We start from the raw sequence: 56,915 nt of genomic DNA on the forward strand, positions 1-56,915 counted from the left end.
TCCAACCCTCTCCCCCAACCCCCCCCCCCTCCCACCGCCCCCCCCCCGGGCCGCGGGGCCGCGCCCCCTTGTTCGTAGCCCGGCCCCGCCCCGCGGCACGCCAGCCGGCCCGGGCCGGCTGGCGTCGCTCACCGCGTCAGCTTCGGGTCCACCGCTGGCTGTTCGTACCGGTGCAACTCGACAGGACCGCGGGGGTGCCGTTCGCGGTTCCGGCCGCGTTGGGCGTGAGGCACAGCCCGGACTGCACGCCGGTGACGGTCCCGTCGGTGTTGACGTTCCACTGCTGGTTGGTGCCTCCGTTGCAGTCCCAGATGATCACCCGGGTGCCCGGCGAGGTTCCGGCGCCCTCGGCGTCCAGGCACTTCGTCCCGTACACCTGGAGCTGTTTCGCGGTCGTCGCCGTCCACTGCTGGTTGGTGCCGCCGTTGCAGTCCCACAACGTCAGCTGGGTGCCGTTGGTCTGCGACCGCGACGGCACGTCCAGGCAGCGGTTGGCTGCGGTGTTGCGCAGCGGACCCGCAGCGCTGCCGGGTGGCGGGGTGGTGGGGCTCGTGCTGTCGAATCCGAGGAACCGGACGGCCTGGGCGGCGTCGAACGGGATCGAGTGGCCGTACCCCTGGAAGCTGATCGCTTCGACGGGCGCCGTGCCGCCGGTTCCCCCGTAGCGGGTACGGGTGGCGCTGGTCTGCGGGGAGTCGGTCAAGCTGGGGGTCTGCGACACGCCCTGCACGTTCGTCCACTGCTTGATCTGCTCGCCGAAGTTGACGTAGCTCAGGGTGGTGTCCGTGGTGCCGTGCCAGATCTGGAACCGGGGACGCTTGCCGGTGTAGCCCGGGTAGGCGTTGCGGACCAGGTCACCCCACTGCTGCGCGGTCCGGACGATGCGTCCGCCCGAGCACTCGCTGTTCCACTCGGCGCCGTTGGTGGTGGCGAAGCACCCGAACGGCACCCCGGAAGAGCTGAACCCGGCGTTGAAGAGGTCCGGGTACAGGCCCACCATGACGTTCGTCATCATGGCGCCGGAGGAGAACCCACCCACGCCGATCCGGTTGGCGTCGACCGGGTAGCGGCTGCGGACGTAGTCGACCATGGACTTCAGGCCGATCGGGTCGCTGCCGCCGTCACGGCGCAGGGCCTGCGGTGACGAGACGTCCCAGCACTTGCTGCTCCGGGTCACCGACGGGTAGATCACGATGAAGCCGTAGCGGTCGGCGAGGGTGCTGAGCCCGAAACCGCTGTGCACCGCCGGACCACTGCCGGTGCAGTAGTGCAGGGCCAGGAGCAGGGCCGGCTGGGCCGCGACCCGGTCCGGGACGTACAGGTGCATCTGCAGGTTGGTGGGGTTGGTGCCGAAGTTGGTCACCTGGGTGAGCGTCGCGGCCGACGCCGGGGCGGCGACCGTGACCACGGCCGTCGTCGTCGCCAGGGCCGTCGCCAGCGCGGCGGCCAGCAGTGCGATCCGTGATCTCATTGGCGGTTCCTCTTGTCCTGAGTCGGGGACCCGGCGGCGGCGCGGCGGCCCCGAGGCGCGCCGTGAACGCCCGGACGCTGATCGCCTCGCATCGACTGTGAGCGATAACATGCCGTTCGTCAAGGCACGGTGAGGATGACGCCCGTCGATGCCGTGTGTCACTTTGAGGGCGGCGCTCGAGCGGTCACCGCTGGCCGCCGCCGGCGTCCGTGGGCGACGTTCCGGACGCGGCGAGGACGACGCGTGACGCATCTTGAGATTGGCGAACCGCAGGTGCCATTGTGGTATGTCGATGAAGAGCCACGCGTGGGGCTGACGTCCGTCCACTGGGCAGCCGGGATCCAGATGCGATCTCCGGGGGACGGTGACGCAAGCGATGGACCGTCCACGAGATCGCCCGTCACCGGGTCGCACCCGGACCGGCCGGGCGGCTCATCAGCGTGAAGGAACCCCGCCCATGCGTAAACCGAAGACCCGAGCAGCGCTCCTGACGGGCCTGCTGCTCGCCGCGGGCGCCCTCGGTGGCGTCAACCCACCGACCGCCAGCGCGGCGGTCGACCCGGTCACGGTGACCGTCAACACCCGCGCGGGTCTGGCGACCGTGCCGGACACCGCGCTCGGCGTCAACCACGCCATCTGGGACTCGAACCTCGGCACCACTGAGACCTCGGACCTGCTCAGAGACGCAGGTGTGCAGATGATGCGCTACCCCGGCGGCTCGTACGCCGACATCTACCACTGGAGGGACCACACCGCGCCCGGCGGTTACGTCGCGCCGGGGACCGACTTCGACACCTTCATGGCGGCGGTTCGGCGCGTCGGCGCGCAGCCGATGATCATCGCGAACTACGGCACCGGCACCCCCGCCGAAGCCGCCGACTGGGTGCGGTACGCCAACGTGACAAAGGGCTACGACGCGCGTTACTGGACCGTCGGCAACGAGAACTACGGCAACGGCCACTACGGGTCCGCGTGGGAGGCGGACGACCACCCGGACAAGAGCGCGACACAGTACGCGAGGCTGGTCGTCGAGTACGCCGACGCGATGAAGGCGGTCGACCCGACCATCAAGGTCGGGGCGGTGCTGACCATGCCGGGCAACTGGCCGGACGGGATCACCGCCGGCAGCGACCCGGGCCCGTGGAACCGGACCGTGCTCTCCATCGCCGGTCCGAAGATCGACTTCGTGGACGTGCACTGGTATCCGGGCGGCACCGCCGCCGAGTCGCTGACCCGCGTCAACCACCTCCCCGACGCCACCTACCTGCTGCGGCAGCAGCTCGCCCGGTACGCCGGCGCGAACGCCGACCGCATCGGTATCAGCTTCACCGAGCTGAACGTCGACGCCGGTCGCAACACCCAACCGGCCGCGCTGTTCCTGGCCGACGTCTACAGCGGACTGCTGGAGAACGGCGTCTTCACCGCCCACTGGTGGAACGTGCACAACGGCATGGGCACCGTGACGCAGGTGGCCGGCCACACCGACTACGGCGACTTCGGCATGCTCTCCAGCGGCGCCTGCACCGAGGACGGCTCTGTCTGCCAACCGCCCCTGAACACGCCGTTCGCGCCGTACCACGGGCTCAGCATGATGAAGCTCTTCGCGAAGACCGGCGACCAGTTCGTCCGCGCCGGCACCGACGAGCCGCTGGTAACCGCCCACGCCGTTCGCCGCAGCAACGGTGACCTCGCCGTGCTGCTGGTGAACAAGGACCCGGACAACGACCACCCGGTCACCATCGACTACGCCGGGTTCACCCCGTCGGCCGTCGCGCCGACGGTCTCCACCCTCACCAACGGGGCTACCGGCATCGCCACCAGCCAGTCCGGCTCGGCGACAAGCCGGACGCTGCCGGCGTACTCGTTGACCACGCTCGTGCTGCGCCCCGCCGCTTCGACGTCCGGGCGGCCGCCGGCGGCACCTGGCCAGCCGACCGCGAGCGGCGTCACCGACCGCGCCGCGACGATCACCTGGCCGGCGGCCACCCCGGGTGGTAGCCCGATCGCCAAGTACGAGGTGCACCGGCAGAACGGTGCGGTCAGCGAGCAGCTCGGCGAGACGACGACCACGTCGTTCACCGTCGACAACCTCGTGCCTGGCCGTAGGTACACGGTCAACGTGTTGGCCCGCGACACCGCCGGGCGGGTCTCCTGGGCCTCACCGCCGCTCACCTTCGCCACCGGCAGCCCCACCGTCAGTACGTGCACCGTCCGTTTCACCACCGACAACGACTGGGGCAACGGCTACATCGGTGGTGTCGAGATCATCAACAACGGGACCAGCCCGATCAACGGCTGGACGCTCACCTGGACCTGGCCGACCGGCTGGCAGCAGGTGAGCAGCGGTTGGAGCGCGACCTGGGAGCAGGTCGGCACCGCAGTGCGGGTCACGCCCACCACCGACAACCGGCAGATCGCCGCCGGCGGCAGCGTGAGCGCGGGATTCGTCGGCGCGTACGGCGGGCCGAACGTGCTGCCCGCGACGTTCACCCTCAACGGCACCATCTGCGGTACCGGCTGACACCACCGTCGCGGTCCGGCTGGACCCCGTTCGTCGGGCCAGCCGGACCGCGACGTCTACCGGTCTGGCGGGCCCACTGGATGTCCGTTCACCGACCACCGGGCCGAAAATCGATCATCGCGGGCGTTATGCTGCGGGACCGGGCAGACGGGGGAGAGGCGGTCGGTCATGACGCAGTCACGGCCCGAGGTTACCCTTCAAACGGACAAGCCGAACGCGGCGAGAATGTTCGACTACTACCTCGGCGGCAAGGACAACTTCGCCGCCGACCGGGCCGCCGCCGAGATGGTGTTGCAGGTGGCGCCGTGGATGCCCGAGGCCGCCCGGCAGGGTCGTGACCTGATCGCCCGGACGGTCCGACACCTCGTGCGAGAGCGGGGCATCCGGCAGATCCTCGACCTCGGGTCCGGGCTCCCCACCCGCGACAACGTCCACGAGATCGCGCACCGCATCGACCCGGGCGTGCGGGTCGTCTACGTCGACAACGATCCGGTGGTCTGCGCGCACGGCCGCGCCCTGCTTGCCGGCTCGCCGTCGGTGTCGGTGGTCCAGGCCGATCTGCGCGACCCCGAGCAGGTGCTCGGCCACCCGGAGATCAGCGCCGCGATCGACGTCGGAAGCCCGGTCGCGGTGCTGATGATGTTCGTGCTGCACCTGGTGCCCGACGAGCAGGACCCGCAGCAGATCGTCGCCACCTACCGCGACGCGCTCGCCCCCGGCAGCTACCTGGCGCTGTCGCACGCCAGCACCGACGTGCACCCCGACCTGATGGCCCGGATCTCCGCGATCTACGCGCGGGCGAACAGCCCCTTCGTGCCGCGCGGCCACGCCGACATCTCCCGTTTCTTCGGCGACTTCGTCCTGGAGTCGCCGGGGCTTGTCAACATGTGGCCGTACGCCGAGCCGCCGGCCACCGACGACCAGCAGGTCGCCCGCACCGGCTACAGCGGCGTCGCCCGCAAGCCGTAGGCCGGCCTGGTCCGCACGGATTTCGCCGCCGAGCGCCGCCCCACCACCAGATCTTGGACAGTTTCCGTTACGCCCTAACGGAAACTGTCCAAGATCTGCACTGCTTCCCGCACGAACACCGCCGCCGTGTTTCGGGTCCGCTCACCAGCCGCGCCGGCGGTTACACTCCGCTGGGCAGGTAACTACTTTCAGGCAATGCTCGCCGGTTCGTGGCGAGCTGAAGAAGCGTTCCACGTCGAGTAACGGTGTGAGCAGTTGTGGGGGAAACACAGAATGGCCGACTTGCCACACCCGCTCGCCACGTTCATCGTCGCCGAGATCCGCCGCGCCCGAGGAGCTTCCGGGATGACCCAGGATTCCTTCGGCCGGGGCGCCGGCTTCAGCGCCTCACACGTCAGCGCCGTGGAGAGCGAGACGCGGGCGCTGACGTTGGACTTCATCAAGGGCGCAGATCGGGCACTCAAGAACGGTGGCCTGTTCGAGCGCATGGTGGGAAAGCTCGGCGCCCCGTCGTGGTTCCTGCCATGGCTGGACGCCGAACGCACGGCGACACAGCTCAGGTGCTTCCAGCCGAGCCTTGTTCCGGGCCTGCTTCAGACGGAGAGCTACGGCCGAGCCGTCATCCGGTGCAACGACACACTGAGCGACGACGAGGTGGAGAAGCGGCTCACCCACCGCATCGACCGGCAGGAGACCCTCACGAAGGCGAACGCCCCGCACTTCGTTGCCGTCATCGCCGAGGCGGTGCTCCGCCGCGCCGGCGCGGACTTCCGCGACATCATGGCGGGGCAGATCAAGCAGTTGACGGCCCTCGCGGAGCGACCGAACATCAGCGTTCACGTGTTGCCGGACGAGGTCAGCATGCACGTCGGTCTGACCGGGCCGTTCAGCCTGGCCCGGCTGCCCGACCACAAGTGGGTGGCTGAGATGGAGAACCAGCTCGGCGGCGTCGTCGTCGACCGCGACGACGATGTGGATACCCTCATGTCGAGGTGGGAGATGGTTCGCAGCGAGGCGTTACCCCGTCGGCAGTCGCTGGATCTGATGAAGGAAGTGGTGACGTCATGGACCTGATCGGCGCTACGTGGCGCAAGTCCACCCGCAGCGGTTCCGGCGGCGGCAACTGCGTCGAGGTCGCCGACAACCGGCCCGGCATCGTCGGCGTGCGGGACTCCAAGGACCCCGACGGGCCGGCGCTGGTCTTCGGGCCGGTGGCCTGGCGGGCGTTCGTCTCCGAGGTGGCCCGGCGGTCGTAGCTCTCAGCACGCGCGGAAGCGCCCGCCCCAGCGCGATGGGACGGGCGCTTCGCTGTGCGGGCCGGTCAGCCCACCACCGACCGCAGCGGCACTCGCGCGTCGCGCAGTGCGCGTACCAGCTCCCTTGAGAACGGGTGCTCGTCCGCCTGGAGTCCCTGCGGGTTCGGAATCACGACGTACACCGAACCGTCCTTCACCGACATCTGGGCGTCGGCGCTGAAGCGTTCGACGACGGCCTGCGTGCGGGGCAGGTCCGCCGCCGCCACCTGGATGGTGATCGGCCGCCACCCGCCACCCAGGTCCGGCGTCACCGGCGCGGCGGCGGCGCTGGCGCGCGCCGCGTCGACGCCGGCCGGGCGCCGGGCGTCCGACGCGGCGGCCGTCGGGTAGAGCAGCGTGTTGGCGACCAGGTGCAGACCATTCTCGTTGTACGCGCGGAAGAGCGGATTGAACGCGAACAGCACCGCCCGGCCGGCGCCGGTCGGCTCGTCGACGACGGCCGCCGTGCCCTTGAGCGTCTCCGCCCCGACGGTGTAACCGTTCGCCCAGAAGGTGTCACCCGTCGGGTAGGTGAGCACGTTCGTCCCGGTGGTGCTCGGGGTGAGGATCGGGTCGCTGTTGTTGAACTCGAAGTCCTCCGCCGGGCGACCCAGCGCCACCGGGCTGTCCCTGTCGACGTCGACGCGCAGGTGCGAGCCGATGACGAGGTAGTCCGCCGGCTTGGTCTTCTCCGTGGTGGAGGTCAGCCCGGCGGCCCGGGCCACCCGGGTGCCCTCGTTGCGCAGCCCGAGGTAGGTGTGGCCCCGGCCGACCCAGTCGCGCAGGTTGGCCTGCCCGGCGGCGGTCAGACCGCCGGTGGCGCTGCTACCGTCCGGCACCAGCAGCACCGTTCGCCCGGTGAACGCCTCGGTGTTGTCGTTGATGTCGGCGGTGGTGACAGGTTTCAGGTCGAGCCCCCACCGCTTGCCGAGCACGTAGCGGGCCTCGCCGTGCGAGCCGGACGTGGTGGAGATGCCGGTGCCCTGGAACAGCCCCACGTCGGGCAGGTCGAGTCGGGTGCCGGTAGGTCGACCGCCCGGGGTGAGGGTGACGCCGAGTCGCTTGGCCAGTTCGTCCACGGTCCGGCTCCACGTGGCGGCCGGGATGGCGACCCTGCTGGTCGTGAGGTCACGGACCAGGGGGGCACCCCGGCCGAGCAGGGTGAAGGTGAACTCCGCGGCGGCGGCGGAGTCCAGTGGGTACGTGTACGACCCCCAGGGCCACGCCGCGCCGGTGCGACCGCCGCTGACCGCGCGGACCAGCTCGGCCCTCGGCCGGACGGTGTCTCCGGTGTAGATGGTGTTGATGCCCATCAGCAGCGGGTTGCTCCAGGAGGACACGTCGTAGAAGTAGGGGAACGGGACGTACGGGTCCTCGCCCATGACGGCCTGGATCCAGTGCTTCTGCGGCTGGTCCATCGGGATCCAGTACGCGCCCCTGGGCACTGTCACGTTCGTGGCGCTGCGACCGCCGAAGACCCGCGCGGTGGGCACCCGGGTGGCCTTCTGCACCTCGTACACCTCGACGTCCATCCGGCGTAGCCGCTCGACGAGTTGGCGGACGTCGGCGAGTTGCCGGTCGGGCAGCAGGAAGTACGAGCGGATGGTGACGTCCGGCACCGGGAACTGGACCTCGTTGGTGGGCTGCACCACCTCGTTCGGTTCCAGGGTGCCCGCTCGGCCCTGGGCGAGCGCGTCGGTCCAGATGTCGAAGTAGCCGTCCAACACCTCGCGCTTGTTCGCGGCGGCCCAGCCGAGCGTCGACCACTGGGTGTGGAACTGCTGCTGGACCCGGTCGGCCACGGCCGACGCGCTGCCCTTCTCGTACGTCATGCCGGCCGCGCCGAAGCCGGTGGTCGGCACCGTGTCGCCGTAGCCCATGAAGAACATGTCGTACGTGTCGTAGTTGAAGTAGCACTCGGTGGTGACGGTGTCGTCGCAGGCTCCGTTGAAGCCGAAGCCGGCCTTGTTGGCCTCGCCGATCCGGTTGATCCAGTCCACCGCCTCACCGGCGATCTCGTGGTGGATCGGGTCGGCGTTGGGTGGGAAGAAGTACTGCCGGCCACCCATCTCGTGCGCGTCGACGAAGACCTGCGGCGGGTAGCGGCGTAGCAGTTCGAGCTTGCCGTCGGTCTCCTGCTGGGTGCGGGCGAACCAGTCCCGGTTCAGGTCGAAGCCGAACTCGTTCTGCCGCCGGGTCGCGTCGCGGCCGTCCGGGTTCTGGGTGGGGACGATGATGGTGATTAGGTTGTCGTTGCGCTTGGCGACCGCGCAGGACAGGCCCGCCGCCAACTCGTACAACGTCTTGAGCGCCGCGTCGGCGCCGCTCTTCTCGCCGCCGTGCACGTTCGCGGTGACCCAGACGATGGCCGGGCTGTCCTTGGCCGTCCGGGCGGCCGTCCGCGCGCTGGTCCGGCGCGGGTCGCGTAGGTCCCGGACGTCGTCGGCGATCTGGCGTAGCGCGGCGGGCCGCACGTGGCGTTCGTTGGACACCACCGCGTACGGCAACGGCTGGCCGAGCACACTCGTGGTCATCACTCCGGTGACGACCCGGTTGGAGGCGCGGTCGACGGCCCCGAGGTAGGCCCGGACCTCGTCGTTGGTGACGACCCGCTCCTGCCCCGTGCCGAGTGGGAAACCGAGCACGCTCTCCGGGGTGGGGACGCTGCTCAACCGGGCGGTCGGGTCGTCGCTGCACCAGGATGGGGGCGCGGCGGTCGCGGCCGGTGTGCCGCCGAGCAGGGGAGCCGTGCCGAGCAGGAGCGCGATCGTGGCGGCGCTCGCCAGCCGCCTGGCGGGGACCATCCGGATCTGACGCATCGATGGGGCCATCAGTCGTTTTTCCCTTCTCGGGAACAACCTCGCAGTGGCCGGAGCCTATGAACCGTCGATACGACGGTCAAGGGGTGATCGACATTCCTGACTACACGGCGTGCCGGTTCCGACGCTGACTGGCAGGATGGTCAGGTGGGCTCGTCGTCGTCTGGGAGGGGGAGACGTGCCGGAGATGATCACGCTCTCGGTCCATCCGGATCGTCCGTCCGCCGATGCTCAGCGTTCGCTGGCGTCCTGGCTGCGCGCTGAGGAGCGGCTGCGGGAGGGGGTGACCTCGACGCCCCCGGGCGGGCCGCCGGCGGACCACCCGGACGTCCTGCGGGTGGCCGCCGGCGACGCGGGCACCACCATGGTGCTGGTGCAGGCGATCGCCGGTTGGCTGACCCACCGCCGCGAGGATGTGACGGTGCGGCTCACCCGGCCCGACGGGTGGTCGGCCGAGGTGGACGTCCACCAGGCCCGGGACATGGGCCAGGTGACCGCGCTCATCGAGGCTGCGGTGCACGCGGTGACACCCCCGCCGAGGTAGGCGGCCCGCCGCCGGCCGAGAGGTCGGCCGGCGACGGGCCAGGTGCAGACGTACGGCTAGAAGGTCGTCAGGCCGAGGCCGATCGTCTTGGTCAGCGTGGCGTTGTCGTCGTCGCCGTCGAGCGACCAGACCATCGCCCCGCCCAGGCCGGCGCGTCGAATGTAGAGCGTCTTCTGCAGCACCACAGCCGGGTCGTCGTACGTCCACAACGTCGTACCGTCGAAGAGCCACGCGTGCCCGGCGCGCAGGTCGCGGTGCACGGTGTAGCCGTTGCCGGCCAGGGTCTTGAGCTTCTTGTAGTCCTCGTTGCCGGCCTCGAAGGTGGCCGGCGCGGGCCCGGTGGCCGGTTGGAACAGGCCGTTGCCGCCACCGGTGATGCCGGTCCAGCCGCGACCGTAGTAGGGGATGCCGAGCACGAGCTTGTCCCGTGGCGCGCCCCGGGCGATCCACCCGTCGATGGCCACCTCGACGGAGAAGTCCGGGTTGTCGGGGGCGCCCGCCGGCACGCGGAGCGCCGACTGCTGGTTGGCCCGGGCGTCCCAGCCGCCGTGGAAGTCGTACCCCTGCACGGTGGCGAAGTCCAGGTACTTGAAGATCTTGCGACCCTCGTAGCCGGCGTCCATGGTGGCCGGGCTGGCCGGCAGGAACGCGGTCAGCGGGTGGTGCGCGCGGGTCGTGCGCCCGTAGGCGTCGAGCTGCCGGCGGAACTCAGCGAGCAGCTTGGTGAAGTTCTCCCGGTCCTCCGGGCGGATCACGTTGCCGGGCTCACCCTCGGAGCCGGGCCACTCCCAGTCGAGGTCGATGCCGTCGAAGACGCCGGCTCCGGCGCCGGGGGTGCTGCCCGGGAGGTTGCCCTTGAGGTAGAGATCGATGCAGGACGTCACGAACGCCTTGCGGGAGGCGTCGGTGCGGGCCGCGTTGGAGAAGTACGTCGACCAGCTCCAGCCGCCAAGCGAGATCAGCACCTCCAGCTTGGGGTGCTTGGCCTTCAGCTTGGCGAGCTGGTTGAAGTTGCCGTTGAGCGCCTGGCCGGGGGCGTCGGCGACACCGTCGACGCTCTCCTCGGCAGGGACGGGGCGTTGGTAGTCGGCCCAGGCGTCGCCCTCGCCCGGCCCGCCGTCCAGGTAGCAGCGGCCGTCCTCGCTGACGTTGCCGAAGGCGTAGTTGAGGTGGGTGAGGCGGCTCGCCGCCCCGGAGGTGTCGAGCTTCTTGACCGGGAAGGCCCGGCCGTAGATGCCCCACTGGGTGAAGTAACCGACCCGGTGGTAGCCGGCCCGGTCCGGTTTGCCGCCCGCGGTCGCGGCGGCCGGCGGGGCGGCGGTGACCAGCAGGGTCGCCAGGACGACGACGGCGGTGAGACGGCGGTGGCGGAATGGTCGCATCGGCACACTCCCACGAGACATCAAGCAGAATTAGTAAAGAGACTTATCTGATTGATGAAGTTAAGCCGGTCACCGTCTGGGGTCAAGAGCCGCCAGCCACATGGGGGATTGTGACGTCGTTACCCGGTGGTAACGATGTTGTGCCATGGACTCCGCCGTGACTCTGATCGGACTACCCGTCGCCCTCGGCATCATCATGCTCGGTCTCGGTCTCGGACTGACCATGGCGGACTTTCGCCGGGTGGCAAACCATCCACGAGCCGCCGTCATCGCACTCGTGTGTCAGGTGCTGGTGCTGCCGGCGCTCTGCTTCTGCCTCGTCCTCGCGTTCGACCTCGCGCCGGAGCTGGCCGTCGGCATGATGCTGCTGGCCGCCTCGCCGGGCGGTACGACGGCCAACCTCTACAGCCACCTGTTCGGCGGGCACGTGGCCCTGAACATCACCCTGACCGCAATCAACTCGGTGCTCGCCGTCTTCACCCTGCCGATCCTGGTCAACCTCTCGGCGGCGTACTTCCTGCCGGAGGGGAGGAGCATCGGCCTGCAGTTCGACAAGGTGCTCCAGGTCTTCGCCATCGTGCTGGTCCCGGTCGCGATCGGCATGCTCATCCGGGCGCGGGTGCCGCACCTGGCCGAACGGCTGAACCGCCCGGTGCGGATCCTCTCGGTCGTCGTGCTCGTCGCCGTGATCGCCGGTGCGGTGCTCGGCGAGCGGGAGAACATCGCCGACTACTTCGTCTCGGTCGGCCTGGCCGTGCTCGCCTTCAACCTGCTCAGCCTCGCCATCGGGTACGGGGTGCCACGCCTCGCCGGCGTCGACCAAAGCGCCGCGACGGCCGCCGGGTTCGAGATCGGCATCCACAACAGCACCCTGGCCATCACGATCGCGCTCAGCCCGGCGTTGCTCGACAGCACCCAGATGGCGATCCCGGGGGCCGTCTACGGCATCGTCATGTTCTTCACCGCGGCGGCCTTCGGTTATCTGGTGACCCGCGTCCGTGCCCGTTCCGCCGCGACGTCGACCCCCTGACCGCAGGTGCCCTGTCGCCGCTGACGGCTACGGTCAGCGGCGACAGGGCGGGTGACGGACGTCAGCCGACCTGGTTGTTGTCCTTCTGCTCGCCCCAGCCGTGCCAGCGGTCGATCTCGATCAGTGCGCTGACCCGGCCGCGCTCCCGGCGGGGGTACGCATTGCCCGTGTAGTGCTTCGACAACCTGTCGATGTCCGCCAGGCCCTCGTCGGCGCGCAGCTCGACGACGTGCCCGACGATGCTGACGTGGGTGTACCAGCCGGCCTCGTCGAGCACGGTGAGCGACACCCGCGGGTCGTTGCGGACGTGCTCCAACCGGCGGCGGCTCTCGTCCATGTTCACCAGGATCCGGCCGTCCTCCCACAGGTACCAGGTGGCGGCGGAGACCGGCTGACCACCGTTGCGAAGCGTGGTCATCACTGCCGGGTTCGGCTTCCGGAGCATGGCGATCGCGGCCTCGGGAAGCGGTGGCTTGGACATGAGATCTCCTCGTCGCGACAACGTTTACCCCTGCACGTTACGCACCTGGCAGCACCGTCGCCCGGGGATGGGCCGGGACACACCCGACTACAGGCACCGGGTGACGGCCGGGGGAGGATGGAGGCATGAGCAACCCTGCACTGCCCGGCCGCGTCGTCGTCACCGGCGCCACCGGCAAGCTCGGCCGCGCCGTCGTCACCCACCTGCGCGCCGTGGGCGTCGACGTGCTGGCGGTGGACCGCGCCGGTGGCCGCGACCCCCGCGACGTGGACGGCGAGTTCCTGCTTGTCGACCTGACCGACTACGGGCAGGTCGTGGAGGCGTTCACCGGAGGCGCCGACGAGCACCCCGGTGGAGTCGACGCGATCGTGCACCTGGCGGCGGTCCCGGCCCCCGGGCTGGTGTCGAACGCGACCACGTTCGCCAACAACTCAGCCGCCACGTACAACGTGTTCGCCGCCGCCCGGGCGGCCGGGATCAAGCGGGTCGTCTGGGCGTCCAGCGAGACGGTGCTCGGGCTGCCGTTCGACACCCCGCCGCCGTACGCGCCGGTCGACGAGGAGTACGCGCCGCGCCCCGAGTCGACGTACTCGCTGAACAAGGCCCTCGAGGAGGAGATGGCCCGGCACTTCTGCCGCTGGGACCCGGAGCTGGTCATGGTGGGCCTGCGCTTCTCCAACGTGATGGACGTCGAGGACTACGCGCCGTTCCCCTCCTTCGACGCCGATCCGAAGCTGCGCCGGTGGAACCTGTGGGGCTACGTCGACGCCCGTGACGGCGCCCAGGCGGTCGAGCGCGCGCTCGCGCACGACCAGCCGGGCGCCGACGTGTTCATCATCGCCAACGCCGACACCGTCATGAGCAGGTCCAGCGCCAGCCTGCTGGCCGAGGAGTACCCGGGCGTCGAGATCCGCAAGGAGCTGGGTGAGCACGAGACGCTGCTCAGCATCGACAAGGCCCGCCGGGTGCTGGGCTACGAGCCGCAGCACTCATGGCGAGACCACGTGGACACCAGCGGTCTCTGACGCTCCGGCCGCGTACGCCTGGGGCATCCGGGAGAAGTCGTCTGCGCCGTGGCCGGCGCTGATCGCCCGCAGTGCTGCCGCGTGGGCCGCCCGTACCGCGCCGACGTCGATCCCGTGCTCCACGGCGGCCTCGACGATGTGGGCCATGCTGGTGGCGGCCGAGGCGATGGCGGACACGTCTGCGGTGTGCTCGTCCGTGACCAGCCGCTGGGCCATGTCGTCGACCATGTCCGGTAGCAGTTCCGCGATGCCTCGGGCGTACGGAGCGAGGGCGGTCGGGCTGATGCGCTCGGCCTGGGCCAGTGCGAAGGCGTGGGCGACACCACTCATCGCCGACCAGAAGATGTCGAGCAGCGCGATGTCGTAGGCGGCGGCCCGGCCGGGCTCTGGTCCGAGCCAGTCGGCGGACCCGCCGATGTGAGCCAGGGACGGGCGGTGTCTCTGCCAGACGTCCTCGGGGCCGCTGTAGAGCACGAGCGCGTCAGGTCCGCCGATGGTGGGGGCGGGGGTCATGATCGCTCCGTCGAGGTAGTCGACACCGTGCGAGCCCGCCCACTCGCTGATGTTCCGAGCACGACGTGGCGTGTCGGCCGAGAGGTTCACCAGGGTGCGACCCTTCAACGCGACGGCGGCCGGTTCGACGATCTCGCGGACTGCCGCGTTGTCGATGACGCAGGTGAGCGTCAGCGGGCTGGCTCGGACCGCCTCGTCCACGGTGGTAGCCCGCCGTGCACCGCGAGCCACGAGTGGGGCGGCCCGTGCCGCCGTCCGGTTCCAGACGGTGGTGGAGTGCCCGGCGGCAAGCATCGCGCCGGCAAGCGCCTGACCCATCGGCCCGAGCCCGAGAACGGTGACCGGGGGACGGACGTGATCGGACATGGGGCGCTCCTCGGGAAGACGGGATGTACCGGCCGGAACAGTTGTTCGAACGGTGATCCCATCCTCGGGGCATCCTGCGGGAGGCAGCAAGTACCTACTATTTCCTCAGTTACCTACCTTTTGGTGAGCGGAGGAGCATGAAGAAGCGCACCTACTCGTGTGGTCTCGACGCGGCGGTGGACATGGTGGGTGGTAAGTGGAAGGCACTGATCCTGTGGGAACTGCACCAGGGCCCTCGCCGCTTCGCCGAGGTGCGGCGAGGGATCACCGGGATCAGCGAGAAGATGCTGATCGAGCAGCTACGTGACATGGAGGCGTACGGACTGGTGCACCGGGAGGTCTACCACCAGGTCCCGCCGAAGGTCGAATACTCGCTCACCGGCTTCGGTCAGTCTCTGAACGACGCCCTGATCCCGCTCGGCGACTGGGGTGAGCGGCACCTGGCGACGATCGAGGCGATCCCCCGAGACTGACGACGCCTCGGGAGGTCAGCGCGCCGCCTGGTAGGCGCGGCCGACGGCGGTCGCCTCGCTGCCGGTGCGGAACAGCCCGGTCTGGTCCTTGTCGGTGGCGGGCAGGCCGAACCACGCGTACCGCTGTAGCCAGGACAGCCCACCCAGCATCTTCGTCGCCGCCGTGAGGAACGCGGCCTGCTGTGCCTGGGTGGGGAAGCGGACGCCGTTGGAGAAGTCGATCAGGGCGAACTCGGTGAGCCAGACCGGCAGGTCGTAGCGGTCGTGCACGGCCTGCAGGTACGACTTGAGCTGGTTGACAGCGTTGGCGGTGGTGAAGTCGCCGCCGTACCAGTGCAGGGCGATGAAGTCGACGCGGTAGCCGCGCTGCTTCGCCCCGGCCATGAAACGGTCGAGCCACTCGCCCGGGCGGTCGCCGCCCCAGGCCACCGCCGGGCTGCCCAGCGGCAGGCCGGTGGCCTGCAACTGCGGCCACAGCTCCAGCGCCTGCTCGACGGTCATCTCGGCCTGACCCTTCAGGTCCGGCTCGTTGAAGCCGAGCAGGTAACGGCCGTTCTGCTTGGCCTGTTGCAGGTTGCTCGCGGTGACGCTCTTCGCCCCCCAGATCATCGGAACGAACTCGGTGCCCGGCGGGCTGGTGACACCCTGGTGCTTCACGTCCCAGGTGTAGTACCAACTCGCCCCGGAGTTGGCGAGCGCCTGGTTGACGCCGTCGAAGGTCCACACCCCGACGCCCTTGCGCTTCGAGGTCACCGCCGGGGCCGCCGGGGCGACCGGACGCCGCGTCGTCGGCTTCGCCGCCGGCGTCGCCGAGGAGGGCGCCGCCGTCGGGCTCGCCGTGGCGCCGGGCGTGGTCGCGGTGGGTGTGCCAGCCTCCGGGCCGGTGGACGGCGGTGCGTCGAGCGCCTGAGTCGCCGCCGGGGCGGGCGTCGGCCCGGTCGGCTGCATCACGACGATCACACCACTGACCAGTACGGCGACCACGGCGGCCACCAGGAGCGGCCACAGCAGCCGCCGCGCGCCGGTCGGGAGGCGGCCGAGCACCCCGCGTGGGGGCTCCGCGTGGACGCCCCGGTTTCCCCTTGCGGCGTCCGCTCCACCCTGGTCGGTTGCGCGCATCGTCTCGACTCCCTCGTGTGTGGTCGCAGCACTATTCCATGCCGCGGTGGCGGGGGAACCCGCCAACTCCTCACCTCAGGAGACTCGCCGGCCGTACCCGGATAACAGTTTCGTTGTCGGCGTCGGCGCCGCTCGTCACCGACGCAGGGTCCTCGACGGTGACTCCCCGAACCGGCTCCGATACTCGGTCGCGAACCGGCCGAGGTGCACGAAGCCGTGCTGGAGCGCGACAGTGGTCACGGATGTGCCCGGCTCGGCGGAGCGGAGCGTCCGGTGGGCCGCGTCGAGGCGGCAGGCGCGCAGGTACGCGGTCGGGGTGGTCCGCAGCTCGCGGCGGAAGCAGTCCTGCAAGCTGCGGACGCTCACCCGCAGCGCCTCGGCGATGTCGCCGACCGTCAGCGCCTCGTTGTGGTGGTCGGCGATGAGGGCACAGGCCCGCCGGACGAGACGCCCCGGGTTGGGGTGGCGGGCCGGTTCGGCGAGCAGGTCGGAGTGGCTGTGCCGGTGGGCGAGCAACAGTTGGCCGATCAGCCCCTCCGCGAAGCGGGCGGCGACCTGCGGATTGTCGAACAGCGACGCGTCCGCCGGCCGCGACAGCTCGTCGGCGAGGAACGTCACCCCGCGCGCCCACGCCTGCGCGGTCGGCGTGGTCATCACCATGCCGGCGTCGAGGCGGACCGGTTCGTCCACCGGGCGGCCCAGGAGACGGGCGAGTTCCCGGTCGACGGCTCGCCGGTCGGCGTAGAAGATCCGGTGTGGTGATCCCGCGGACCACCGCATGTCCGAGGAGTCGTACGGGGACAGCACCGACGCGACGTCGGGGGTCGAGGTCACGGTCTGACCGGCGTGCCGGACCAGCGTGCTGCCGGCGGAGGGGATCTGGACGAGGTAGAAGGTCTCCAGCGCGGGCGGTTGAATGCGCACCGCCTGCCCGTAGTCGAGGTCGATGACGCCCACTGCGCCGGCTCGGCGGGCCGCCATCCGCAGGTGGACGTTGCGGACGCCCGCTTCGGGGGTGAGGCGGTGCGGACAGAAGACCCGGCCCACCTCGGCGCGAGCCCGGTCGACGTCGTCCGTGCGGACCGTCACCGCGTCCATCCGACACCTCCGGGGGTCCCGATGCGCCGACCCTAAGGCGTGACCAGGCCGACACGGACCGGAGTGCCGTCGACCCGACAGCAGGACGGGCGTCGCCGCGTACGGCGGATATCGGCTGCGCGGCGCGGATAGCGACCTCCCGGGGTTGCTCGTTAGCGTGCGACCACCCGCTGGCGTGGTGTTCGGCGGCGGTTCACCCGGTGGAGGAGACCATGAGGATTGCCGTCGTCGGCGCTGGGTTCGCCGGCCTGAGCGCAGCGAAGGTGCTGCGGCAGAGTGGGTTCGACGTCACCGTCTTCGAGAAGGCGCCAGACGTCGGTGGGGTGTGGAGTCGTACCCGGCGCTACCCCGGCCTGCACACCCAGAACAACAAGGGCACCTACCACCTCTCCGACCTGCCGATGCCGGCCGACTACCCGCAGTGGCCGTCCGGTGAGCAGGTCCAGCGGTACCTGGAGAGCTACGTGGAGACGTTCGGGCTGGCCGGCTCGCTGCGCCTGTCCACCGAGGTCGCCTCGGCCGAACTCGTCAACGACGAGACCGGGTGGCTGGTCAGCTCGCGGCCGGCGGGCGCCCAGGACCCGCTGACGGTGCAACGGTACGACCACCTGGTCGTCGCCAACGGCATCTTCTGCGACCCGCTCGTCCCGTCCTTCGCCGGGTCCGAGAGTTTCGCCGCTGCCGGGGGGCGCGTCCTGGCGACGGGGGAGTTCCACGACATCGAGGCGGCCCGGGGCAAGAACGTCCTGGTGGTGGGGTACGGCAAGTCGTCCTGCGACGTGGCGGTCCCGGTGAGCGAGGTCGCCGCCCGCACCCACGTGGTGGCGCGCGACCTGCTCTGGAAGATGCCCCGCAAGCTCGGTGGCGTGCTCAACTACAAGTACCTGCTGCTCACCCGGATGGGTGAGGCGCTCTTCCGCTACCTGCACCTGAGGGGCTTCGAGCGGTTCCTGCACGGCCCTGGCAACGGTCTGCGCCAGCGCATGGTCGACAGCGTCGGCGCGGTCGCGACCCGCCAGTTCAAGCTGCGCGAGCTGGGCCTCGTGCCCAATGGCAGCTTCGAGGACATCGCCCGCAGCACCGTCAGCCTCGCCACCGAGGGCTTCTTCGAGCGCATCACCGACGGCCGCATCACCGTGCACCGGGATCAGGTGATCACCGAGTTGCTCGTCGACGACGGTGGCCGGCCGGCCGCGCGCCTGGCCGACGGCACGGTGGTCCCCGCCGACCTGGTGATCTGTGGCACCGGCTTCCGCCAGCACGTGCCGTTCCTCGACGAGGCGGTGCAGGCCCGGCTCCAGGACGAGGCCGGCAACTTCATGCTCTACCGGCAGATCCTGCCGATCGGCGTGCCGCACTTGACCTTCGCGGGCTACAACTCGTCGTTCTTCAGCCCGCTCAGCGCGGAGATGGCAGCGGTCTGGACGGCCGCGTACCTGCGCGGTGGGATCACCCTGCCGACCGAGGTCCGGATGCGCGACGAGGTGCGCGCCCGGCTGTTCTGGATGACGACCCGCACCAACGGACGGCACGCTCGCGGCACGAACATCATCCCGTTCTCGATGCACAACGTCGACGAGGTCCTCGACGAGGTGGGACTCAACGTCGGCCCGCTGACCCGGGCCCGGCAGTGGCTGTTCCCCGTCGACCCGGGCTCGTACCGCAGGGTGACGGCACAGATGATCCGACGTACCGCCGACCCGGTATCCGCCATCGGCGACGGAGGCCCGCTAAAGATGGATAAAGTACGCAGATAGCGGATCAGGTGGACCGGCAGGCGAGGGAGGCTCGGGGACGATGGCAGGCCATCAGGGTCACCAGCATGGGGTGACCATGCCGGCGGCCCTTGCCGGCTGAGCTGTCTCGACGCCCGTGCTGAGGCGCGCCGAGTTCTTCCGTGGTCTCGGGGACAGTAAGAGCCCGAACTCGGCGACAGTCCTGGAACTGCTGTTCGACATCGTCTACGTCTTCGCGCTTGCCCGCCTCGCCGGGCGGGTCGCGGACGACCTGACCATCGTCCGGCACACACTGCTGTCCGAGGCGGGCCAGACCGTCCTGTTCTTCACGGCGATGTGGATGATCTGGTCGCTCAACGCCCTGCTGGCGAGCACCTACGACCCCCGACGCCCCGACCTGCAGGCCGTCCTGCTGGCGACGATGTTCGGCACCCTGGTGCTGGCGGTCAGTCTGCCGCAGGCGTTCGGGCAACGTGGCGTGATCTTCGCCTGCACCTACGTGGTCATCCAGGTCGGCCGACCGCTCTTCCTGGCGTTCGCCCTGCGGGGCCACGTGGTGCACACGTTCTCGCTCCGCGTGCTGACCTGGCACGTGGCGTCCGGCGTGCTCTGGATCAGTGGCGGCATCAGTGGCGGTCTCGGTCGGGGCATCTTCTGGACCATCGCGCTCGCCATCGAGATGATCGGCGCCGCCACCACCTACCCGCTGCCCCGGATGGGCGGGCCGCAACTCACCTCCCTGGGAGTCAGCGTCTCGCAGGCGCACCTCGCCGAGCGGTACAACCAGTTCTTCATGATCGCTCTCGCCGAGGTGGTGCTCGAAGCAGGCGCCGCGGTCAGCTTCCCGGGCTTCTCCACCGAGGGAACGATCACCCTCGTCGCCTCGTTCGTGGCGGTCGTCTCGTTCTGGCGGATCTACTTCTACCACGTCAGGTCCGGTCACGCCGCGACCCCGAGCGGGGAGGGGATCCAACTGTCGCGGTGGGCGAGCTACAGCCTGTTGTTGATCGTCGGCGGCATCATCTGCACCGCCGTGGGTTTCGGACAGATCATCGAGGACCCCGACCCGCCGATCGACTGGGCGCTGGTGGCCATCGTCTTCGGTGGCCCGGTGCTGTTCCTGATCGGGCGGAGCTTCCTGGAGAAGGAGAGCCGGGTCGCGCCGCGGTGTCGGGCGCTGTACTTCGGCGCGGTGGCACTTGTCGTGGCGGCCCCGCCGATGGTGCTGCTCCCGCCCGTCGCGGTGGCGGCATCCGCGGCGGTGATCCTGGCCGGCATCACCGTGTTCGACCAGCGGGCACACAAGCGTGGGTCGGAAACCAACCCGACGCTGTGACACCCCGTTGCGGGCCGGCGCCCACCCCGCGTATGGTCGTCGGGCACGCCGTCGAGTGGGAAGGAGGTCAGAACAATGTCCGATGTTCTGCGCCCCCTCCGCGCTCCGGCGTCCGCGCGGATCTGACCCGGGGCGCTCGCTTCCCGGAGGACCAACCCATGACTGATCTGGTCATTCGTCCGCTCGTCGCGGGCGAGGAGAACCTGTTCGACTCCATGCCCGATCCGCTGCCCCAACTGCGCCAGGTCGCGTACGCGGACGGGGTCGCCGGCGGCGGCTACCGTCCCGAGAACACCTGGGTCGCGCTGCGCGCCGGCCGGTTGGTGGGCCGGGCCGCCTGGCTCCTTCCACCGGGCGCGGTCGGTGCCCCCTGGCTGGACCGGTTCGATCTGGACGCCGAGCCGGAGGTGGGCGCCGAGCTGCTGCGCGCCGCCCACGAGGCGCTTGGCGGTCCCGGTCTGTACTACGCCGCGCTGCCGGCGCACTGGCGGCGTCGGCCCGAGGTGCTTGCCGTGGTGCGGGCCCCCATGGAGGCCGCCCTGCTCGCCGGGCTCGTCGAACAGGGGGAGCGGCTCCGGTGCTCCTGGACGGGCACACCCCTGCCGGCGTCCTCCGGGCGGTTCGAGTTCCGCCCGCCCACCCACCTGGCGGAGATCAACGCCCTGGTCGCCAGGATCACCGAGCCGGACGTGCTGACCGGCGTCGAGATCGCACGGGTGGTCGGCGGCGTCGACCTCGCCACCGACCCGCTGGCCTGGCTCGGCGACACGACCGAGAGGTGGCGCGTCGCGGTGGCGGCCGGTGAGCCGGTCGGGCTGGCGGGGACGTTCGGCGACGCCTGCTACCCGCTGCTGGCCTACCTCGGTCTGCTCGACGAGGCGGCCCGGCCCGACCTCCTGACGGAGGCCGTCCGGATGCTTGCTGACGGCGGTGCCCGGGAGGTCGTCGCCGACGTGGACGCGCACCGGGTCGCGGTGGCGGCCGAGCTGGAACGGACCGGGTTCCGGCAGTTACGGTCCCGCGTCGTCTTCGCGCCACCGAACCAGCAGGGCTGAACGGACCGGCTGAGGCGGGTGCCCCCGGTCACCTGGGCGCACCCCTCAGCCGGCACCGACACCTGTTCCTGTCAGCATCTGACCCATGCCGGAGATCATCGCCCTGCTTGTCGGCGGTCTGGCGCTGGTCGCGGCGGCCACCGCCGGGCTCTGGCTGTGGCCGATGCGTCGTCCGGTGTCCCGTGCCGCGCCGACGCAGCCGCTCGACGTCGACACGGCCATCCGGGCCGCCGAGGCTGTCATCGCCGCCGAGACGGCAGATCCCGAGGTCCGGCCGGAGTCCCGCAGCCGCCTCCTGAGCCACGGCGTCCGGACCGAGCGGGTCGTGCTGCTGTTGCACGGCTACACCCTCGCGCCCGAGCAGTACGAGGACCTGGCCCAGGAGTTCTTCGCCCGGGGGTACAACGTCTGGGTCCCGCGGGCCCCCCGGCACGGGAACGTCGACCGGCAGGCCCACCACCGGGTCGAGGCCGGCGCACTGACGGCGTACGCCGAGGAGGCCCTGCGGGTGGCGACGGGCCTGGGCCACGAGGTGGGCGTCGTGGGGATCTCCGGCGGCGCGGTGCTCGCCACCTGGCTGACCCAACTGCCGGGCACGGTCGTCCGCCGTCTGCTGTTGCTGTCGCCGTTCTTCGGCCCGAACCCTCGGCAGGCGCCGGCCTGGGCGGTCCGGCCGCTCATCCTGTTGTACGGACGCCGCCTCCTGCGGGACCGGGTGACGTCGCGCGGCTACTCCCTCGCCGCGGTCACCCAGTACCTGACGATCGCGCGTACCCTGCCGAACCCGCCCCGGCGGACCGGCCTGCGGGCCGTGGCGGTCGCGACGAGTCCGCTCGACGGCGTGGTGGATCTCGGGGCGGCGGTCGACCTGCCGCGCCGGATCGCCGACGCGAACGCGGTTCCGCTGGGGGTCTGCACCCTGCCGCCGGGGCTGGGCGTCGGTCACAACACGCTCAACCTCGCCGCCCTCGGCGCGGAGGGCGACGAGCTGCTCCGGCGGTACGTGGCGCTCTACGAGGGTGCGACCGACGACGTCCCGGTTCCACAGTGGTCGGCGGTCGACGATGTCCGACGCCGTGCCGGGCGATAGGGTCGTCGATACGTAACCTCGTTCATGTCGTCGTACCGCCGGAGCTGGTCGGGCTTCCGCGTCGCCGCCGACCCACCCCCGAGCTATCTCAGGCTTCGTGCTCGGTGGGCTGGGCGGCGGCGTTGAACACCGGCGGGGCGTAGCCGGCCGGCTTGTCGCCGATGCCCAGGCCGGGGCTGACCACCCAGGACTGGTACTGCGGGGTGAACATCATGTAGGGCAGGTCGAGCTTCGGCGCGCTGGCCTCGTCGAGCCGGCGACGAGCGTCGGCCGGGATCTCGAAGTCGAGCGCCTCGAAGTTGCTGGAGACCTGCTCGGCGCTGCTCGCTCCGATGATCACCGAGGCGACGGCGGGCTGGGTGGCGACCCAGTTGATCGCCACCTGGGCCATGCTGCGGCCCAACTCGGCGGACACGCTCTCCAGGGCGTCGATGACCTGCCAGTCGCTGGGGCTGATCTCCCGACCCCCGGCGTTGGGGGTGGTCAGTCGGCCGGACCCGCTCAGGCCGTCGTCGCTGCGCCGGTACTTGCCGGTGAGCAGGCCGCCGGCGATCGGGCTCCACGCGGTGAGCCCCATGCCCACGTTCTGCGCCATCGACACGAACTCCGCCTCGATGCCCCGGTTGACCAGAGAGTACGGCAGTTGCAGGTTGATCATCGGGGTCAGACCGTGCGCCTCGGCGTAGCTCTGTGCGCGGGTCGCGTACCAGGCCGGCACGTCGGAGAGGCCGGCGTACCGGATCTTGCCGGACCGCACCAGGTCGTCGAGGGTGTGCACGACCTCCTCGACCGGGGTGATCCGGTCCCAGGTGTGCAGCAGGTACAGGTCGATGTAGTCGGTGCCGAGCCGGCTCAGCGACGCCTCCACGGCGCGCATGATGTGCTTGCGTCCGTTGCCGCTCGCGTTCGGGTCGCTCGGGTCGACGGTGTTGGTGAACTTGCTGGTGAGCACGAGCCGTTCGCGGACGCCGGCCCGGTCGATCAGGCGGCCGAGGATCTTCTCGCTCTCCCCGGCGGTGTAGAAGTCCGCCGTGTCGATGAAGTTGCCGCCCGACTCCAGATACCGGCGGAAGATCGGCTCCGATTCCTCCTCGGTCTTCCCGTACGCCGCGTGGAACCCGTCGACGCCGAAGTTCATAGTGCCCAGCGCCAGCCGGCTAACCCGCAGACCGGACCGCCCCAGCAGGTAGTAGTGGTTCATCGTCGCGTCCTCTCGATCACGTGTCGGTCCCGACCGGACCGGTTCCCGACCTTTGCTCGGCAAAATTGGACCTGCAAGTCCAAAACCCGAGCTAGAGTCGGACCCGCAGGGGCGAGGGGAAACTGGTGATGGAGGTCTCATGACAAGGGCGCTGACCCGCAAGGGAGAGGCCACCCGGGCGCGGATCGTCGCCGGCGCGGCGGCCGAGATCCGCGAGCGCGGCGTCGACGAGGTACGCCTCGAAGACGTGATGGCCCACACCGGCACCAGCAAGGGTCAACTCTTCCACTACTTCCCGGACGGAAAGGAAGAATTGCTGCTGGCGGTGGCCCAACACGAGGCCGACCAGGTCCTGCTCGACCAGGAGCCGATGCTCAGCAACCTCACGACCTGGCCGACCTGGTTGGCGTGGCGGGACCGGCTGATCGAGCGCTACCGGGCGCAGGGCGTGAAGTGCCCCCTCAACGGTCTGCTCGGCCAGACCGGCCGGCGGGCACCGGGCGCGCAGGCGATCGTGGTCGGGCTCATGTGGCGCTGGCAGACGGCTATCGCCGAGGGCGTCCGGCACATGCAGTCGAGCGGCGACATCGCCCCGGACATCGACGCCGACCGCACCGCCGCCGCACTGCTCGCCGGCATCCAGGGCGGTGTCCTGCTGCTGCTGTCCACCGGAAGGACCGACCACCTCGAAGCGGTCCTCGACCTCACCATCGACTCGCTGCGGGCAGGTGCCCGGACGGCCTGACCGTGTCAGGATCTGCTCGTCCGGGCGTACCGAAACGGGTTGGAGAGGGCGGTCGGTCATGTCGACAACGACGGTGACAGCACTGCTGGGCGGTGGCACCGTGCTCTTCGCCGCGCTGCTCCTGGTGGTCATCGGCGTGCTGGGGCGTCGCGGCCGGGCCGGGCGACGGGCGGGCCGCTACACGTCCCACCGGGGAAACTCGTCGGACAACAGCTCGTCGAGCATGGGCGGGAGCTGAGCCGGAGCCGGCGACCGCCGGGGTTATCCTTGCCGCCGAGTTGTCGGAGATCGGAGCAGACGTGGCAGGTGACGACGACATCTCCGGGTGAGCACCCGGACCAGCGGCCGACGGGCGCGTGACAGCGCCTCCGTCGCCGCGGCCCCGTCGTCATGCCCTGCTCCCGCCGGGGCGCCGAAGTGCGCCCCGGATCGTCGCTCTCCGAGGTTCCCCATGTCTGTTCGACCTGCCCTCATCGCCCATGACCTTGTCCGCGTCCGCGGCGACCGCCGCGTGCTCGACGGCGTCTCCCTGACCGCCGCGCCCGGTCACCGGATCGGCCTGATCGGTGAGAACGGCACCGGCAAGACGACCCTGTTGCGGGTCCTGGCCGGCGTCGACGTACCCGACTCCGGCAGCGTCACGCGCCCACCGGACGTCGGCTTCCTGCACCAGGAGTTGCCCTTCGGTCCGTCCACGACAATAGCCACGGTCCTCGACGACGCGCTGCGGGAGGCCCGCGCCGATCTCGCCGAGCTGGACCGGATCGGGGTCGCGCTCGCCGATCCGGCGCAGGGCACCGAGCAGCACGACCGGCTGCTCGCCGCGTACGGCGAGGTTCTGGAGCGGGCGCAGGACCGCGACGCCTGGGACGCCGACCGGCGTGCCCGGACGGTCCTCGACGGCCTCGGCCTCGGCGGGCTGCCCCACGAGCGGACGGTGGGCGCCCTCTCCGGCGGGCAACGTGGCCGCCTCGCCCTCGCGGCGCTGCTGATCCGCCGGCCCGGCGCGCTGCTGCTCGACGAGCCCACCAACCACCTCGACGACGCGGCGGCGGCGTTCTGCGAGGAGCAGCTACGGGCCATGCCCGGGGTGGTCGTGCTGGCCAGTCACGACCGCGCCTTCCTCGACGCGGTCTGCACCGACCTCCTCGACCTCGACCCGGCGCCCGACGGGCCGGTCCGCTTCGGCGGCGGCTACACCGCCTACCTGACGGCGAAGAGGGCCGAGGCGCACCGGTGGCGCCGCCGCTACGACGACGAGCAGGTGCTCCTCGCCGACCTGCGCGAGGCCGCCGCCGTGACCGGACACCAGGTCGCGCACGGCCGTGGGCCGCGCGACAGCGAGAAGATGGGGTACGGGCACACCGCCGGCCGGGTGCAGAACCAGGTCTCCCGTCGCGTCCGCGACGCCACCCGTCGACTGGAGGCGATCGAGCGGGACCCCGTTCCGGTGCCGCCGGAGCCGTTGCGCTTCCGCGCGCCGAGGCTCGCCGAGGGCGAAGATGGCGTCGACGGCGACGAGGTCATCGTCACGGCGGACCGGCTGGAGGTCGCGGGCCGACTGCGGGTGGCGCACCTGGAGATCAAGGGTCACGACCGGCTCCTGGTGACCGGCCCCAACGGCGCGGGCAAGTCGACTCTGCTCGCCGTGCTCGCCGGCCACCTGAGCGGTGCCGGGGGACTCTGGCGACGACCGGGCCTGCGGGTCGGACTGCTCACCCAGGACAGCGTCTTCGCGGATGCGCGTCGGACGGCCCGGCAGATCTTTGACGCGACCGTCGGGCCCGAGCGGGCCGCTGTCGTACCGCTGTCCTCACTCGGGCTGCTCGCCCCGGCGGACCTGGATCGTCCGGTGGCCAACCTGTCGGTCGGACAGCGTCGTCGGCTCGCTCTCGCGGTGCTCGTCGCCGACCCGCCGGAACTGCTCCTGCTCGACGAACCCACCAACCACCTCTCGCCGACGCTCTGCGACGACCTCGTGGACGCCCTGAGCGCCGGCCCCGGTGCCATCGTCATCGCCAGCCACGACCGCCGCCTCCGCACCCACTGGCCCTCCCACCACCTCCCCCTCCAAACCTGAACCGAACCCCCTCCCCCCCTCCCCTCCCACCCCCCCGTCCGATGCGAGTTGATCAAGACGTTTGCGTCACGACACGCCGAGCAGGCCGACGCAAACCTCTTGATCACCGGGGTCGGGGCGGGCGGCCCGGGGGATGGGGTTGGGGGTGGGGGGTTGGGGTGGGGGTTGGGGTTGGGGTGGGGGTTGGCGGGGTTGGAAACGTTTTCGTAACGGGGCCTTGACCTCTGCGGCATCTGCGGAGCAGACTCCCCGGAAACGTTTACAGCTATCGGGTGGAGGTGCCGGACGTGGGTCGTAAACGTTTACAGGAGCCGGCGGACGGCCGGCCCACGGTGCACACCGTCGCCGCCCGCGCCGGCGTCTCCATCGCCTCGGCCTCGCGGGTGCTCAACGGCGTCGGCGGCAGCCCCGAGACGATCCGCAAGGTTCGCGAGGCGGCGGCCGAGGTGGGCTACGTGCCGAACGCGATCGCCCGGTCGTTGCAGTCCCAGCGCACCGGCCTCGTCGCGCTCGCCGTGGAGGACATCGGCAACCCGGTCTACGTCGAGATGATGCGGGCCATCGAGGCAGTGGTCGCGTCCTCCGGGCGGCAGCTGCTGGTGCACGCCACCGGCGGACGGATCGACAACGAGACCGCCCTGCTGCGGCGACTTGCCAACCGCTATGTGGACGGGATGATCGTCTCGCCGATCCGGGTCACCGACGACCACCTCACCGCGCTCGTGGACAGTCCGGTGCCGGTGGTGGTCGTCGGCCAGCTCGGCGCGGACGCTCCGATCGACAACGTACGCACCGACTCGCGGCACGGTATGTCGCTTGCGGTGGACCATCTCGTCGCCGCCGGCCGACGACGGATCGGCTTCGTCAACGGCCCACTCGACACCGTTCCGGGCGCTGCACGCGACGCCGGGTTCCGGGCCGCCCTGGCCCGACACGGCATCCCGCTCGACGACGAGCTGATCGAGGTCGGCGACTTCCAGTACGCCGCCGGCCGCGCCGCCACCGAGCGACTGCTCGCCCGCGCCGAGCCGGACGCCCTGGTCTGCGCCAACGACCTCATCGCGGTCGGCGCGCTGCACGCCCTGCTGGTCGCCGGTCGTCGGGTGCCGCAGGATGTCGCACTGGTCGGGATGGACGACACCGAACTGGCCCGGATGATGTTCCCCCAGCTCTCCAGCGTCTCGCTTGGCTCGGCCGAGCGTGGTCGCCGGGCCGCCGAGCTGCTGTTGCAACGCATCGCCGACGCCACCCTGCCACCGCGCCGCGAGCAGGTGCCACCACACCTTGTCGTCCGCGCGTCAAGCGCCGCGACCCTGCCGGCGCCCCGACCCGCCGGCCCACCCACCACCCACCCGTCCAGCGAAGGGGTGACCGCATGACCACCCTGACCGAACGGCCGGACGTCGAACGGGCCGAGTCGCCCCGCCGGCGGAACCGGTTCCGCTCCGACCGCATCACCATCTACCTCCTCTTGCTGCCGTCGCTGCTGCCGATCCTGGTGCTGTCGGTGTTTCCGCTGCTGCGCGGCATCTACCTCGGCTTCACCGACGCCCGCGCCGGGCGCAACGTCGAGGTCAGCTTCACCGGCCTGGCCAACTACCGCGAACTCCTCGGCGACGAGCTCTTCTGGAACTCGTTCAAGATCGGCCTGCTCTGGGCGGTCGGGGTGACGGTCCTGCAGTTCCTGCTCGCCCTCGGGCTGGCGCTGCTGCTCAACCAGCAGCTGCGGTTCCGCGGGGTGGCGCGGGTGCTGGCCGTGGTGCCGTGGGCGATGCCACCCGTCGTGGTCGGCATCCTCTGGAAGCTCGTCTACCACCCCGACGCCGGCCTGATCAACGAGTTCTTCCACCGGGTCGGCGCGGACGGGCTGCGCACCAACTGGCTCGGCGACTTCAGCACCGCCCTGCCCGCGGTGATCATCGTCGGGGTCTGGGCCGGGATGCCGCAGACCACCGTCGTCCTGCTCGCCGGCCTGCAGGGCGTGGGCCGCGAGCTGCACGAGGCGGCGGCCGTCGACGGGGCGAGCACCTGGCACCGGTTCCGGCACGTCACGCTGCCCGCGCTGGCGCCGGTGATCGTGGCGATCACCTCGCTGGACTTCATCTGGAACTTCAACTCGTTCGGCCTGGTCTACGTGCTGACCGCTGGTGGACCGGGCGGCAAGACGATGCTGCCGATGCTGTTCGCGTACGAGGAGGCGTTCCGTTACGGCAACTACGGCTACGCGGCGGCGCTCGGCAACGTCATGGTCGTGATCATCATTGCGCTGCTCGCGGTGTACCTCCGTCGCCGGCTCAGGGAGGCGAACTGACATGTTCGGAAAACCGAGCCGCACGAGCCGGACGCTGCAGTACCTGGCGCTCGCCGGCTACCTGATCTTCCTTGGGTTCCCGCTGGTCTGGCTGCTCTCCACGGCGTTCAAGCCGCCGCGTGAGCTGGTCCGCCTGCACCCGACGCTGATCCCCGACAACCCGACCCTGCAGAACTTCGTCCAGGCGTTCACCGAGCAGGAGCTGGGCCGGGCGGCGCTCAACAGCCTCCAGGTCTCGCTCGCCTCGGCGGTGCTGACCGTGCTCGTCGCCATGCCGGCGTCGTACGCGTTGGCCCGGTTCCGCTCCAAGCTCGGCACCGCCGCGCTGGGCTGGGTGCTGCTGTCCCAGCTCTTCCCGTTCGTACTGCTGATCATCCCGATCTTCCTGGTGCTGCGGCAGGTGGGCCTGGCCAACACGCACGCCGGGCTGGTGCTGATCTACGTGGTCTGGGCGCTGCCGTTCGCGCTGTGGATGCTGCAGGGCTTCGTCCGCAACATTCCGCGGGAGCTGGAGGAGGCCGCCTCGGTCGACGGTGCGACCCGGATCCAGGTGCTGCGGCGGGTGGTCTTCCCGCTGCTCGCCCCGGGCCTGGTCGCGACCGCGCTGTTCTCCTTCATCTCCGCCTGGAACGAGTTCTTCTTCGCCCTGGTGCTGATCAAGACCCCGGAGCTGGCCACCCTGCCGGTGGCGCTGGCCCGGTTCGTCGGCATCGAGGGCACCGCCCGACTGGGGCCCCTGGCCGCCGGCTCACTGCTGGCGACCCTGCCCAGCCTGATCTTCTTCGCGTTCATGCAGCGCCGGCTCTCATCCGGGTCGCTCGCCGGCGCGGTCAAGGGCTGAGCCGTCCCCCACCCACCATCACCAAGGAGGTAACCCCCATGCTCCGTACCCGATTCCGCCGACTCGCGGCGGCTGCCGCGGTCGCGGTCGTCGGCCTCGGCGCGCTCAGCGCGTGCGGCGACGGCGGCGGCGACGAGGACGCGTCCGGCCCGGCCAAGCTGCGATTCCTCAGCCTCGCCTGGCAGAAGGAGTCGCTGCAGGTCAACAAGGACCTGGTCGCCAAGTGGAACGCCGAGCACCCGGACATCCAGGTCGAGTACGTCCAGGGTGACTGGAACTCGGTGCACGACCAGCTGTTGACCTCCTTCGAGGGCGGCGACGCGCCGGACATCGTGCACTACGAGGCGTCCTCGATCGGCGAGTTCAGCAAGCAGGGCTACCTGGCCGACCTGTCCGACCTGGTCTCCGACGACCTCAAGGGGCAGATCGACAAGGGCATCTGGGACACCGCCACCACCGACGGCAAGGTCACCGGCGTGCCGTTCCTGCTGGAGTCGCAGGTCGTCATCGCCAACAAGAAGCTGCTCGACGCCGCAGGTGTGGCGGTTCCGCCGGCAGACGGCGGCTGGACCTGGGACGAGTTCCAGAGCAACGCGCAGAAGCTCACCAAACCCGGCCAGTACGGCGCGGCCTGGGCGTTGAAGTCGCCGACCAACCGGGTGCTCAACCTGGCGCTCAACTACGACGGGAAGTTCTTCTACGGCGACGGTGGGCGCACCGAGGTCAAGGTCGGCGACGCGGAGAAGGAGGTCCCGAAGCGGATCCACGACATGCTCTACACCGCCAAGTCCGCCTCCCCGGAGGCGCTCGGCATGAGCGGCGCGGACACCCTTCCCGGCTTCTTCGGCGGCAAGTACGCGATGCTGCCCGGCTCGGTGTCGCTGCGCCAGCAGATGGTCGAGCAGGCGCCGGCCGGCTTCGAGTGGGTCACCCTGCCCCCGATCAAGGGCCTCTCCACCAAGCAGGCCGCCAACCCGCAGACGCTGTCGATCTCCGAGGACAGCAAGCACAAGAAGCAGGCCGCGCAGTTCCTGGAGTACTTCCTGAACCCGACGAACATGGCCGCCCTGGCCAAGGGCGACTGGCTCGTGCCGACCGGCAAGACGGCCAACGAGGAGCTGGTCAAGCTCACCGCCGGCAAGCAGGGCTGGGACGTGGCCGCGGACAGCGCCACCGACCTGACCGTCGCCCCGTTCCAGCAGGCCGACGGCTACCCGGAGTGGAAGACCAAGTACGCCACCCCGGCCCTCCAGCAGTACTTCGCCAACAAGATCACCCTCGACCAGCTCGGCACGCAGCTGGTCGACGGTGGCAAGCAGGTTCTGAGGTAACGACATGTCACTCTTGCTCGACACTTCGGTTGGTTGCCTGGTCGGCGCCGCGGTCGGAGACGCCCTTGGCGGCGCCACCGAGACGGCCCTGCCCGAGCAGATCCGCACCCGCTTCGGTGGCTGGGTCGAGGGCATCGTGCCCCCGTACCACGCCGACTGGGCCACCGCGCGACCGCTCGCGCCGTACCACAAGGGCGACGGACACCTCACCGACGACACGTTGATGACCCACGCCCTGGTCCGCGCGTACGCGGCCAAACGGGACCACCTCGACGCGTACGACGTGGTGGAGCTGCTGGTTCCCGACCTGATCGAGCGGGTGGTGTACATCCCCGACCTGGAGCGCGACGGGGTGACCTTCCACCGGCTCGCGGCCGCCGAGCGGTGGCTGGTCACCCGACTGCACCACGCTCACGCGGACCCGCGTGAGGCCGGGGTCGGCAACATCGTCAACTGCGGCGCGGCCATGTACATGGCCCCGGTCGGCATCGTCAACGCGGGTGACCCGGCCGGTGCGTACGCCGAGGCGGTGGAGATCGCCGGCGCGCACCAGCACAGCTACGGGCGGGAGGCCGCCGCCGTCTTCGCGGCCTCGGTCGCGGCGGCCGCGACCCCCGGCGCGGGCGTGGACGACGTCGTCGCGGCGGCGCTGGACCTGGCCCGCGACGGCACCCGCGCGGCCATCGACGCGGTGGTCAAGGAGGCCCGCGGTCACCACGACTGGAAGCAGGCCATCCCGGCGCTGCGGGCCGCGGTCGCCCCCTACGACACGGTGGGGGAGGAGTACCGCAGTCCCGGCCTCGGCGCGCGGCGGCCCAGTCGCCTGCACGCCATCGAGGAGCTGCCGGTGGCGCTCGGCATGCTCGTGGTGGCCGGCGGCGACTTCCGGGCCGCGGTGCTCGGCTCGGTGAACTACGGCCGGGACGCCGACTCCACCGCCACCATGGCCGCAGCCATCGCCGGAGCGCTCGGTGGCGCGGCGGCGGTCCCGGCGGAGTGGTCAGACGTGGTCGCGACCGCCTCCAAGACCGATCTGGTCGAGCCGGCCCGGGTCCTCGCGGCGGTGGCCGGCGAGGTTTTCGAGCGTGACCAGGCCCGGTTCGCCCGCCGCGCGGAGCGTTTCGCGGGGCTGGCCGCCGGCGCTCCTCGGGAGGCTGGGGGCGAGACCCGGTGAGGATCACCTGGGTGCAGCCGGAGGACCTGCTGCCGCACGAGCTGGCGGCCAGCCGGGACGAGGGACGCGACGTCGCCGCGATCGCCGAACGGTGGACGGCGGCCGGCGGGGACCTGACCCCGCCGGTCAGCGGGGCATCGCGCACCCCGGCGTCGCCGGAGCTGCGGGCCCTCGCGACGGAGCTGCTGGACGCCGCCGACGCGCTGCCCGCCGCCGGCGGCGCTGACGAGGCCGACGACCTCATCACCCTGCGCGCCGGGTGGCCGGACGGGTGGTCGCTGCCCACCGAGGTGGCGTACGACCGGCTGCACGGCGCGTGGCTCGGCCGGGCGGTCGGCTGCCTGCTCGGCAAGCCGGTGGAGAAGATTCCCCGCGAGGGCATCCGGCAGATTCTCACCGCGACGGACAGGTGGCCGCTGCGCGACTGGTTCACCGCGAAGGGGCTCCCAGCCGACGTGGCCGCCCGCTGGCCGTGGAACCGGCGCAGCGCGCCGACGAGTCTCGCCGAGAACATCGACGGGATGCCCGAGGACGACGACCTGAACTACGCGTTGCTGGCACTGCGCGTGCTGGAGACGCACGGCCGGGGCTTCACCAGCGCCGACGTGGCGCAGGCGTGGTTGGACTGGCTGCCCGGCGGGCGGGTCTTCACCGCCGAGCGGGTCGCCTACCGCAATCTGCTGCTCGGCTACCCGCCGCCGGACAGCGCCCGCCGGCACAACCCGTTCCGGGAGTGGATCGGCGCGCAGATCCGCACCGACGTGTACGGCTGGGTCAACCCCGGCCGGCCGGACCGGGCCGCCGAGCTGGCGGTGCGGGACGCGACGGTGAGCCACGTCCGGGGCGGGGTGCACGGCGCGATCTGGGCGGCGGCCCTCTCCGCCGCCGCTCCCGTCGCGGGCACTGTCGACGAGGTGCTTGACGCCGCCGAGGCGGTGCTGCCGCCGGGTAGCCGCTTCGCCGCCACCGTCCGGGAGGCCCGCGCCCTCGGTGCGGGGACCGACGACTGGGAGAGCGTGGTCGACGAGCTGTACGCACGGCACGGCCACCTGCACTGGGTGCACGTCCGCAACAACGCGGCGCTGGTGGCCGCGGCCCTGGCGTACGGCCGGGGGGACCTGGAACGGTCGATCACCGCCGTGGTCAGCGGCGGTTGGGACACCGACTCGACCGGCGCGACTGTCGGCGCGGTCACCGGCGCACTGGCCGGGGCGGGTGCCCTCCCGGCCCGCTGGGTCGACCCGCTGCGCAACCGGCTGGCCAGCAGCATCGGCGGCTTCGACGGGATCGGTTTCGACGAGCTGGCCGGGCGGACCCTCGCGCTGGTGCGACCGGCGACGGAAGGGAGCGCGGCATGAGCGCCCGGGTGGCGGTGGTGGGCAGCAGCAACCTGGACCTGGTGGTCTCGGCGTCGCGGCTGCCCCGCCCCGGTGAGACGGTGCTCGGCGGGACCTTCCGGACCGTGCCCGGCGGCAAGGGCGCCAACCAGGCCGTCGCCGCCGCCCGAGCCGGCGCGACCTGCGACTTCGTGGGCGCGGTCGGCGACGACGAGTTCGGTGCCCGGATGCGTGCGAGTCTCGCCGACGCCGGCGTGGACGTCCGGGGGCTGCGCACCGTCGCCGGCCCCTCCGGTGTCGCGCTGATCGCCGTCGACCGGGACGCGGAGAACTTCATCGTGGTCGCGCCCGGCGCCAACGGCACACTTACCGAGCTGGACGCGGACGACCGGGCGACGATCGCGGCGGCGGACGTGCTGCTGCTGCAACTGGAGGTGCCGCTTGCCGCCGTGACCCAGGCGGCGGACTGGGCCCGCGCCGACGGCACCACTGTGGTGCTGAACGCGGCGCCGGCCGCCGCGCTGCCCGGCGCACTGCTCGATCTGGTCGACGTGCTCGTGGTCAACGAGCACGAGGCGGCGGTCGTCGCCGAGGTCACCTCCGACGACCCTCAGGTGCTGCTCGACGCCCTGCTGAAGCTGGTGCCCCGGGTGGTGCTGACCCTCGGCGCGCGGGGTGCCGCGTACGCCGACCGGCACGGCCTGCGTCTCGCCGTCCCGGCGCCGCAGATCGACGCGGTGGACACCACCGCCGCCGGTGACGCGTTCACCGGCGCGCTCGCCGTCGGCTGGGCCGAGCGGGGTGGCGCCATCAACAAGGACACCGTCACGGCCAGCCTGCGCTGGGCCTGCGCCGCCGGCGCGGCCTGTGCCCAGCGGCCCGGAGCGTCCACCGCCCTGCCCGAGCGGCCGGCCATCGACGCCCTCTACGAAGCGACCTACCGAGGTGCACCGTGAGCTTCAACCCGTATGTCCCGCGCCCCATCGACCGGCCGACCGAGGTGCCGTTGGGCGGGCACGCCGACCTGAGCACCCTGGACGAGGCGAAGATCTTCGCCGCGCCGACCGACCCGGCGGACTGGCCGGCCTGGCGGGAGCAGATCACCAGGTGGCGGGCCGACGCCCGAGGGCGGACCGGCTACGTCGGCGAGCACTACGACGAGATCACCGGCGACTGCTTCAGCGTCTGCCTGGCCTGGCTATGGGACGAGACGCTCTACGACCACGAGCGCGGCGTCTTCACCGTCGACGAGTTCCTCGACGCGGCCGGGCGGGACTTCGGCGGCTTCGACGGGGTGGTGCTCTGGCACGCGTACCCGGTGATCGGCCTGGACGACCGCAACCAGTTCGACTGGTACCGGGACGTGCCGGAGCTGCCCGAGGTGGTGCGCGCGTTCCAGCAACGCGGGGTGCGGGTCTTCGTGGACTACAACCCGTGGGACACCGGCACCCGGCGCGAATCGGGCAGCGACGCCGAGGAGGTCGCCACCTTGGCGGGCAAGCTCGGCGTCGACGGGGTCTTCCTGGACACCCTCAAGGAGGGCGCCGGGGAGCTGCGCGCCGCGCTGGACGCGGTGCGCCCCGGCCTGGTCCTGGAGGGCGAGAGCAGGGTCCCGCTGGCCCGCATCGCCGACCACGCGATGTCCTGGGCGCAGTGGTTCGCCGACTCCGAGGTGCCCGGCGTGCTGCGGGCGAAGTGGTTCGAGCGACGCCACGTGCTGCACCACACCCGGCGCTGGCACCGCGACCACCTCGACGAGCTGCACTCCGCCTGGCTCAACGGCGTCGGTGTGCTGGTCTGGGAGAGCGTCTTCGGTGTCTGGGTCGGCTGGAACGAGCGGGACCGCGCGGTGCTGCGGGCCATGCGCCGGGTGCAGAGCAGCCACGCGGCGTGGTTGCGCGCCGAGGACTGGGTGCCGCTCGCCGACCACCCCGGCGAGGGCACGGTGTACGCGTCCCGCTGGACGCACGACGACGAGCCACTGTGGACGGTGGTGAACCGGGGCGCGGACCACGACGGTCCGTGGCTGGTCACCGACCCGGGCCTCGGCCGGCACTTCGTCGACCTGGTCACCGGTGCCGAGCTGACCGTCACCGAGACCGCCGACGGTCGACTCGCGGTGGGCGGCCCACTCCCGGCCGGCGCGATCGCCGCCGTGGCACGTGGAGTCGCCGCCGCGCACCGACACGAGCCGCCGACCGGCGACCCGGCCTTCCCGGCCCGCGAGGCGGTGCGCTCCCGTACGCCGTGGGCGCCCCGCCTGCACGTGCCGTCGGACATGGTCGCCGTCGAGGGCGGCCGGCGGGAACTCGTCGTCCGGCACCGGGTGCGGGAGACCGGCCTGTACGGCGAGGCGCCCTACGTCGACGAGTGGAAGCCCCTGCCACCCCGACTGCACCACCCCGGCACGCTGCGGCGCAGTGTGCGGCTCGACCGGTTCGCCATCGCCGTGCACGAGGTCACCCACGGCGAGTACGCCGAGTTCCTGCGCGCCATCGGTTACGCGCCGGTGCGCCCGGAGCGGTTCACCGCCGGCTCCGGTCCGGCCGACGCTCCGGTCACCGGGGTCGAGCTGGCCGACGCGCGGGCGTACGCGGTGTGGGCCGGACTGCGCCTGCCCACCGAGGACGAGTGGCAGGTCGCCGCCGAGGCGGGGCTGCTCGTGCGACGGGAACCGCTGGTGTGGAACCTGACCGAGAGCGAACACTCCGACGGTCGTACCCGCTTCGCCATCCTCAAGGGCGGCGCCCAGTACCGCGCGGAGGGCTCCGACTGGTACCTCGACGGCGGCCCACAACCCGCCGACGTCTCGGTGAAGCTGCTGCTCACCGGCGCCGGCCTCGCCCGCTCCGAACAGGTCGGTTTCCGCTGCGCGGCCGACCTTCCGGAGGCGACGGAGGTGACCCGGTGACCGCGCCACTGGACGGGGTGAAGGTCGTCGACCTGGCCACCCTCTTCGCCGGGCCGCTCGCGGCGGCGTTCCTCGCCGACTTCGGCGCCGACGTGATCAAGGTGGAGCACCCGGCCAAGCCGGACCCGTCGCGGGGGCACGGCCCGGCCCGCGACGGCGTGGGGCTCTGGTGGAAGGTGCTCGGCCGCAACAAGCGCACCGTCACCCTCAACCTCTCCGACCCGGACGGCGCGGAACTGCTGCGCCGACTGCTCGCCGACGCCGACGTGCTCGTGGAGAACTTCCGCCCCGGCACCCTGGAGCGGTGGGGGCTCGGCCCAGCCGAGCTGCACGCGGTCAACCCCCGACTGGTGATCACTCGGATCAGTGGTTTCGGGCAGGTCGGCCCGTACGCCCGCCGGCCCGGCTTCGGCACCCTCGCCGAGGCGATGAGCGGGTTCGCCGCCGCCACCGGGGAACCGGACGGCCCGCCCACGCTGCCCCCGTTCGGGCTGGCCGACTCGGTGAGCGCGCTCGCCGCCGCGTACGCGGTGATGCTCGCCCTGCGGGCGCGCGACGTCACCGGCACCGGGCAGGTCGTCGACCTCGCCATCATCGAGCCGATCATGGCGATGCTCGGGCCGCAGATCACCTGGTACGACCAGCTCGGCTACCTCCAGCCCCGGCTGGGCAACAGGTCCAACAACAACGCCCCACGCAACACCTACAGGTGTGCCGACGGGCGCTGGGTGGCGGTCTCCACGAGCGCCCAGAGCATCGCCGAACGGGTGCTGCGGCTGGTCGGCCGGCCCGAACTGGTCGACGAGCCGTGGTTCGGCACCGGCAGCGGTCGGGCCGCCCACGCCAACGAGTTGGACGCGGCGGTCAGCGCCTGGGTGGCGCAACGGGACCGCGACGAGGTGGTGGCCGCGTTCGAGGAGGCACAGGCCGCGGTCGCCCCCGTCTACGACGTGCGGGACATCCTCGCCGACCCGCAGTACTTGGCGCTGGGCACGGTACGCACCGTGCCGGACGAGGAGTTGGGCGAGGTACGGATGCAGAACGTGCCGTTCCGCCTCGCCGAGACGCCGGGCGAGATCCGGCACGCCGGCCGGCGACACGGCCAGGACACCGACACCGTCTTCGGGGCGCTCGGCCTCAGCGCCGAGGAGTTGGCCGCACTGCGCGAACGGGGGGTGCTCTGATGCTGGTGAGCTGGCTCTACGTGCCCGGTGACCGCCCGGACCGGTTCGCCAAGGCGGTCGCCTCGGGGGCCGACGCGGTCATCCTCGACCTGGAGGACGCCGTGGTCGCCGGGCGCAAGGCGTACGCCCGGGACGCTGTCGCCGAGTTCCTCGCCGAGGCGCACCCGGTGCCCGTGCAGGTCCGGGTCAACGAGCTGACCGGCCCGGACCTCGACGCCGACCTGGCGGCGGTGACCGGCCGGCCCGGGTTGGCCGGGCTGCGGCTGCCGAAGGTCGAGTCGGCCGCGACGGTGGCGGCCCTCGCCGACCGGGTCGACGTACCCCTGCACCCGCTGATCGAGTCGGCACTCGGGCTGGAGGCCGCGTACCCCATCGCCTCTGCCCATGCGGCGGTGGCCTCGATCGGGCTCGGCGAGGCCGACCTGCGCTCGGATCTGGGGGTGAGCGACGACGACGGGCTGCTCTGGGCGCGCGGCCGCGTGGTGGTCGCGGCCCGCGCGGCCGGTCTGGCGCCGCCGGCCATGTCGGTGTACGCGGACGTCGTCGACCTTTCCGGTCTGGCCGCCTCCTGCGCGGCGGGTCGACGGCTCGGCTTCCTCGGCCGGGCGGCGATCCACCCGCGCCAGCTTCCGGTGATCGTCGACGCGTTCCGGCCACCCGATCGGGAGGTGGCCCGCGCCACGGAGCTGTTGGCCGCCGTGGCGGACGCGCACCAGCGCGACTCGGGCACCGTGGTCCTGCCCGACGGCCGGTTCGCCGACCGGGCGATGGTGGCCGCCGCCCGACGCGTCGTCGACCTCGCCGCCCGCTACGCCGCCTGACCGTCGCGGGCTGCTCTCCCACGTCAACGGCTCTGCCGGACCCCGCTGAGCGGGGGCGGCTACGCGGCGTCGAGGTGGTCGAGTCCGGCGAGGTCGGCGGTGCCGTTCTTGACCACGGTCGCGGCCAGCGCGACAGTGGCCGGCTGGACCCCGCTCTCCTGCTCCGAGGTCGCCACCCGGACCGACTGCGTGAGGTGTGCCCGCAGGTGCCCGCTGAGCAGACGGAGGAACGGCGCCCCGGTGGCCGACCGCAGCGCGGTCATCTCCGCCGAGGTGACCATGCCCGGCATGTCATGCCCCTCGTGCGGATTCGTCGTCGGCGCGGCGGCGTCGGCGAGGAGCCGCCGGGCGCGGTCCAGCTCCGCACGCCGGGCGGTCGCGACCCGGGCGGCCGTCTGCCGCCAGGCCGGGTCGGTGGTCCGCGCCGACACCAGATCGAGTACGGGCAGCAGGCGTTCGGTCATCGCCACCGTCAGCTGTAGCCAGGCGACGTCGGTGGGGTTGAACGACCCCGCCGCACCCGTGGGTGTCGGCACCGTCGTCGCCGGTGCGGCGGTCACGGGTGGCGTGGCGGTGCTGGCCGCGTCCCGTGGCCCGGCACCGCAGCCGGCGACGAGCAGCACGGCGACGAGCAGGGTGGACGCCGTGACCTGGCGCATCCGTTTTTTCCTTCCCGCCCAGGGCGGCGGGCCCGGCGTGGCCGGACCCGCCGCCGTGGTGAGCGTCTGTCGGATCAGATCGGTCGGCCGTCGTGACCGCACTTGATGACCGGACGGATGCAGTCCTGGACCCGGCGGGCCAGCTCCGCCACCGGCCAGGCGTTGAAGAAGTCGCCGTGCATCGTGTAGCCCGGCCCGGAGGCGAGCCGGAAGTGCGACGGGTCGCCGTTGACCGGGTATCGCAGCACCTGGCGCAACTTCGGCACGTGCACCGGGTGGGTGCTCGGGCAGGCCTGGTTCACCGGGTACGCGAGGTGGCTCTTGTGGTCCGCCGAGTCGAGGTCCCGGCCGTTCCAGCACTGCGGGAAGTCCAGGTACGACTCCAGCATCGTGCCCGACGGGCAGTTGACGAAGTCCTTCGACGGCGGCACGTGCCCGGCGTGCAGGCACGACCAGCGGGCGATGCTGTCGTTCGGCCCGGTGGCCTTCGCGTTGCCGGCGACGAGCCGCAGCCCCAGCGGGAACGGCTGGGTGTTCGCGACGACATCGGAGCGTACGCCCTCGCCCAGGTAGTAGAACGTGGCGATCGCCGGCTCCACCGCGACGTTGTCCCGGTAGAGGGTCGGCACCCAGTACGACGAGACGTCAACCCGCGGGTTGCAGGTGGTGGGTGAGTTGACCAGGTCGGGCAGGGTGGTCTTGGCGTTCGTCACCGTGCTGCCGAAGAAGCTGTGCATGTGCGAGGCCCCGGGCAGGCCGGGGAAGATGATCGGGTCGTCCGGCAGCCGGTGGCTGTAGGTGCAGTCGGCGGGGAACTCGGCGACCCGGATGACGTTGGTGCCGAAGTCGGCTCCGCCGGGGGCGGCGTCGGCCCGGTTGGTGGTGGACACCAGATACGTGCCGAGTAGCACCAGCAGGGCGCCGATCGCCGTGACGAGGCGCAGTCGGCGGTGGATACCGGAGAGGGGTGCGGCCCTGTCCATCTCGTGACTCCTGTCGGGGGAACGGGTCAGGGACAGCTCCAATGCCGCCGCCGAAGACATCGGAGGTGTGCCCTGGCCAGACTGGGTGGTGACCGGTTGAACGGCCGGTGCGAGAGAGCGCTCTCACCGCTCCAGCCTCACGTTGAAGTCGACAAATGTCAATACGTGCCGCAGTTGGCGGAAATGACGACGAAGGGCCGGGCCCCATGGTGGGTCCGGCCCTTCGGTGTGTGCGCGTGCTGGCCTGGTGGTGCTGGCGTGCTGGCCTGGGTGGTGCTGGCGTGGCGCTGGGTGTCAGCTGGTCGCGCCCCACGAATCGGCCCTGCACCAATCCGGCCCGGCCAAGAGGGCAGGGCGAGCCCCGGGCAGGGCACGAGTCCCCAGCCCGCACCCATGATCGTGCTCGATCCAGGGAATAGGGCCATCGGGCTGCGGACGAGGCCACTACAACAAGGATCGAGCACGATCATGCGGAAACCTCCCGCCGCCACCACCGCGTAGCCGAGACCGGAGACGGGCGCGGGCAACGACCCGCTCGACGAAGCCGCACTGTCCCCGAAACTGCTGCCTCGGGACGCCGTGAGGCAGCAACTTCACCGGAGTTGAGCGGGCCCTTGCCGGGAGGGCGCGGCAAGGGCGCGGGCTGGGCGGCACCGTGACGGGTCTCGACGTGCGGGTGGGGCAGCCCGAACGTGTCGGACTGCCCCACCCGGCAGCGCAGAGATGGAATCAGAAGCCGAGGACGCCCCGACCGCCGACCACCGGAAGTCGCAGTTCGCTGTCGTTCGGTGCGACCCGCAGTTCCGTGCCGCCCAACGGCAGCAGGGTGTACTCCTGGTCGCTGGAGAAGACGACCACGCCGATCCGGTGGCCCGCCGGGAAGATGTAGTCCTTCGGTTCCATCGTCCACCGGTAGTCGTACAGCTTGCCCTGTCGCACCGGCGACGTGCGGGCCGCGCTCTTGCGGTTCTGCGGGTCCATCCAACCTCGCGTGACCACTGTCGGGGCGGCGGTCGACCCGACCGGACCGTAGTCGACCAGGTATGCGGTGAGGTTGGCGTCCGGCTTGTTGTCGATCGCCATCCGCAGTCGCATCTCGGGACGCCCGGAGATGCGCACGCTCTGCGTCAGCTCGGGGGAGCGGTAGGCGAGTCGGTTGGCGCTCGCGGTGTCCGGGTTGGACACCAGGGTGTCCGGGTGGATGGTCCGGCCCTCGTCGACGAAGCTCTGCTCGACACGGGCCTTCGGCGGCTTGCCGGTGGTGAGTGCGCCGGGCGCGGTGGCGTCGGTGGCGGCGAAGCGCAGGCCGACTTCCCGTGCGGCCGGGTCGGGCCAGTTGGCGTAGGTGGTGTAGGCGCGGTCCTCACGCTGGAGCACCGCGGTCGGCTCGTCCATGATGCCGTTGCGGACGTTCCACAGCCAGAAGTCGAACCAGCGGTTCTCGGTCTGCTTGTAGGTCCACGTCTGCCCGCTGGGCAGGGTCACCGACGCGCTGCTGCCCGGGCCGCCGTGCCCGCCCTGGTGCAGCCAGATCTTGCGCGGCACGTCGCGCTTGGCGAGCTGGTCCCACCAGCCGGCGAAGTGCTCGGTCTTGACGTTCCAGTCGTTGAGGCCGTGTACGACGAAGACGCTTGCCTTGACGTCGCGGGCGTCGAGGTAGTCGCGGTCCTGCCAGAACGTGGAGTAGTCGCCGGTGACCCGGTCCTGCTTCGCGGTGATCGCCGCGAGTTCGTCGGCGCACTGCCCTTCGGCGCGGGCCTGCCCGGCGGTGTACTGGGCAAGGATGTCGAGGTCCTCGCCCTGGAACGTTCCGGGCGCGACCACCAGACCGTTGGCCCGGTAGTAGTCGTACCAGCTGCTGATCGCGGAGACCGGGACGATGGTCTTGAGCCCCTTGACGCCGGTGGTGGCCACCTGGTTGGGCAGCGTGCCGTTGTAGGAGACCCCGGTCATGCCGACCGCGCCGGTGCTCCAGCCGGCGGTGACGGGGGCGCCGTTGGCGTCGTACCCCTTGGCCCGGCCGTTGAGCCAGTCGATGACCGCCTTCGTGCCGAGCGTCTCGGCCTGGTCGCCGCTCGTCGGGCAGCCGTCGGAGTCGCCGGTGCCGACGCTCTGACCGAGCACCACCGCGTACCCGCGGGGCACGTAGTAGTCGTCGAGCGAGCCGGGCAGATTCGCCTTGGCCTGGGCCCGCTGCGCGCCCGCGTCGAGCGCGCGACGTCCGGTGCGGTCGGTCAGGCCGTTCTGCGGCAGGTCGTCGACGAGCACGCTCGGGTACGGCACGTCACCCCAGGTGCCCTTGCGGTACGGGCTGTGCTCGAAGATGACCGGCACCTTGAAGCCGGTGGTGGCGGTCTCCCGGGGTCGGGAGATGTCGATCGCGACCCGGTCGGGCCGGCCGTCGTGGTCGGTGTCCACCGGGGTCTGGACGAACACCCGCTCCTCGATCGCGTCGGCGAGCGAGAACACCGGTTGGGTCATGCCGTCGCTGACCACGATGCCGGTGGGCGTGGTGGCGGCGGGCGGTGCAGCCGTTGCGGTGGGGGCTGCGCTGAGCACCAGTGCGCCGGACACGCCGACGCTCAGTAGCGCTAGATGACGGGGTCGACGCATGCGCGTCTCCCTTCGGTTGGGCTGGTTGCCGGGGTCGGCAGGGGCCAATCTCGAAGATCCATTCGTCGTCATGCTAGGTGTGAGGCGGCGTTCCGTCGATCCCCTCGGGTGTGCGCTGATCGGCGACGACCTGCTCGACCTGTTCGCGTTCTCCGGCACTCCCGAGCAGGTCGCGGGGCAGGCCGCGCACGGGTTGACGCCGCACGGGGGATCGAGCTGCTCGCCGGCGGGTGCTCCCACTGTTAAGGGCGTGAAAACCTCTCCGTCGAGGGCTCCCCGAAGATCGTTCACCTGCATATGATCTTGCCGGAGGTCGCCCGAAGAGGCGCTTTCGTCCACATTAGACGAGGAGCAACATGCTCAGGAAAACGCGGTGGCTCTTAGCCGTCGCCGTCACGGCCACGACACTGACCGCCCTACCGGGCGGCGTCGCCACGGCCGCGACCAGCGACATCGGTCGGACCGGCGCACCCGCCGCCTCGGCCGACGGGAAGACCCACACCGTCACCCTGCTGACCGGGGACGTGGTGACCGTACGGAACACCGGATCGGGCTGCCCACAGGCCACGATCCGGCCGGTCGACGAGAACGCGGTGATCAACCAGAGCTGCGGCCCCGACGGTCACCTGCACGTCGTCCCCGCCCGGGTCGCGTCCCAGGTCGGCCCGGTCCTCGACCCCGACCTGTTCGACGTCACCGCCCTGATCGCCGACGGCTACGACGACGACAACTCCGCCGAGCTGCCGCTGATCGTGCAGCCCGCCACCGCGTCCGCCCGGGTGGCCGCGCTCGGTGACGTCCTGCCGCTGCCCAGCATCGGTGCGGTCGCCGGCCGCGTACCCAAGAAGAGCCCGGCCACCGCGAAGCTCGCGACCAACTCGCTGCTCGCCGGCGCGAAGAAGGTCTGGCTCGACCGCAAGGTCCGCGCCACCGCCCTGCCGGCCGGCGCGAAGCCCGCCGGCCTGGACCGCAACCTCGGCCAGATCGCCGCGCCGGACGCCTGGAAGGCCGGCTACACCGGCAAGGGCGTCCGGGTCGCGGTGCTCGACACCGGCGCCGACTTCACCCACCCGGACCTGGTCGGCCGGGTCGCCGAGCGGGCCGACTTCACCGTCGAGGGTGGTGACGCCGTCGACCACAACGGCCACGGTACGCACGTCGCCTCGACGATCGCCGGCACCGGCGCGGCCGCACACGGTCAGCGTCGCGGCGTGGCACCGGACGCCAAGCTGGTGATCGGCAAGGTCCTCGACGACCGCGGCTCCGGCGAGGACTCCGGCATCATCGCCGGCATGGAGTGGGCCGCCACCCGGGCCGACGTCATCAACATGAGCCTCGGTGGCAGCGCACCGGACGACGGCACCGACCCGCTCTCGCTCGCCGTCGACGGTCTGAGCAAGTCCACCGGCGCCCTGTTCGTCATCGCCGCCGGCAACAGCGGCGCGCAGATCTCCTCGCCCGGGTCGGCCGCCACCGCGCTCACCGTCGGGGCCGTCGACCGCGACGACAAGCTCGCCGACTTCTCCAGCCGTGGACCGCTCGTCAACAACCACGTGGCCAAGCCGGAGGTGGTCGCGCCGGGCGTCGACATCGTCGCGGCCCGGGCCGCCGGCACCAACCTGCAGGACCCGATCGACAGGTACTACGAGGCCATCAGCGGCACCTCGATGGCGAGCCCGCACGTGGCGGGCGCCGCCGCACTGCTCGCCCAGCGCCACCCGGACTGGACCGGTGAGCGGCTCAAGGCCGCCCTGGTCGGCGCGGCCGACCCGCTGACCGGCATCGACCCGTACGCCATCGGAGCCGGCCGCCTCAACGCGGCCCGCGCCCTCGGCAGCCCCACCGGCGACCAGCCGGTGGTCAACCTCGGCACCTTCGCGTACCCGCAGTCCGGGACCAGCGAGACGACGCTGAGCTGGACCGGCGGATCCACCCCGGCCACGTCGGTCCTCGACCTCGACGTGTCGATCGTGAACCACGACGGCCAGCCGGTACCGCGCGGCGCGGCGTCGCTGTCGACGAGCCGGCTGACGCTCAAGCGGGGCGTCACCGGGGCGGCGACCCTGCGGATCAACCGCGCGGCGCTGGGCAGCCGCCCGGGCCTCTACCTGGCCACCGTCACCGCCAGCAGCGGCCGCAAGCCGGTCGTGACCACGCCGGTGAGTTTCTACGTCGAGCCGCCTAGCTACGACCTGACGATCCACACCAAGCCGATGCCCGGCCTGCGGGACGGTGCGGATACCTGGATCAACCTCATGGTCGCCAACCTCACCGACCCCCTGCTGTTCTACGGTGGGGGCGGCGGCACGCCCGGGGAGACCTTCACCCTGCGGGTGCCGGCAGGCCGGTACTCGGTGCTCGGCGCGTCTGTCGCCTACTACGTCGACAGCGACGTGCAGGAGATCACCCTCACCGCGGCGGGTGACCTGGACGTACGCGCCGCCCGGAGCGTGACCCTCGACCCGGCGCAGGCCCGGCCGGTCACGGCGACCGTCGACGGGGCGGCCACCAAGACCACCCGGACCGACGTCACCACCTTCCAGACCGCGGTGAACGGCCTGCCGTGGTGGCACCAGATCAGCGGGTTCGGGGTGGCCACGGCGGTCCGCAGCGTGGCAGTCCCGAAGCCCACCATCGGATCGCGGCGCACCTGGGCGGCCGTCAACATGGACTCGCCGGCCGGCACCGACAAGCCGTACCGCTACAACATCGTGCACGAGTACGCGGGCGGCGTGCCGGCCGACCCGTCGTTCCGGGTGACCAGGGCGGAGCAGGCCCGGCTGGCCCGCATCGACGAGCGGTTCCACCAGACCGACTCACCGGAGATGTACACCCTGCTGGTCCGCACGGGCTCCACGCCTGACGGGGTGCCGGTGACCCAGACCTACGAGGGCGTCATGCCGCCGAGCCGGACGTCGTACCTCTCGCCGGAGATCGTCTGGGCCGACGAGGGCGTCTACGGCGGGCTGGCGGCCATGGAGGCGCCGCGCCGGTACCTGCCGGGCAGCCGGCAGTCCAAGGTCTGGGCGCGGCAGCCGCTGCACTCCGACTGGTACGACGACCCCGCCGGCGCGGACTGGAGCTGCGCCACCGCGCCGTCACGGACCCGGGGCAACCTGCACCTGGACATGGTGACGCTCACCGACCAGCACCAGCGGGCCGACTGCCTTCAGGGCGAGGCGATCGGGGTTAAGCGCAAGCTGTCGCTGTACCGCAACGGCACGCTCGTCGAGCAGAGCGACCGGCCGATCGCCGACTTCACCGTCCCGCAGTCGATGGCCGACTACCGGGTGACCCTCGACGTCGACACGAGTCTGATCCTGCCGATCTCGACCAAGGTCAACACCTCGTGGACGTTCCGGTCCGCCGGCCCCGACGGGACCGGGAGCGTGCCGCTGCCGCTGCTCGCGGTCGACTACGCCCTGCCGATGGACCACGACAACCACCCGGTCGACGGAACGGCCGAGTTGGCCGTCCGGCAGGCGCACGGTACGAAGACGCAGAAGGTGACGTCGTTCCAGGTCTGGACCTCGACCGACGACGGTGCCACCTGGACGTCGGCCCGGGTCACCGGGAGCGGCGACACCTACCGGGTCGCGCTTCCGGTGGCCACCGCCGGGCAGTCCGTGTCGTTGCGGGTGAAGGCCACCGCCAACGGCGGTAGCGGGATCGACCAGACGATCATCCGGGCGTACCACGCCGGCTGACGATCGATGCGGTGGTGCGGCCCGGCTCCGGCCGGGTCGCACCATCGTCAGGCGTCGCGGTGTCGATCCGACCCCCTCTCGTTCGTCGTGACGGTGACCCGCGACGCTGACAACGAGAGGCACACCCATGACGTCCGTTGCCGACACACGGCCGAACCGACCCCGTTTCCTGCTGGGCTGTGGCACGGCCGCCGGCCTGCTCTTCCCTGCTGTGTCCTTCGGACAGGCGTTCACCCGATCCGGATTCGACCTGCGCAGGCACGCGGTCAGCTCACTCACCCTCGGTGACCTCGGCTGGTTGCAGGTCACCGCGTTCGTGGGCACCGGCGTGCTGGCCGTCGCCTTCGCACTGGGCCTGTGGCAGGCGCTGCGACCGGGCCGGGCCGGAACGGTGGTCCCGGTGTTGGTCGGCGTGTACGGGGTGGCGATGGTCGGCGGCGGGATCTTCGTCCCCGATCCCGGGCTCGCTTGGCCAGCAGGTGCCCCGGAGGGCCTGCCCGAGCAGGTCAGCGTGGGCAACGTCCTGCATACCGTGTGCGGCGCGGCCGCGTTCCTGTCGCTGATCGCGGCCGGCCTGCTTGTCGCTCGACGGTTCGCCGGCGAGGGGGAACGGACCTGGGCGCTCTACAGCGCCGCCAGCGCTGCCGCCGCGTTCGTCCTCACCGCTCTGCCCTGGAGCGAGGGGAGTGCGAGCATCCGCTTCGCCGTCGGAGCGGTGCTCATCTCGGGTTGGCTCGTGGCGCTCTCGTGGCGGACACGCGACGAGGTTGCCTGACGGCTGCGGCGGTTCTCGTCGTAGGTAGGTGACAGCATCGCGTCATGGCCACAGCGAAGCAGCCGGTAACCGTTCCGACCGCGATCAGCGTCGACGAGTTCCTGGCCGTCGAGGTGCACAGGGGCGTCGACCGGGTCGGCCGCCGATGAACGGCCACCGTCACTGGCCCTCCCAGACCGCCTTCGCCCCCGAGTCGCCGGTGCGGAACACGTAATAGACAGCGACGCCGGCAGCCACCACCGACAACACCTGCAACGCCAGGGTCAGTGGTCGGCCGGGCCGTCGGTCCGTGTCGGCGTCGGTGGCTTTCGGCGGGACGAACCAGACAAGTGCCAGCGCCACGACCCCCAACCCGATCGTCGCGTAGAGCGTGTTGTTACCGAACTCCTGATGCGTCTGCAGCTTCGGGAGAAACTCGGGGGTGACCCGGTTCGCCGACTGCATGCGTTCGAGGAAGGCGTCACCGGATAGCTTGGTCAGCAGAGCGGCGACCGGCGCGCCCACCGCGAGCAGCCCCAGCACCCAGCGGGTGTGCGGCCGGATCGGCGCGACGATCGCGTACCCGACCGCCAGCAGGGCCAGCAGCGGCACGAACACGACCGCGGCGTGCAGCAGCAGAGGGTGGGCGGGGATGCCCATGAACTCCTCGAACATCGGGCGGCTCCTCTGGCGCGCGGCAGACGACGGTTCCGTCGGGGCACCGACGCTATCGGGCGAGGCCGATCATGTCATCCCCGCCGTCAGTGCTTTCCGATCGCGCCAGGGGTGCGTGCGGCCGAAGGGCCGCCCGGCCGGGCGCGGATCCTCGGCGGGCCACCCCGCTACCGGGAGCGCGGCAGACAGTCCTTCTTGTACTTGAGGCCCGAGCCGCACCAGCAGGCGTCGTTGCGCTCCGGTGGCCACGGGATGCGCGCGCTGGGCCGCGCCGACACCTCGGCCGCGTACCCCGCGCGAACGCCGGTGTCGGCCGGGTCGCCGCCACGTCGACCGGCGAACGCGGTCAGCCCGGCGACCGTCGCGCCGAACACGCCCAACCCGGCCTGACCGGCGCCCCTGAGCCGAACCAGCTCCGTCTCCAGTCGGCCCCGGTGCGCGTCCCAATCCGGCCCGTACACCTCGGTGAGGGCGGGATGCTCGGCGAGCAGGCGATCGAACTCGGCCCGTGGCCAGAAGAGCAGATCCGACTCGGCGTCCCTGCGCTCCCCGGCCCGCCGCACGAGCTGGGTCTCCAGCCGGTCCGCCAGGTCGTCCTGCCGGTCGTGCGGCAGGTTCAGGTTCCGTCGTACCCGATGCCGCTGTTGCAACAGGAAGAAGGCGACACCTGGCGCGTCCGGCGGACCGAGGTCGACCACCGGGTCGATCGCGGTGCTGGCCGGCCCGGACGCGGCGGTCGCGTGCTCTTTGAGCAGCCTGTCGACCGCCTCGCTCAGCCACGTCTCGGCGACCGCCGAACGTCCACCGACGTCCAGCGCGGCACTCACATAGGCGGGGGCGTCGGGCTGTACGAGCAGCAACGGGCGCAGCGCGGTCAACTCCGCCATCGCCTCGTCGTCGCGGTCCCCGGCCCGGAACAGCGTGCGGGCCCGCAGCGCGCGGGCGAACCCGGCCCGAGGATCGTCGCCGGACGGGTACGCCGCCAGGGCCTGCTCCGCGTACCGCAGCGCGGCCTCGGGCCGGGACCGGACCTCTGCGATCTCGGCGGCCAGGGTCAGCGCGTCCCCGGCATCGTCCGGGTCCTCCAGCCGGCCCTGCTCGACGGCCTCCGCGAGGTCGGCGGCGACACCGAGCGGATTGGCCGTCCCGAGCGCGGAGCGGCGAAGTTCGGCGAGCTCAGCCTTGGTGAGTGTCTCTCTCGTCGGCACGATCTCACGGTACGTCGGGATACGCGCAGTATGCGGGCGGATCACCTGTTACGCCGCTCTCACACCGCGCGGAGCCGCGACCGCGCGCCGGGGGGACTACGACCACGCGCCGGACGACGCAGCCTGGGCGGCGTAGCTGTCGAAGTCGAGCGGGTCCCGCCCGAGAACCCGACGCACCCCGTCGGCCGGCTCCGCGAGGTGGCCCGCCCGCATCCCGGCGAACAGGGCGTTCAGCGCCGTGGCCGCCTCTGCCGGATACCCCTCGGCGAGCAGTTCGGCGTGGTACTGCTCCGGGGTGAGCTCCACGTAGCGGATCGAGCGGCCGGTCACCCGGGCGATCGTCGCCACCGCCGCGGCGAACGTCAGAGCGTGAGGCCCGGACAGGTCGTACACCTGTTCGTGGTGACCGGGCGAGGTCAACAGGGTCGCTGCCACATCGGCGACGTCCTGGGCGTCGACGAACGGCTCCGGAGTGGCGCCCATCGGCAGGGCCAGCCGACCGTCGAGCAGTGGTTGGCGAAACAGGTCCTCGCTGAAGTTCTGACTGAAGTTGTTCGGCCTGATGATCGTCCACTCGACGCCGGACTTCCGCACCGCCTCCTCGGCGGCGACCATGCTGGGGGAGAAGTCGACGACCCGGTCGATCCCACGCCCGGAGAGCGCCACGATCCGCCCGACACCGGAGTCGACGGCCTGCGTCACGAAGTCGGTGGCCAGCGTGGGGTCCTCCGGCGCCAGTAGGTAGACCGCCGCGGCACCCGTCAGGGCCGGTCGCCAGGTGTCGCGCCGCGACCAGTCGAACCGCACCTCACCGGAGCGAGAGGCAGCCCTGGCGTGGTGACCCGCCGCCCGCAGCGTCTGGACCAGCCGGCGTCCGGTCTTGCCGGTCCCGGCCATCACGAGTGTCGAAGGTGCGTCCGTCGTCATGACCACGAGTCAACGCGCCTTGCCGTGGGCGGGACATGTGCTGTCGTACGCCGGGCATGTCCGATCGTCCGAGGTCGATGCTCACCGTTCTATCGTCGGTTCATGGACCCGTTCGACAATCTGCTGCGCGGCGTACACGCCGACGGCGCGGCCTTCGGCCGGTCGGTGCTGACGCCGCCGTGGGCGCTGCGGTTCACCGACGGCGCCCCGCTGACGCTCTGCGTCCCGATGCGGGGCGAGGGCTGGATCTCCCATCCGGACAGCGACAAGCCTCGCCTGGTCCGGGTTGGCGAGGCGGCCGCCGTACGCGGGCCGGCGCCGTTCGTCTTCTCCGCCGAACCCCGGTCGAGCTTCGAGCCCGGGGAACTGCGGGACGTCCGGCGCGGCCGGACCGGGGTGGTCGACCCGGCGGGTGCGGACGACACCGACCGCCTCGTGCTGCTGGTCGGGGTGTACCACGTCCGTGGTCGGGTGCCCCAGCGGCTGCTGGGCGCGCTGCCGCCGGTGCTCGTGGTGCCGGACGACCACGACTGCGCGGCGCTGCGCGACTACCTGGACGCCCAACTCGACGCCTGTCGGCCCGGACGGCAGGTCGTGCTGGACCGCCTGCTGGACTGGTTGTTGGTGTGTACGGTGCGGGACTGGTTCGACCAGCCGGAGGCCGAGGCCCCCGGCTGGTACCGCGCGCTGAGCGACGACACGGTCGGCCCGGTGCTGCGTGCCATGCACGACACGCCGGGCCGACCGTGGACCCTGGCCAGCCTGGCGGCGCAGGCCGGGGTGTCCCGGTCCACGCTGGCCAAGCGGTTCACCGCGCTGGTGGGCGAACCGCCGCTCACCTACCTGACCGACTGGCGCATGACCCTGGCCGCCGACATGCTCGCCGAGTCGACCGCGACGGTCGCCGCCGTGGCGCGTCACCTCGGGTACGCGGATGCGTTCGGCTTCAGCGCGGCCTTCAAACGCGTGCACGGCATGAGCCCGAGCAGGCATCGAGTGGTCGCGGAACCAACGCACTTCGGTCATCTGCCGTCAACCCGTCGTCGGTAGCGTCCGGTCGCCAGTTTCTCGACCAGATCGCACAAAGGCGGAGTTATGGGCACTGTGGATCGGCGTACGTTCCTCAAGGCGATGGGGGTCCCCGCGATCGGCGCGGCGCTCCCGTCGGACCTCAGCAAGGCGCTCGCCATCCCGGCGAACAACCGGACCGGCACGATCAAGGACGTCGAACACGTCATCATCCTCATGCAGGAGAACCGCTCCTTCGACCACTACTTCGGCACCATGCGCGGCGTACGCGGCTTCGGTGACCCCCATCCGGCGACACTGCCGTCGGGCAAGGACGTGTGGCACCAACCCAACGGCGCCGACGAGCTGCTGCCGTTCCGCCCCGAGGTGAAGGACCTCGGCCAGACGTTCCTGCCGGACCCGCCGCACGGCTGGAACGACGGGCACGCCGCCTGGAACGACGGCCGGTTCGACAGGTGGGTGCCGAACAAGGGCGTCACGGCGATGACCTACCACACCCGCCAGGACCTGCCCTACCACTACGCGCTTGCCGACGCCTTCACCGTCTGCGACAGCTACCACTGCTCGCTGATGGGCCCGACCGACCCGAACCGCTACCACATGTGGAGCGGCTGGGTCGGCAACGACGGCAAGGACGGCGGCCCGGTCATCACCAACGCCGAGGCCGGCTACGACTGGTCCACCTATCCGGAGCGGTTGGAGCGCAACGGCATCTCCTGGAAGATCTACCAGGACGTCGGCACCGGCCTCAACGCCGCCGGGTCCTGGGGTTGGACGAACGACCCGTACATCGGCAACTACGGCGACAACTCGCTGCTCTACTTCCACACGTACCAGAACGCGCAGCCCGGAACGCCGCTTGCCGACCGGGCCAAGACCGGCACCGAGATCCGCACCCAGGGCCGCGACCCGGAGGCTCTGCTTGCCGACTTCCGCGCCGACGTCGAGGCGGGGCGCCTGCCGGAGGTCTCCTGGATCACCGCCCCCGAGGCGTACACGGAGCACCCGAACTGGGGGCCGGCGTTCGGCGCCTGGTACATCTCCCAGGTCATCGACATCCTCGCGTCGAACCCCGAGGTGTGGAGCAAGATGGCGCTCTTCATCACGTACGACGAGGAGGGCGGCTTCTTCGACCACGTGGTCCCGCCGACGCCCCCGCAGGGCCGCGAGCACGGGCAGTCGACCGTGCCCACCACCAACGAGATCTTCCCCGGCGACGCCGACCACCCGGCCGGGCCGTACGGCCTCGGCATCCGGGTGCCGATGGTCATCGTCTCGCCGTGGACGCGCGGCGGCTACGTGAACTCGCAGGTCTTCGACCACACCTCACTGATCAAGTTCCTGGAGGCGCGGTTCGGGCACGGCCGGCCGGACCTCATCGAGAAGAACATCACCCCGTGGCGACGCGCCGTCGTCGGCGACCTGACCACGGCGTTCGACTTCCGGCACCCGAACCGCTCGCGCGACGTCCGGTTGCCCGACACCGACGACTTCAAGCCCGAGGACCTGGTCCGGCACCCCGACGAGGTGCCGGTCCCGCCGGCGGACCAGCGGCTACCCAAGCAGGAGCACGGGGTACGCCCGGCACGGCCGATTCCGTACACCCTGCACGCCGACGGGCACCTCGGCGGCGACGCGTTCCGAATCGACTTCCGCAACTCCGGCGGGGTCGCTGCGGTCTTCCAGGTCCGTCAGGCGGGCAGCGCCGACGCCCCGCGCACCTACACCGTCGAGCCGGGCAAGCACCTGAGCGACACCTGGCCGGCCACCTCCGGGTACGACCTGTCGGTGCACGGGCCGAACGGGTTCTTCCGCCGGTTCACCGATGGTCGGTCCCACCTCGACGTCACCCCCACCTACGGTGAGCGGGACGACAAGCTCGCCCTCACGCTCACCAACCGCGGGTCGAAGCGGGTCGAGGTGACCGTCCGAGACGGGTACCACGGGCGTCCGGTCACGCTGTCGGTGCGGCCCGGCGTGACCGAGCACGCCACGTGGGCGCTGGCCCGCACCCACGGCTGGTACGACCTGACGGTCAGCGTTGCCGGTGACGCCGACTTCGCGTACCGCTGCGCGGGTCATGTCGAGAACGGCAAGGAGAGCATCAGCGACCCGGCCCTCGGCGGGCTCGTCTGAGCCACGGCGTCACCCGGGCCCGTTGCCGGCCCGGGTGACGCCCCCACCTCCCGCCGTCGGCCGGTCCCGCTGTGGGCCACCCTGACGATTGCCGGTCGGAGGCGGACACCTCGTTGAGCGTTATGACTCACAGGTATAAATATGCCTCTGAGTCATAACGCTCGCCGCCCTATCCGCTCGTCCGGATGTCACGCTCCGTGACGAAGGTACGCAAGCATCGCCTCGCGGCTTCGCGGCAGGCCGAACTCTGCGACGAGCATGGACACGTTGCCGAACTCCTGCCCGTCGATCAGCCACGGCTCGGTCGACAGGCCCAGCACCTCGGCGAGCCGTCGCTGCCGAGGCGGCAACGCCGCGACCGGCGTACCGGCGGCTGCCGGACCGTCCGGGAACGCGAGGCGCAGCGCCGCACCCAGCGTGGTCAACGACCGCTCGCCGCTGACCGTGGGCAGCCGGCCCAGCAGCGCGTCGAAGGCGCGGTCCTCGTGCTGCGGACCGAGTTGCCGCAGAGCCAGGCCCGCGTTCCGGAAACCAGGCGAGGGCGTACGCCGCGACCGTCCGCACACCCGGGTCCGCGTGCGTCAGCAGGGTGCGGAACACCGGAACCCCGGCGCGCACCGCGTCGTAGGTCGCCACCTCGACGTACGCCCACAGCCGACCCTGATCCGCCTCGGACAGCGACTCGACATAGGTGTACTCGACGTACTCCTTCTTCGACTCGTCGGTGCCGGTCCACGGTGGCGGCTTGGCGGCGAGCAGCTCACGCCCGCCCTCGGCGGTCCGGCGGTACTCGGTCACCGGGAAGCCGTCCGGCAGGAAACCCTCGTCGTACCCGACGGCAAGAACGCTCAGCAGCCCGAGCACCGCCGCCGGATCCGGGGTGGCCGGATCGCCGAGCAGTTCCAGCAGGAACGGCACCGCGTACGCGCTCGCCTCGAACCGGTTGCCCTGGTGGAAGACGTTTGTGTAGAGGTCACCCAGGGCCTCGTCGCGGGTGGCCGGGTCGGGGAGAGCAGGGCGCGCAGTTGGCCGGGCACGTCGTCGGCCGCGCCGTACGCGTGGCCCAGCCGCGCCCAGTCGATGTCGTCGAGTCCGTCGAGCACGCCCCATGCTCTCCCGACCCGCCGACAGTTCTGCGGGTCGGGTCGGTCAGAACTCCTCGTACACCGCCGGGTCCTGGTCCGAGAGCCGCCCGTCCGGGCGGCCCAGCGCGGTGATGGCCTCGACCTGCGCGTCGGTGAGCCTGATGCCGAAGACGTCCAGGTTCTCCACCTGCCGCTGCGGGGACGCGGCCTTGGGCAGCGGAATCACCTGACGGGCCACGTGCCAGGCGAGGATCGTCTGCGCCGGGCTGACGCCGTGCGCTGTCGCGATCTGCACGATGACGGGGTGCTGCTGGAGGTCGTTGCCGTGGCCGAGCGGGCTCCACCCCTGCACCAGGATGCCGTGCTCCCGGTGGTAGTCGATCGCCTCCTGCTGCGGAAAGTACGGGTGCACCTCGATCTGGTTGACCACCGGGGCGACCCCGGTCTCGGCCACCAGCCGCTCGATGTGCTCGGGCAGGAAGTTGGAGAGCCCGATGTGCCGCACCAGCCCACGCTCGCGCGCCTCGATCAGCGCCCGCCACGCCTGCACGTACCGGTCTTCCTTCGGGTTCGGCCAGTGGATCAGATACAGGTCGATCCGGTCGAGGCCGGTGCGGAACACGCTCTCCTCGATGGTGGTCAGCGCCTCGTCGTAGCGGTGGTGCCGCCCCGGCAGCTTCGAGGTGACGATCAACTCGTCCCGTACGTTGCCGGCGGACCGCGCGGCCCGACCGACAGCGCCCTCGTTCTCGTAGTTGACCGCCGAGTCGATCAACCGATAGCCCGCCCGGATCGCCTGCCCGATGGCGTCGACGCCCGCCGAGCCGTTCAGCTTGTACGTGCCGAGCCCGACCGCCGGCAGAGTGGTGCCGTCGGCCGCCGCAAGATGGGGAATCGTCATGATCGGAACCCTACCCGCGTAGGGGCGTCCCGGATGGCGAGTGCGGCCTGGATGAGCGCCGCGTGGGTCAGCGTCTGGGGGTAGTTGCCGAGGTGGGCGCCCGTCGCGGGGTCCACCTCTTCGGGGTAGAGGCCGAGCGGGCTGGCGTAGTCGACCATGGCCTGGAACAGCTCGACGGCCTCGCCGCGACGCCCGGTGCGGGCAAGGGCCTGCACGAGCCAGAACGAGCAGGGCAGGAACGCGCCCTCGGTGCCGGGGAGGCCGTCACGTCCGGGCGGGTAGCGGTAGAGCAGTGGACCGCCGGCCGACAGCCGGTCCCGGATGGCGTCGATGGTGCCCCGTACCCGGGTTGACTCGGCCTCATCCATGCCCAGCAGCGGCAGGACGAGCAGGGCCGCGTCGAGGTCCGGGGAGCCGTAGCTGCGGACGTAGCTGGCCGCCGTCGGGTCGAAGCCGCGCGTCCGGACGTCGGCGGCGATGGCATCACGTTCGCTCTGCCAGCGTCGACGTTGAGCCTTCGACAGGGGATGCGTGTCGGCGATGGCCAGCGCACGGTCCAGGGCGAGCCACCCCATGAGCGTGGAGTGGACGTGTTGGGCGGGCTCCCGTACCTCCCAGATACCGGCATCGGGCTGCTGCCAACAACCGGCGACCACGTCCGCGAAACCGCGCACCGCCCGCCACGTCTCGGCGGGGAGGCGGTGTCCGGCCTGGGCGAACGCCCAGGCGGCGTCGATCACCCAGCCATAGCCGTCGAGCTGGTGCTGACCGGCGGCACCGTTGCCCACCCGTACCGGCCTGCTGTCGAGGTAGCCGGGCCAACCGGGCAACTCCCGCTCCGCTGGCACGTGCCGGCCGTGCAGGGTGAGCAGCGCCGGCAGGCGTGGCCGTTGCAGTCGGCTGGCGTGCAGCAGCCACGCGAGGAAACCGCGTGCCTCGTCGGTCTTGCCGACGCTGAGGAAGGCGCTGACGCCGATGCTCGCGTCACGGGGCCAGACATAGCGGTAGTCCCAGTTCCGTACACCGCCGGGATCTTCGGGCAGTGAGGTGGTGGGTGCGGCCACCGGCGCTCCCGACGGCGAGTAGGTCAGCAGCCGCAAGGTGAGCAGACTGCGCACGACGTGTTCCCGGAACGGCAACCGCTCGTCGATCTCCGCAGCCCAGGCCCGCCAGCGGGCCTCGTCCTCGACGAGCAGGTCCCAGGCGGCCGTCGGCTCGACGTGGATCACCGGTTCGCGGTGGGCCACGGCCAGGACGACTGTGACCGGATGTCCCGGCCGGACCGTGACCGAGGTGGGCCGACCCGGGGCGATGCTGAGCGTGGGCGTGCTGTGCAACGCGACCGCGAGCGCCCCCCACTCACAGACGAGCCCCTGGCGCCGGTGCTGTGCTCGGGGCCGGCGGTGCCGTGCGCCCAGGCGGGGATCGAACTCCACCACCGCGTCGACCGCAGCCTCCTCGGCAGACAGCCGTCGCACGATCAGTGTCGTGGGCAGCAGGCGACCGCTGACCTCGGCCACCATCGCCTCGGTGAGGCGGAGCCGGCCGCCGCCCACCGCCCAGGTGGTCTCCAGGGTTGCGCTGTGCTGCCGGTACCGCCGCTCGACGACGGTGGCCGGCCCGGCCGGGCCGACCCGGAACGTCCCGGCGTCCGGGCCCCCGACCAGCCGGCCGAACAGGGGATCGCCGTCGAAGCGGGGTACGCAGAGCCAGTCCATCGCGCCGTCACTCGCGACCAGGGCGGCGGTACGGGTGTCGCCCAGCAGGCCGTAGTCGCTTATCGGTGGCACACCGGTCATGGAGATCGCTCCTCGACGCGCCGTGCCGGGGACAAGCGGGTCACCTGGCTTGCAGGAGCAGCCCGAGACACACCCCGTAGACGACGTGGACGACAGCCGTGACCAGCGGGGTCTGGATGCCGTAGTTGACGGCGAACAGGCCCGGCGGCTCCAACACCGCCGTGCTGGCCGGTCCCGCCC

Annotated in this window: 48 protein-coding genes (1 of these 48 running past the window's edge); 30 read left to right on the top strand and 18 right to left on the bottom strand. The window is 71.4% G+C overall.

Annotated features, from left to right (window positions below; genetic code table 11):
* Positions 1-136: 136 nt before the first annotated feature.
* The gene (locus ACWER9_RS13050) at positions 137-1,471 is read right to left on the bottom strand and encodes an extracellular catalytic domain type 1 short-chain-length polyhydroxyalkanoate depolymerase (protein WP_452302029.1); all 1,335 of its coding nucleotides are present in this window, start codon (positions 1,469-1,471) and stop codon (positions 137-139) included.
* A 457-nt stretch (positions 1,472-1,928) separates the two neighbouring features.
* Here ACWER9_RS13050 and ACWER9_RS13055 point away from each other — a divergent pair, with 457 nt between their 5' ends.
* The 4 genes from ACWER9_RS13055 to ACWER9_RS13070 all read left to right on the top strand — a co-directional run bounded on the left by ACWER9_RS13055 (position 1,929) and on the right by ACWER9_RS13070 (position 6,217).
* Positions 1,929-3,992 (top strand): cellulose binding domain-containing protein, encoded by a 2,064-nt coding sequence (locus ACWER9_RS13055; RefSeq protein ID WP_452302030.1) that lies wholly within the window; start codon positions 1,929-1,931, stop codon positions 3,990-3,992.
* Between the two features lie 168 nt (positions 3,993-4,160).
* Entirely contained in the window at positions 4,161-4,961 is an 801-nt protein-coding gene (locus ACWER9_RS13060; RefSeq protein WP_452302031.1) for an SAM-dependent methyltransferase, read from the top strand.
* A gap of 273 nt (positions 4,962-5,234) precedes the next feature.
* Positions 5,235-6,035, top strand: coding sequence for a helix-turn-helix domain-containing protein (locus ACWER9_RS13065; protein ID WP_452302032.1), 801 nt, complete (start codon positions 5,235-5,237; stop codon positions 6,033-6,035).
* Positions 6,026-6,217: a DUF397 domain-containing protein gene (locus ACWER9_RS13070; protein WP_452302033.1), complete on the top strand. Its 192-nt coding sequence runs from the start codon at positions 6,026-6,028 to the stop codon at positions 6,215-6,217. Before ACWER9_RS13065 ends, ACWER9_RS13070 begins: the two co-directional genes overlap by 10 nt.
* Before the next feature lie 65 nt (positions 6,218-6,282).
* On the opposite strand, the gene ACWER9_RS13075 is transcribed toward ACWER9_RS13070, so the two are convergent.
* A complete protein-coding gene (locus tag ACWER9_RS13075; protein WP_452302034.1) occupies positions 6,283-9,087 on the bottom strand; it encodes a M14 family zinc carboxypeptidase in 2,805 nt (934 codons plus the stop codon).
* 175 nt (positions 9,088-9,262) lie between these two features.
* Here ACWER9_RS13075 and ACWER9_RS13080 point away from each other — a divergent pair, with 175 nt between their 5' ends.
* Positions 9,263-9,619, top strand: a complete 357-nt coding sequence (locus tag ACWER9_RS13080) for an effector-associated constant component EACC1 (protein WP_452302035.1) — start codon at positions 9,263-9,265, stop codon at positions 9,617-9,619.
* A 56-nt stretch (positions 9,620-9,675) separates the two neighbouring features.
* Here the strand turns inward: ACWER9_RS13080 and ACWER9_RS13085 are convergent, their stop codons facing one another.
* Positions 9,676-11,001, bottom strand: coding sequence for a glycoside hydrolase family 18 protein (locus ACWER9_RS13085; protein ID WP_452302036.1), 1,326 nt, complete (start codon positions 10,999-11,001; stop codon positions 9,676-9,678).
* Positions 11,002-11,146: 145 nt separating this feature from the next.
* Here ACWER9_RS13085 and ACWER9_RS13090 point away from each other — a divergent pair, with 145 nt between their 5' ends.
* On the top strand, positions 11,147-12,031 hold the full coding sequence (locus ACWER9_RS13090) for a bile acid:sodium symporter family protein (RefSeq protein WP_452302037.1): 885 nt from the start codon (positions 11,147-11,149) through the stop codon (positions 12,029-12,031).
* 61 nt (positions 12,032-12,092) lie between these two features.
* On the opposite strand, the gene ACWER9_RS13095 is transcribed toward ACWER9_RS13090, so the two are convergent.
* Positions 12,093-12,512: a PPOX class F420-dependent oxidoreductase gene (locus tag ACWER9_RS13095; protein WP_452302038.1), complete on the bottom strand. Its 420-nt coding sequence runs from the start codon at positions 12,510-12,512 to the stop codon at positions 12,093-12,095.
* 125 nt (positions 12,513-12,637) lie between these two features.
* Between ACWER9_RS13095 and ACWER9_RS13100 the strand changes: the two genes are divergently transcribed.
* Entirely contained in the window at positions 12,638-13,537 is a 900-nt protein-coding gene (locus tag ACWER9_RS13100; RefSeq protein WP_452302039.1) for an NAD-dependent epimerase/dehydratase family protein, read from the top strand.
* On the opposite strand, the gene ACWER9_RS13105 is transcribed toward ACWER9_RS13100, so the two are convergent.
* Positions 13,502-14,416 (bottom strand): NAD(P)-dependent oxidoreductase, encoded by a 915-nt coding sequence (locus ACWER9_RS13105; RefSeq protein ID WP_452302040.1) that lies wholly within the window; start codon positions 14,414-14,416, stop codon positions 13,502-13,504. The genes ACWER9_RS13100 and ACWER9_RS13105 overlap by 36 nt on opposite strands.
* A 137-nt stretch (positions 14,417-14,553) precedes the next feature.
* Here ACWER9_RS13105 and ACWER9_RS13110 point away from each other — a divergent pair, with 137 nt between their 5' ends.
* Positions 14,554-14,889: a winged helix-turn-helix transcriptional regulator gene (locus ACWER9_RS13110; protein WP_452302041.1), complete on the top strand. Its 336-nt coding sequence runs from the start codon at positions 14,554-14,556 to the stop codon at positions 14,887-14,889.
* 15 nt (positions 14,890-14,904) lie between these two features.
* Here ACWER9_RS13110 and ACWER9_RS13115 read toward each other — a convergent pair whose 3' ends face one another.
* Complete coding sequence (locus ACWER9_RS13115) at positions 14,905-16,008, bottom strand: glycoside hydrolase family protein (protein ID WP_452302042.1); 1,104 nt, start codon at positions 16,006-16,008, stop codon at positions 14,905-14,907.
* 135 nt (positions 16,009-16,143) lie between these two features.
* Entirely contained in the window at positions 16,144-17,106 is a 963-nt protein-coding gene (locus tag ACWER9_RS13120; RefSeq protein ID WP_452302043.1) for an AraC family transcriptional regulator, read from the bottom strand.
* A gap of 212 nt (positions 17,107-17,318) precedes the next feature.
* Here ACWER9_RS13120 and ACWER9_RS13125 point away from each other — a divergent pair, with 212 nt between their 5' ends.
* The 4 genes from ACWER9_RS13125 (at position 17,319) to ACWER9_RS13140 (ending at position 22,323) form a co-directional block, all read left to right on the top strand.
* The gene (locus ACWER9_RS13125) at positions 17,319-18,863 is read left to right on the top strand and encodes a flavin-containing monooxygenase (protein ID WP_452302044.1); all 1,545 of its coding nucleotides are present in this window, start codon (positions 17,319-17,321) and stop codon (positions 18,861-18,863) included.
* Between the two features lie 115 nt (positions 18,864-18,978).
* Positions 18,979-20,178: a low temperature requirement protein A gene (locus tag ACWER9_RS13130; RefSeq protein WP_452302045.1), complete on the top strand. Its 1,200-nt coding sequence runs from the start codon at positions 18,979-18,981 to the stop codon at positions 20,176-20,178.
* A gap of 158 nt (positions 20,179-20,336) precedes the next feature.
* Positions 20,337-21,233, top strand: a complete 897-nt coding sequence (locus ACWER9_RS13135; RefSeq protein ID WP_452302046.1) for an acetyltransferase — start codon at positions 20,337-20,339, stop codon at positions 21,231-21,233.
* A gap of 85 nt (positions 21,234-21,318) precedes the next feature.
* Complete coding sequence (locus ACWER9_RS13140) at positions 21,319-22,323, top strand: alpha/beta hydrolase (RefSeq protein WP_452302047.1); 1,005 nt, start codon at positions 21,319-21,321, stop codon at positions 22,321-22,323.
* Positions 22,324-22,411: 88 nt separating this feature from the next.
* On the opposite strand, the gene ACWER9_RS13145 is transcribed toward ACWER9_RS13140, so the two are convergent.
* A complete protein-coding gene (locus ACWER9_RS13145) occupies positions 22,412-23,524 on the bottom strand; it encodes an aldo/keto reductase (protein WP_452302048.1) in 1,113 nt (370 codons plus the stop codon).
* Positions 23,525-23,663: 139 nt separating this feature from the next.
* Between ACWER9_RS13145 and ACWER9_RS13150 the strand changes: the two genes are divergently transcribed.
* From ACWER9_RS13150 to ACWER9_RS13210, 13 genes are all read left to right on the top strand, one after another.
* A complete protein-coding gene (locus tag ACWER9_RS13150; protein WP_452302049.1) occupies positions 23,664-24,269 on the top strand; it encodes a TetR/AcrR family transcriptional regulator in 606 nt (201 codons plus the stop codon).
* Between the two features lie 58 nt (positions 24,270-24,327).
* Positions 24,328-24,507 carry a hypothetical protein gene (locus tag ACWER9_RS13155; RefSeq protein ID WP_452302050.1) on the top strand — a complete coding sequence of 60 codons (180 nt, stop codon included), beginning with the start codon at positions 24,328-24,330 and terminating at the stop codon, positions 24,505-24,507.
* A gap of 213 nt (positions 24,508-24,720) precedes the next feature.
* Positions 24,721-26,349, top strand: a complete 1,629-nt coding sequence (locus ACWER9_RS13160; RefSeq protein ID WP_452302051.1) for an ABC-F family ATP-binding cassette domain-containing protein — start codon at positions 24,721-24,723, stop codon at positions 26,347-26,349.
* Positions 26,350-26,636: 287 nt separating this feature from the next.
* The gene (locus ACWER9_RS13165) at positions 26,637-27,728 is read left to right on the top strand and encodes a LacI family DNA-binding transcriptional regulator (RefSeq protein ID WP_452302052.1); all 1,092 of its coding nucleotides are present in this window, start codon (positions 26,637-26,639) and stop codon (positions 27,726-27,728) included.
* Complete coding sequence (locus ACWER9_RS13170) at positions 27,725-28,660, top strand: carbohydrate ABC transporter permease (protein WP_452302053.1); 936 nt, start codon at positions 27,725-27,727, stop codon at positions 28,658-28,660. Before ACWER9_RS13165 ends, ACWER9_RS13170 begins: the two co-directional genes overlap by 4 nt.
* Before the next feature lies 1 nt (position 28,661).
* Positions 28,662-29,501 (top strand): carbohydrate ABC transporter permease, encoded by an 840-nt coding sequence (locus ACWER9_RS13175; protein ID WP_357357414.1) that lies wholly within the window; start codon positions 28,662-28,664, stop codon positions 29,499-29,501.
* 38 nt (positions 29,502-29,539) lie between these two features.
* The gene (locus ACWER9_RS13180; RefSeq protein WP_452302054.1) at positions 29,540-30,832 is read left to right on the top strand and encodes an ABC transporter substrate-binding protein; all 1,293 of its coding nucleotides are present in this window, start codon (positions 29,540-29,542) and stop codon (positions 30,830-30,832) included.
* Positions 30,833-30,836: 4 nt separating this feature from the next.
* Entirely contained in the window at positions 30,837-32,006 is a 1,170-nt protein-coding gene (locus tag ACWER9_RS13185; RefSeq protein ID WP_452302055.1) for an ADP-ribosylglycohydrolase family protein, read from the top strand.
* The gene (locus tag ACWER9_RS13190; RefSeq protein WP_452302056.1) at positions 32,003-33,364 is read left to right on the top strand and encodes an ADP-ribosylglycohydrolase family protein; all 1,362 of its coding nucleotides are present in this window, start codon (positions 32,003-32,005) and stop codon (positions 33,362-33,364) included. The genes ACWER9_RS13185 and ACWER9_RS13190 overlap by 4 nt, the downstream gene beginning before the upstream one ends.
* Positions 33,361-34,299, top strand: a complete 939-nt coding sequence (locus tag ACWER9_RS13195) for a ribokinase (protein ID WP_452302057.1) — start codon at positions 33,361-33,363, stop codon at positions 34,297-34,299. The genes ACWER9_RS13190 and ACWER9_RS13195 overlap by 4 nt, the downstream gene beginning before the upstream one ends.
* Positions 34,296-36,254, top strand: coding sequence for an SUMF1/EgtB/PvdO family nonheme iron enzyme (locus tag ACWER9_RS13200; RefSeq protein WP_452302058.1), 1,959 nt, complete (start codon positions 34,296-34,298; stop codon positions 36,252-36,254). Before ACWER9_RS13195 ends, ACWER9_RS13200 begins: the two co-directional genes overlap by 4 nt.
* Positions 36,251-37,438: a CaiB/BaiF CoA transferase family protein gene (locus ACWER9_RS13205; protein WP_452302059.1), complete on the top strand. Its 1,188-nt coding sequence runs from the start codon at positions 36,251-36,253 to the stop codon at positions 37,436-37,438. Before ACWER9_RS13200 ends, ACWER9_RS13205 begins: the two co-directional genes overlap by 4 nt.
* Positions 37,438-38,259, top strand: coding sequence for an HpcH/HpaI aldolase/citrate lyase family protein (locus ACWER9_RS13210; protein ID WP_452302060.1), 822 nt, complete (start codon positions 37,438-37,440; stop codon positions 38,257-38,259). The genes ACWER9_RS13205 and ACWER9_RS13210 overlap by 1 nt, the downstream gene beginning before the upstream one ends.
* 59 nt (positions 38,260-38,318) lie before the next feature.
* On the opposite strand, the gene ACWER9_RS13215 is transcribed toward ACWER9_RS13210, so the two are convergent.
* The 3 genes from ACWER9_RS13215 to ACWER9_RS13225 all read right to left on the bottom strand — a co-directional run bounded on the left by ACWER9_RS13215 (position 38,319) and on the right by ACWER9_RS13225 (position 42,514).
* The gene (locus ACWER9_RS13215; RefSeq protein ID WP_452302061.1) at positions 38,319-38,918 is read right to left on the bottom strand and encodes a DUF305 domain-containing protein; all 600 of its coding nucleotides are present in this window, start codon (positions 38,916-38,918) and stop codon (positions 38,319-38,321) included.
* Between the two features lie 74 nt (positions 38,919-38,992).
* A complete protein-coding gene (locus ACWER9_RS13220; protein WP_452302062.1) occupies positions 38,993-39,901 on the bottom strand; it encodes a DUF1996 domain-containing protein in 909 nt (302 codons plus the stop codon).
* Between the two features lie 729 nt (positions 39,902-40,630).
* Positions 40,631-42,514 (bottom strand): Xaa-Pro dipeptidyl-peptidase, encoded by a 1,884-nt coding sequence (locus ACWER9_RS13225; protein ID WP_452302063.1) that lies wholly within the window; start codon positions 42,512-42,514, stop codon positions 40,631-40,633.
* 356 nt (positions 42,515-42,870) lie between these two features.
* On the opposite strand from ACWER9_RS13225, the gene ACWER9_RS13230 reads away from it, so the two are divergent.
* Together ACWER9_RS13230 and ACWER9_RS13235 are read left to right on the top strand one after the other, a co-directional pair.
* Positions 42,871-46,221: a S8 family peptidase gene (locus tag ACWER9_RS13230; protein WP_452302064.1), complete on the top strand. Its 3,351-nt coding sequence runs from the start codon at positions 42,871-42,873 to the stop codon at positions 46,219-46,221.
* A gap of 127 nt (positions 46,222-46,348) precedes the next feature.
* Positions 46,349-46,996: a DUF998 domain-containing protein gene (locus ACWER9_RS13235; protein ID WP_452302065.1), complete on the top strand. Its 648-nt coding sequence runs from the start codon at positions 46,349-46,351 to the stop codon at positions 46,994-46,996.
* Between the two features lie 159 nt (positions 46,997-47,155).
* On the opposite strand, the gene ACWER9_RS13240 is transcribed toward ACWER9_RS13235, so the two are convergent.
* The 3 genes from ACWER9_RS13240 to ACWER9_RS13250 form a co-directional block, all read right to left on the bottom strand.
* Positions 47,156-47,650, bottom strand: a complete 495-nt coding sequence (locus ACWER9_RS13240) for a DUF2231 domain-containing protein (protein WP_452302066.1) — start codon at positions 47,648-47,650, stop codon at positions 47,156-47,158.
* A gap of 167 nt (positions 47,651-47,817) precedes the next feature.
* Positions 47,818-48,858 (bottom strand): SEC-C metal-binding domain-containing protein, encoded by a 1,041-nt coding sequence (locus ACWER9_RS13245; protein ID WP_452302067.1) that lies wholly within the window; start codon positions 48,856-48,858, stop codon positions 47,818-47,820.
* A 96-nt stretch (positions 48,859-48,954) separates the two neighbouring features.
* A complete protein-coding gene (locus ACWER9_RS13250; RefSeq protein ID WP_452302068.1) occupies positions 48,955-49,785 on the bottom strand; it encodes an NAD(P)H-binding protein in 831 nt (276 codons plus the stop codon).
* A 102-nt stretch (positions 49,786-49,887) separates the two neighbouring features.
* Here ACWER9_RS13250 and ACWER9_RS13255 point away from each other — a divergent pair, with 102 nt between their 5' ends.
* Both ACWER9_RS13255 and ACWER9_RS13260 read left to right on the top strand, forming a co-directional pair.
* A complete protein-coding gene (locus tag ACWER9_RS13255) occupies positions 49,888-50,835 on the top strand; it encodes an AraC family transcriptional regulator (RefSeq protein ID WP_452302069.1) in 948 nt (315 codons plus the stop codon).
* A gap of 45 nt (positions 50,836-50,880) precedes the next feature.
* Complete coding sequence (locus tag ACWER9_RS13260; RefSeq protein ID WP_452302070.1) at positions 50,881-52,950, top strand: phosphocholine-specific phospholipase C; 2,070 nt, start codon at positions 50,881-50,883, stop codon at positions 52,948-52,950.
* 188 nt (positions 52,951-53,138) lie between these two features.
* Here the strand turns inward: ACWER9_RS13260 and ACWER9_RS13265 are convergent, their stop codons facing one another.
* Positions 53,139-53,516 carry a hypothetical protein gene (locus ACWER9_RS13265; RefSeq protein ID WP_452302071.1) on the bottom strand — a complete coding sequence of 126 codons (378 nt, stop codon included), beginning with the start codon at positions 53,514-53,516 and terminating at the stop codon, positions 53,139-53,141.
* A gap of 125 nt (positions 53,517-53,641) precedes the next feature.
* Here ACWER9_RS13265 and ACWER9_RS13270 point away from each other — a divergent pair, with 125 nt between their 5' ends.
* The gene (locus tag ACWER9_RS13270; RefSeq protein ID WP_452302072.1) at positions 53,642-53,920 is read left to right on the top strand and encodes a hypothetical protein; all 279 of its coding nucleotides are present in this window, start codon (positions 53,642-53,644) and stop codon (positions 53,918-53,920) included.
* A gap of 179 nt (positions 53,921-54,099) precedes the next feature.
* Here the strand turns inward: ACWER9_RS13270 and ACWER9_RS13275 are convergent, their stop codons facing one another.
* The 3 genes in view from ACWER9_RS13275 to ACWER9_RS13285 are tightly spaced (at most 40 nt apart) and all read right to left on the bottom strand, a layout consistent with a single transcriptional unit that may run on beyond the window.
* Positions 54,100-54,936 carry an aldo/keto reductase gene (locus ACWER9_RS13275; RefSeq protein ID WP_452302073.1) on the bottom strand — a complete coding sequence of 279 codons (837 nt, stop codon included), beginning with the start codon at positions 54,934-54,936 and terminating at the stop codon, positions 54,100-54,102.
* Positions 54,933-56,735 carry a glycoside hydrolase family 15 protein gene (locus tag ACWER9_RS13280; protein WP_452302074.1) on the bottom strand — a complete coding sequence of 601 codons (1,803 nt, stop codon included), beginning with the start codon at positions 56,733-56,735 and terminating at the stop codon, positions 54,933-54,935. Before ACWER9_RS13280 ends, ACWER9_RS13275 begins: the two co-directional genes overlap by 4 nt.
* A gap of 40 nt (positions 56,736-56,775) precedes the next feature.
* Positions 56,776-56,915, bottom strand: partial view of a hypothetical protein gene (locus ACWER9_RS13285; protein WP_452302075.1) — the 3' end only. Its footprint extends 337 nt past the window's final position; only the last 140 of its 477 coding nucleotides appear in the window; its start codon lies off the right edge, out of view; it ends in the stop codon at positions 56,776-56,778.

This window comes from Micromonospora sp. NPDC003944 (assembly GCF_053605225.1).

What these genes read in the sequence shown, in the direction of transcription:
- ACWER9_RS13050 (WP_452302029.1), bottom strand. Translation starts at nt 1,471, where the DNA reads ATGAGATCACGGATCGCACTGCTGGCCGCCGCGCTGGCGACGGCCCTG.
- ACWER9_RS13055 (WP_452302030.1), top strand. Translation starts at nt 1,929, where the DNA reads ATGCGTAAACCGAAGACCCGAGCAGCGCTCCTGACGGGCCTGCTGCTC.
- ACWER9_RS13060 (WP_452302031.1), top strand. Translation starts at nt 4,161, where the DNA reads ATGACGCAGTCACGGCCCGAGGTTACCCTTCAAACGGACAAGCCGAAC.
- ACWER9_RS13065 (WP_452302032.1), top strand. Translation starts at nt 5,235, where the DNA reads ATGGCCGACTTGCCACACCCGCTCGCCACGTTCATCGTCGCCGAGATC.
- ACWER9_RS13070 (WP_452302033.1), top strand. Translation starts at nt 6,026, where the DNA reads ATGGACCTGATCGGCGCTACGTGGCGCAAGTCCACCCGCAGCGGTTCC.
- ACWER9_RS13075 (WP_452302034.1), bottom strand. Translation starts at nt 9,087, where the DNA reads ATGGCCCCATCGATGCGTCAGATCCGGATGGTCCCCGCCAGGCGGCTG.
- ACWER9_RS13080 (WP_452302035.1), top strand. Translation starts at nt 9,263, where the DNA reads ATGATCACGCTCTCGGTCCATCCGGATCGTCCGTCCGCCGATGCTCAG.
- ACWER9_RS13085 (WP_452302036.1), bottom strand. Translation starts at nt 11,001, where the DNA reads ATGCGACCATTCCGCCACCGCCGTCTCACCGCCGTCGTCGTCCTGGCG.
- ACWER9_RS13090 (WP_452302037.1), top strand. Translation starts at nt 11,147, where the DNA reads ATGGACTCCGCCGTGACTCTGATCGGACTACCCGTCGCCCTCGGCATC.
- ACWER9_RS13095 (WP_452302038.1), bottom strand. Translation starts at nt 12,512, where the DNA reads ATGTCCAAGCCACCGCTTCCCGAGGCCGCGATCGCCATGCTCCGGAAG.
- ACWER9_RS13100 (WP_452302039.1), top strand. Translation starts at nt 12,638, where the DNA reads ATGAGCAACCCTGCACTGCCCGGCCGCGTCGTCGTCACCGGCGCCACC.
- ACWER9_RS13105 (WP_452302040.1), bottom strand. Translation starts at nt 14,416, where the DNA reads ATGTCCGATCACGTCCGTCCCCCGGTCACCGTTCTCGGGCTCGGGCCG.
- ACWER9_RS13110 (WP_452302041.1), top strand. Translation starts at nt 14,554, where the DNA reads ATGAAGAAGCGCACCTACTCGTGTGGTCTCGACGCGGCGGTGGACATG.
- ACWER9_RS13115 (WP_452302042.1), bottom strand. Translation starts at nt 16,008, where the DNA reads ATGCGCGCAACCGACCAGGGTGGAGCGGACGCCGCAAGGGGAAACCGG.
- ACWER9_RS13120 (WP_452302043.1), bottom strand. Translation starts at nt 17,106, where the DNA reads ATGGACGCGGTGACGGTCCGCACGGACGACGTCGACCGGGCTCGCGCC.
- ACWER9_RS13125 (WP_452302044.1), top strand. Translation starts at nt 17,319, where the DNA reads ATGAGGATTGCCGTCGTCGGCGCTGGGTTCGCCGGCCTGAGCGCAGCG.
- ACWER9_RS13135 (WP_452302046.1), top strand. Translation starts at nt 20,337, where the DNA reads ATGACTGATCTGGTCATTCGTCCGCTCGTCGCGGGCGAGGAGAACCTG.
- ACWER9_RS13140 (WP_452302047.1), top strand. Translation starts at nt 21,319, where the DNA reads ATGCCGGAGATCATCGCCCTGCTTGTCGGCGGTCTGGCGCTGGTCGCG.
- ACWER9_RS13145 (WP_452302048.1), bottom strand. Translation starts at nt 23,524, where the DNA reads ATGAACCACTACTACCTGCTGGGGCGGTCCGGTCTGCGGGTTAGCCGG.
- ACWER9_RS13150 (WP_452302049.1), top strand. Translation starts at nt 23,664, where the DNA reads ATGACAAGGGCGCTGACCCGCAAGGGAGAGGCCACCCGGGCGCGGATC.
- ACWER9_RS13155 (WP_452302050.1), top strand. Translation starts at nt 24,328, where the DNA reads ATGTCGACAACGACGGTGACAGCACTGCTGGGCGGTGGCACCGTGCTC.
- ACWER9_RS13160 (WP_452302051.1), top strand. Translation starts at nt 24,721, where the DNA reads ATGTCTGTTCGACCTGCCCTCATCGCCCATGACCTTGTCCGCGTCCGC.
- ACWER9_RS13170 (WP_452302053.1), top strand. Translation starts at nt 27,725, where the DNA reads ATGACCACCCTGACCGAACGGCCGGACGTCGAACGGGCCGAGTCGCCC.
- ACWER9_RS13175 (WP_357357414.1), top strand. Translation starts at nt 28,662, where the DNA reads ATGTTCGGAAAACCGAGCCGCACGAGCCGGACGCTGCAGTACCTGGCG.
- ACWER9_RS13180 (WP_452302054.1), top strand. Translation starts at nt 29,540, where the DNA reads ATGCTCCGTACCCGATTCCGCCGACTCGCGGCGGCTGCCGCGGTCGCG.
- ACWER9_RS13185 (WP_452302055.1), top strand. Translation starts at nt 30,837, where the DNA reads ATGTCACTCTTGCTCGACACTTCGGTTGGTTGCCTGGTCGGCGCCGCG.
- ACWER9_RS13195 (WP_452302057.1), top strand. Translation starts at nt 33,361, where the DNA reads ATGAGCGCCCGGGTGGCGGTGGTGGGCAGCAGCAACCTGGACCTGGTG.
- ACWER9_RS13210 (WP_452302060.1), top strand. Translation starts at nt 37,438, where the DNA reads ATGCTGGTGAGCTGGCTCTACGTGCCCGGTGACCGCCCGGACCGGTTC.
- ACWER9_RS13215 (WP_452302061.1), bottom strand. Translation starts at nt 38,918, where the DNA reads ATGCGCCAGGTCACGGCGTCCACCCTGCTCGTCGCCGTGCTGCTCGTC.
- ACWER9_RS13220 (WP_452302062.1), bottom strand. Translation starts at nt 39,901, where the DNA reads ATGGACAGGGCCGCACCCCTCTCCGGTATCCACCGCCGACTGCGCCTC.
- ACWER9_RS13225 (WP_452302063.1), bottom strand. Translation starts at nt 42,514, where the DNA reads ATGCGTCGACCCCGTCATCTAGCGCTACTGAGCGTCGGCGTGTCCGGC.
- ACWER9_RS13230 (WP_452302064.1), top strand. Translation starts at nt 42,871, where the DNA reads ATGCTCAGGAAAACGCGGTGGCTCTTAGCCGTCGCCGTCACGGCCACG.
- ACWER9_RS13235 (WP_452302065.1), top strand. Translation starts at nt 46,349, where the DNA reads ATGACGTCCGTTGCCGACACACGGCCGAACCGACCCCGTTTCCTGCTG.
- ACWER9_RS13240 (WP_452302066.1), bottom strand. Translation starts at nt 47,650, where the DNA reads ATGTTCGAGGAGTTCATGGGCATCCCCGCCCACCCTCTGCTGCTGCAC.
- ACWER9_RS13250 (WP_452302068.1), bottom strand. Translation starts at nt 49,785, where the DNA reads ATGACGACGGACGCACCTTCGACACTCGTGATGGCCGGGACCGGCAAG.
- ACWER9_RS13255 (WP_452302069.1), top strand. Translation starts at nt 49,888, where the DNA reads ATGGACCCGTTCGACAATCTGCTGCGCGGCGTACACGCCGACGGCGCG.
- ACWER9_RS13260 (WP_452302070.1), top strand. Translation starts at nt 50,881, where the DNA reads ATGGGCACTGTGGATCGGCGTACGTTCCTCAAGGCGATGGGGGTCCCC.
- ACWER9_RS13275 (WP_452302073.1), bottom strand. Translation starts at nt 54,936, where the DNA reads ATGACGATTCCCCATCTTGCGGCGGCCGACGGCACCACTCTGCCGGCG.
- ACWER9_RS13280 (WP_452302074.1), bottom strand. Translation starts at nt 56,735, where the DNA reads ATGACCGGTGTGCCACCGATAAGCGACTACGGCCTGCTGGGCGACACC.